This is a genomic window from Actinosynnema sp. NPDC053489 (assembly GCF_044544865.1).
Classification (GTDB): domain Bacteria; phylum Actinomycetota; class Actinomycetes; order Mycobacteriales; family Pseudonocardiaceae; genus Actinosynnema.
Genome location: NZ_JBITXT010000002.1, coordinates 1 through 55,625, shown reverse-complemented (window position 1 = coordinate 55,625; position 55,625 = coordinate 1). Strand labels below are relative to the sequence as shown.

Sequence of the window (55,625 nt, the reverse complement as noted above, 5' to 3'; positions counted from 1 at the left end):
ACTGGGTGGTCAGCAGCAGCGTGGTGCCGCCCGCCACCAGTTCCGCGATCACGTCCCACATGCCGAGCCGGCTGCGCGGGTCCAGGCCCGTGGTCGGCTCGTCGAGGAACAGCACCCGCGGCGAGGCGACCAGCGCGCCCGCCAGGTCGAGCCTGCGGCGCATGCCGCCCGAGTAGCCCTTCACCGGCCGGTCCGCCGCCTCCACCAGGTCGAACCGCTCCAGCAGCTCGCGCGCCCGCTCCCGGCTGCGCTTGCGGCCCAGGTGGTAGAGCCGGCCCACCATGTCGAGGTTCTCGAACCCGGTGAGGTCCTGGTCCACGGCCGCGTACTGGCCGGACAGCCCGATCCGGCGGCGCAGCTCCCCGGCGTCGGCGACGACGTCGAGCCCGGTGACGGTCGCCCTGCCCTCGTCGTGCTCCAGCAGGGTGGTGAGCACCCGCACCGTCGTCGTCTTGCCTGCGCCGTTGGGGCCGAGCAGGCCCATGACGGTCCCCTCCGGCACCACCAGGTCGAGGCCGTCGAGGGCGATGACCTTCCCGTAGCGCTTGACCAGTCCCTCGGCCACGATCGCGTCTGCCATGCGGGCCATGATGGACCGGGGGTCCGACAATCGCAGGCGATTTCCCCGATCCGCGGTGCGAGCCCGAAGCCCCGTCGGTCCGGTGTGGGCGGTCAGGCCAGCAGCTGGGCCCTCAGCTCGTCGTCCCGCAGCACGGGCAGCGCCCACGGCGACTCCTCGAACACCCGCTCCGCGCCCGGTGACCGGGCCAGCCGCAGCATCGCCTGGCACACGTCGGCGAACGGCTGCCCGCGCACCGTCAGCACGGCGTCGCGCACGTCGTCCGCCGCGCCCCGCTCGCGCCCGGCCGCCCACCGCGCCAGGCACATCAGCACGACCCGCCGCGCGTGCACCCGGCCCTGCGTCAGCACGGGGCGGTTGAGCCCGCACACGTCGATGGTCGCCTCGCCCTTCGCCGTGCGCGCCACGTACACGCCCAGCGACAGCGTGAGCAGCAGGTGGTCGAACGGGTCCTCGGTGGTCGGGTCGACCAGCAGCGGCGTGCCGTCCCCGGCCACGGGGAACCGGTCCCGCTTGAGGTTGCTGTTGCACGTCGAGCAGGCCAGCAGGTGGTTCAGCCAGTCGAACGTGCGCAGCGGGTTGCGCGACAGCGGCTCGAAGTGGTCGATGTCGGTGCCCTGGCTGTCGCCGCAGTACATGCACCGCTGGTAGCCCGGTGCCATGCCCTCCAGCAGCCGGCGCAACGGCGCGTGCACGCCCCGCCGCACCGCGGCCTGCTTCCACAGCGCGCGGGCGGCCCGCGCGGGGTTCGCGGCCCCGCCGATCTCGGCGGTCAGCCCGGGCAGCCGGCCCGCCAGGTCGGCGGGCAGCGCGGGCCGGACGAGTCGGATCACGCGTCGTCGCGTTCCAGGCGCGCGGCCACCTCGCGCGTGCGGGCCACGGGCGAGCTGGTCAGCAGCGCCCGCAGCTCGTCGTAGCGGCGCACCGCCCGCTCGTCGGCCGTGCCGCCGATCACCGCGACCTCCAGCTCCACCAGCTCGGCGCGCAGCTCCTGCGCGCGCTCGGAGTAGGGCGTGTCCAGGCCGAACAGCTCCGAGAGCACCGCGTCGTCGCCGCTGCCGTAGACGATCCTCTCGTAGAGGTCCCGGTCGACAACCCTCGGTGGTTCCTGCTGGTCGGGGCCGGGCAGTCGGATCAGCCCGCCCGGGTCGGCGGCCTGGCACAGGTACGGGCTGTGCGTGGTGACGATGAACTGGATGTTCGGGAAGTGCTCCTTGAGCCAGCCGCCGATGCGCTTCTGCCAGGACACGTGCAGGTGGGCGTCCACCTCGTCGATGATCACCACGCCGGGCGCGGTCAGGGCGAGCCCGTGCGCGGTCGGCGCGGTCTTCAGGTCGCCGTAGGAGCCGTGGATCTGCTTTATCAGGTCGACCACCAGCGCGGCGACGGTCCGGTAGCCGTCGCTCATCTCGCGCAGCGGGAACCGGTGGCCGCCGCTGACCACCCACAGGCCGTCGGAGTCGACGCCCTCGATGCGGTAGTCGTCGGGCAGCAGGCCGTCCGACAGCACGCCCAGCGCGACCGTCTTCAGCTCCTCCGCGCCGGGCCTGCGCTCCAGCGACCGCAGGTGCTGCTCGATCAGCCAGCCCACGCCCTCGGCCAGCGACGCGTCCTCGTGGAAGAGGCTGGCCAGCCGCGACACCGGGCCGTGGCTGAGCATCAGCCGCTGCGCGTCGCCCGCGCCGCCCACGAGCCGGCGGAACGGCCCGTAGGCCGCGCAGAACCACCCCGTCGGGTTGTCCTGCCACGGACCGCGCGGCGCGGCGGTCTTGCTGCCCTCCAGCTTCTCCCGCAGCGACGGCTGGAGGCCGCGCCGGGTCGGCCGGCTGTCCTCGTCGGGCATCGTCCAGCCCAGGCCGGCCCACAGCCTGCCCTCGGGCGGGCGGCCCTTGCCGAACCGCTCCACCCGCCGGTCGTGCGTGAACTGGACCTGCACCACGCCCTCGCGCTGGCCCGCGGTGACCCAGTTGTCGAAGTCGGGCACCAGGTTGCGGGCCACGGCGGGACCGCTGACGGCCAGCGCGATCGCCCTGAGCAGCGAGGTCTTGCCCGACCCGTTGCGGCCCGCGATGACCGTCCAGCCGGGCGCGGTGAGCTTGAGGTCGACTTCGCGGGCGCCGTGGAACCCCTTGACGTTCCGCAGCCGGACCTGCGAGATGTACATGTGGGCAGACTGTAGTCCGGGCTGATCGCCGGTCGGGGTCGTCGGGCTCGTCCCGCGGGTGCCGCCGCCGCCCCGGGGCGCAACCGACGACGTGGCGGGCGTGAGGGCGTATATGCACCTTCGAGGACGCTCGATCTAGTGAAGGGCGACGGGCCGCGAAACCGCACTAGGGTGTTCGCAGTTCTTGTCCAGCGAGGAGAGATCCGCATGGCAGCCGTCCAAACCCGACGCAAGCGCAAGCTGGGGCAGTTCCTCAACGCCCTGCGCAAGCGAGCGGGCAAGACCGAGCTCGACTACCACGCGCTGACGCGGAAGACCCAGTCGACGCTGTCGCGGATGGAGAACGGGTACATCAGTCCGAGTTGGACCGAGCTGAGCGCCCTGCTGGCGCTCTACGGCGCCACCGACGCCGAGCGGCGCGAGGCGGAGGCGCTGTGGGAGGACGCCAAGCAGGACGGCACGCGCCTGGTGTACGCCGCCGCGTTCACGCCCGAGGCCCGGACCTACGCCCGGCAGGAGGCGGACGCGACCGAGGTCCGCACCATCGAGATGATCGTCATCCCGGGCCTGCTCCAGACGCCCGCCTACGCGGCGGCGATCCGGCTCGCCGGCCGGCGGTTCATGGACCCGTCGGTCCCGGTGGAGCAGGTGACCGCCGCGCTGGCGAACCGGCAGCGCCGGTTGCCCGGGCTGCGGTTGCACGCGGTGATCGACGAGGCGGCGCTGCACCGGACCGTCGGCGGACCGGCGGTCATGCGCGAGCAGTTGTCGCATCTGCTGGAGAAGGGGAAGCAGGACAACATCACGATCCAGGTGGTCCCGTTCGGCGCCGGCGCCCACGGGACCATGTCGGGCGGCGGCGTGACCGCGCTCCGCTTCGACGAAAGTGATCCTTCGGCCGTGTACCTGGAGTACGCGGGTGGCGGCAAGTGGGTGGACAATCGCGCCGATGTGCAGAAGTACCTCTTGCACTTCGACGAAATGGTGAGCGAGGTCGCCCTGTCGCCCAAGGAGTCGGCCTCGTTGATCAGAAAACTGGCAACCGCACTGAAGGACACATGAACAACGACAAGGCGTGGCGCAAGAGCACCTACTCCGGCGCGGGGAACAACTGCGTCGAGCTGGCCGTGGGACGGGGCACGACCAGCGTCAGGGACAGCAAACGACCCGGCCCGAGGCTGATCTTCGCGGAACGTCCCTTCCGCGCCTTCCTCACCGCCCTGCGGCAATCCTGAGCGCGATACCGAACCCGCCGTCGCCCACGGTGCCGCGGTCGCCGTCGCGCCGTGGGCGGCGGCCTTCCCGCACCGCGACAACGTGAGCGCCCCTCGGTTCATTACGCCGAAAATGCGCATTTCCGTTGATGTTCCTCACCCGCTCGGGTGACATTTGATCGATCCATAATGGACCATTGTTCAGGCGGTTCGCGAAATCGCCACCCCGTCCGCGACGCTCCGGCGCGGTCCCGTGTCGCCACATTCGGTGGTCGGAGGGGCGTGGCGGGCCGAACCGCTACAGTGGGTAATGTCCGGACCGGTGGGTCCGCTCCCACTGGCGTCCACAGAGGACAGTCCCCTGTGGACGGTTGTCGGTGACCCCGCCCGGACCGGTCGACGCGGCGCCGACCGGTCGGGCCGATCCGCCGGGCGGGGGTCAGTGGACCCCGAGCACCCCGTCCACCCGCCGCGGGATGCCCAGCGGGTTGCCCTCGCGCAGCTCGGCGGGCAGCAGGTCGTCCGGCCAGGACTGGTAGGTCACCGGGACCAGCCACCGCCGGATCGAGGTCGCGCCCACGGACGTGTGGAGCGGGACGGTGGTGGCCGGCCACGGGCCGCCGTGGTGCATGCCCCAGGCCACCGCGACACCCGTCGGCCAGCCGTTGAAGATCAACCGGCCCACGACCGGCCGCAGGGCCTCGGCGACGCGCCCCGCCTGCTCGTGCTCGGTCCCGGCGGCGTGCACGGTGCCGGTGAGGCTGCCCGGCAGGCGGGGGAGGACCGGCTCCAGCTCGGCCGGGTCGGTGTAGGTGACCACGACCGCGGCCGGGCCGAAGTGCTCCTCGGTGAGCTTGTCCAGGTGGTCGGCGAACGTCGCGAGCGGCACCTGGAACAGGCGCGGTTCGACGCTCCAGCCCTTTTCGGGCGCGGTGCCGGCGGCCACCAGGTCGGCCAGGCCCGAGGCGGCCAGCTCGTCGGTTCCCGAGCGGTAGGAGTCGGACATCCGCTCGTTCAGCATCGGGCCGCCCGCGGCGGTCGAGACGGCGTCCGCCAGGGCGGGCACCAGCGAGGCCGGTGCGAACAGCAGGCCCGGGTTGGTGCAGAACTGGCCCACGCCCAGCGTCAGCGAGCCGACGAACTCCGCCGCGAACCCCTCCGGCCGCGCGGCGGCGGCGTCCGGCAGCACCACGGTCGGGTTCACGCTGCCCAGCTCGCCGTAGAACGGGATCGGGTCGGGGCGCGCGTTGGCCCGGTCGAACAGCGCCCGCCCGCCCGCCGTGGACCCGGTGAAGCCGACCGCCCGGATCGCCGGGTGCTCGACCAGCGCCACGCCGGCCTCCTGCCCGTGCACGATCCCGAACACGCCCGGCGGCACGACGGACGCGACGACCCGTGCCGTCTCGTGCGACGTGCCGGGGTGCGACGGGTGCGCCTTCACGATCACCGGGCAGCCGGCGGCCAGCGCGGACGCCGTGTCACCGCCCGCCACGGAGAACGCGAACGGGAAGTTCGACGCCGCGAACACCCCGACCGTCCCGAGTGGACGGAGCAGGCGCCGCAGCACGGGCCGCGGCGGGACGATGCCCGGGTCCGCCGAGTCCAGCGTCGCCTCGACGTAGCTGCCCTCGCGCAGCACCTCGCCGAACAGCCGCAGCTGGTTCGTGGTGCGCTTCAGCTCCGTGGTCAACCGCGGCACGCCCAGCGCCGTCTCCGCGTCGGCCAGCGCCACCAGCGAGTCCGCCGAGGCGTCCAGCGCGTCCGCCACGGCGTCCAGCACCGAGGCCCGCTCGGTAGCCGGCAGCGCCGACCAGGCCGGGAACGCCGCCGCACCGGCCCGCGCCAGCTCGTCGACCTCGACCTGCGAGGTCTCCGGCACGGCGTCGCCCACCGGCTCGCCGGTCCTGGGGTCGAACCCCTGCACGCCGCCGCTCATCGACCGGCCTCCTTCACGGCGGTGTCGAACTCGGGCGTGCACCACGCGCCACCCAGGTACGCCAGGGCGGGGGAGTCGGGCGCGGGCTCGCCGGCGGCCAGGACCTCCTCGGCGAACACCTCGGAGTCGTCCTCCGACTCGTACCCCAGGGCCTCGGCCTCGGTCAGCGAGAACCACCGCCGCGTGTTGTCCGACACGCCCCACACCACCCGGAACCCGGGCGACGGGGCCGACAGGCACGCCTCGAACAGCCGCGCGCCGTCGTCCGGCGACAGCCACGTCGACAGCATCCGCGCGTCGCGCGGCTTCTCGAAGCACGACCCGATCCGGACCGCGATCACGTCCAGCCCGTACCGCGACGCGTACAGGCTGCCCAGCGCCTCCAACGCCACCTTGCTCACGCCGTAGTACGTGTCCGGCTTGGGGAACAGGTAGTCGCCCGCCTCGCCGGCGGACCGCTCGTGGTAGCCGACGGCGTGGTTGGAGCTGGCCAGCACGACCCGCGGCACCCCCGCCCGCCGCGCCGCCTCCAGCACCACGTGCGTGCCGTTGATGTTGACGTCCAGGATCTCCGCCCACGGCCGCTCCAGGCTGTGCCCGCCGAGGTGGATCACCGCGTCGACGCCCGCGCACGCCTCCTCCATGGCGTCCTGGTCGGTGACCGAGGCCGTGACCAGCTCGACGCGCTCGCCGTCGGTGGCGGGGGGCAGGGGCGCGATGTCGAGCAGGCGCAGGGTCCGGTCCGGCGCGGCGAGCCGGCCGCGCATCAGCGTGCCGACCACGCCGGCGGCGCCGGTGATCAGGATTCGTGCGGTCACGTCGAGACCTTTCGCGGTAGCGGGATCAGCGGCCGAACTGGCGCAGCAGTTCGGTGATGGTGCGGGCGGCGTGCAGGAGCGCCTCGACGACCTGGCGCTCGTGGTCGGGGTCGAGCCTGCCCAGCGGCACCGAGCAGCTCATCGCGTCGAGCACCGGGTTGCGGTAGGGCAGGGCGACGGCGAAGCAGCCCAGGCCGGGCGTGTTCTCCTCGCGCTCGTGGGCGTACCCGACCGCGCGGAACCCGGCGAGCTGGGCGTGCAGCGCCGGCCGCTCGACGACCGTGTTCGGCGTCAGCGGCGCGAGCCGGGCGGGCAGGATCGCGTCGACCTCGGCGGGCGTGCGGGCGGCCAGCAGCGCCTTGCCCAGCGACGTCGAGTGCGCGGGCAGCCGCCTGCCGACGCGGGACACCACGCGCAGGTGGTGCTCGGACTCACGGCTGGCCAGGTAGACCACGTCCGCGCCGTCGAGGCGGGCCAGGTGGACCGTCTCGTTGATCTCCCGGCGCACCTGCTCCATCACCCGGATGGCGACCTGCACCACCGGGTCGTGGTCGAGGTACGACGTGCCGACGAGCAGGGCGCGCACGCCGATGCCGTACGTGCCGCGGGTGGGGTCCAGCTCCACCCAGCCCCGGGCGACGAGCGTCTGCAACAGCATGTAGAGGCTCGACTTCGGGTAGCTCAGCTCGCGGTGCAGTTCGGTCAGGGTCAGCGGGCGGTCCGACGCCGACAGCACTTCGAGCAGTTCCACAGTCCGATCGGCCGACTTGACCGCGTTCGGCCGAGCGGGTGACGCGGGTCCAGTCACCAAGTCCTCCACGGGAAACGTTCCGGCAACACGCACTTGACACGTCGCTGCGCCGATTCTTACAGTCCGCCCAACACGTTCACAAGTACGACCCCGCTTCACATATATGAACAGTACGGCCGTGAACAGGAGTCGCCGTCCATGACACTCTCCCGCCGGTGCGCCACGGCCCTCGCTGTAGTGACCGTCGCGGGTTCCGCCACGCACCCCACCAGCGGGTACGCGTCGACGCGCCGCCGCGCGCCGGCCCGGACCCGGACGTGGCGCACGGTCCGCCCGACCGCGGTCGGTGGTGATCCTCCCGGCGCGCGGCTCCGCGCCGAGGGCCGCCCCGTCCCGACCGCGGCCTCCGCCGAACCGGTGAACCCGCCCGCGCGGGAGGGGTCGCGCACCACCCGGACCCGGCTCGCCCGCTCGCCCGGGGCGGTCCGGTGACACCGGTCGACACCGCCCGAGACGTGGGGGCGACGGCTCGTGGCGGCGGTGCCGTCGCAGCCCACTCCGCGGGGCGACCCCGACGCAGGGGTCGCCCCGCGGAACCGCACCCGAACCACTGCCACGTCGGCGGGGACCCGCTCATCAACGCCGATGGTGCCCCTGCTGCTCCACCTCGCCGCCGGTGCGCCCGCCGCCTGCGCGCCGCCGCGCGGGGAACCGCGAAAGTCCTTCCTGCGTGGGATCACCACCGGAGCGATCAAGGGATGAAGGTCTGGGTATGCAACTGGATGGGGTGCTGTTCTTCCCGGTGACGCCGTTCGACGCCGACGGCGCGCTCGCGGAGGACGTGCTGGCCGAGCACGTGAAACGAGGGGTGGCGGCGGGTGCGGGCGGCGTGTTCGTCGCCTGCGGCACCGGCGAGTTCCACGCGCTGGAGCCGTCGGAGGTCGAACGGGCGGTGGCCGTCGCGGTCGAGGCGACCGCAGGCCGGGTGCCGGTGTTCGCGGGCGCGGGCGGCCCGCTGCCGACGGCCAGGCTGATCGCCCGGTCCGCCGAGCGGGTCGGCGCGGACGGGTTGCTGCTGCTGCCGCCCTACCTGGTCTCGAACCCGGCCAGGGGGCTGGTGCGGTACGTGACGGAGGTGGCGGGCGCGTCGGGCCTGCCGCTGATCGTCTACCAGCGCAACAACGCGGTCTTCACGCCGGAGACGGCGGTCGAGGTCGCGTCGCTGCCCACCGTCGTCGGGTTCAAGGACGGGCTGGGCGACATCGACCTGGTGCACCGGATCGTGCTGGCGGTGCGCTCGTCGGTGGAGAAGCCGTTCCAGTTCTTCAACGGCCTGCCGACTGCGGAGCTGACCGTGCCCGCGTACCGGGGCATCGGCGTGGAGCTGTACTCGTCGGCGGTGTTCTGCTTCGCGCCGGAGATCTCGCTCGGCTTCTACAACGCCGTGCGCGGCGGTGACGACGCGCTGGTCAACCGGTACCTGCTGGAGTTCTACAAGCCGCTGGTCGAGCTGCGCGACAAGGTGCCCGGCTACGCCGTGTCCCTGGTGAAGGCGGCGGTCCGCGCCACGGGCCTCGACGTCGGCGGCGTCCGCGCGCCGCTGCTCGACCCGACGCCCGAGCACGTGGCGGAGCTGGAGAAGGTCGTCGCGGCGGGCCGGAGCCTGTCGGCATGAGGATCACCGGCATCACCGTCACCCCCGTCGCCTTCCCCGACCCGCCGCTGCTCAACTCGGTCGGCGTGCACGAGCCGTGGGCGCTGCGCACGATCGTGGAGGTGCGCACCGACGAGGGGATCTCGGGCCTCGGCGAGAGCTACGGCGACCTCGGCCACCTCAACCGGATGCGCACGGCCGCGCCCGCGCTCGTCGGCCTGGACGTGCACGCGCTGAACGAGATGCACGCGCGGATCGCGGCCGCGCTGGGCGGCGAGGCGGGGTCGGACCGGCACGGGCTCACCGGCCCGCTCACCGTCGAGTCCACTGTGGACCGCGTGTTCTCGCCGTTCGAGGTGGCGACCTGGGACATCCGCGGCAAGGCGCTCGGCCGCCCGGTCAGCGACCTGCTCGGCGGCGCGGTGCGGACCGCCGTGCCCTACAGCGCCTACCTGTTCTACAAGTGGGCCGGGCACCCCGGCGCGGAACCCGACGAGTTCGGCGAGGCGCTCGACCCCGACGGCATCGTGGCGCAGGCGCGGTCGCTGGTCGAGCGGCACGGGTTCGGGTCGATCAAGCTCAAGGGCGGCGTGTACCCGCCGGAGCGGGAGGTCGAGGCGATCCGGGCGCTGCGCGAGGCGTTCCCGGACCACCCGCTGCGGCTCGACCCCAACGCCGCGTGGACGCCCGAGACGTCGCTGGGGGTCGCGGAGGAACTCGACGGCGTGGTCGAGTACCTGGAGGACCCGGCACCCGGGATCGACGGGATGGCGCGGGTCGCGGCACGCGCGCCGATGCCGTTGGCGACGAACATGTGCGTGATCGCGTTCGAGCACATCGCGCCCTCGGTGGAGGCGGGCGCGGTGCAGGTCATCCTGTCCGACCACCACTACTGGGGCGGCCTGTCGCGGTCCAAGGAGCTGGCCGGGATCTGCCGGGCGTTCGGCATCGGGCTGTCCATGCACTCCAACTCGCACCTGGGCATCAGCCTCGCCGCGATGACGCACCTGGCGGCGGCCACGCCCAACCTGAACTACGCGTGCGACACGCACTACCCGTGGAACCGCGCGCACGACGTGATCACCACGCCGTTCACCTTCGTGGACGGCGCGGTGCCCGTGCCGACCGCGCCCGGCCTCGGCGTCGAGCTGGACCGCGACGCGCTGGCGCGGCTCGCGGAGAACTACCGCACGTGCGGGCTCGTGCAGCGCGACGACACCGGCTACATGCAGCAGCACGACCTGTCCTACGAGAGGAAGCGCCCCCGGTGGTGACCACCGTTGCCCACTTGTACCCCTGGGACGTCGTCGGCGACCCGTCCGCCGTCGACCGGATCGCCTCGCTCGGCGTGGACGCGGTGGCGCTGGCCGCCTCGTACCACACCGTGCGGGCCGCGACGCCGTTCCACCCCGAGCACCGGGTGGTCGACGCGCGGCACGCGGCGTTCTACCTGCCCGTGCGGGAGGAGGCGTGGCGGGGCAAGCGGTTGCGGCCCGTCGAACCGTCCTGGGTGGACGGTGACTCCTACACGGCCGCGTCGGACGCCCTGCGCGCGGCGGGGTTGCCGGTGTACGCGTGGACTGTGCTGACGCACAGCAGCCGGTTGGGCGACGCTCACCCGGACGTGGCGGTGCGCAACGCGTTCGGGGACGTGTACCCGTACGCGCTGTGCCCGTCGAACGAGGACGTGGTGGAGTACGCGCGGACGCTGGTGTCCGAGGTGCTGGAGCTGGGGCGGCCGGACGGGGTCGTGCTGGAGGCGTGCGGGCCGCTCGGGTTCTTCCACGGCGGGCACCACGAGAAGACCGACGGCGCGGACTGGACGGCCGTGCAGCAGAAGCTGCTGTCGTTGTGCTTCTGCGGGGCGTGCTCCGGGCGGTACGAGGACGTGGACGGGCTGCGCGCGCTCGTGCGCGCGGGGGTGGACGGCGGTGCGGCCGCGGTCGAGGAGGCCCTGGGTGAGCGGGCCGAGTCGGTGCGCGCGGTCCGCACGGGCATCCCGCGTTCGCTGCGGCGGGAGCTGGTGGGGTCGATCCGGTCCGCGTCCCCGTCCGCGCGGGTCGTCGTGCACGCCACGGCCGACCCGTGGGGCACCGGGCCGTTCGCCACGGTGGCGGGGGGCGTCGACGCGGACGTGGACGTGCTGACGGTGACGTGCTGGCCGGGGGTGGAGGCGTCGCTGCCGGCGATCCGCGCCCTGCGCGCGGAGTCGGACGCGCGGACCGCCGCCTACGTGCTGGCCCTGCCACCGCGGCCCGCCGACGGCGACGAGCTGCTCGGGGAGTGGCTCGCCTACGTCGAGGCCGGCGTCGACGAACTCCACCTCTACCACGCGGGCCTGGCCTCCCCGACCCGCCTGACCACCCTCCGTCAAACCCTCACCAACCTCCCCTGACCCGGCGAGAGTCCAACGCTCGAGCGCCGAGAGTCCAACGCTCGAACCGCGAGAGTCCAACGTTCGCGTCGCGAGAGTCCAACGCCCACGACACCCGAGTTCAACACTCGGCATACCGAGCGGTCGGTCGAACGTTGAACTCACGGTGCCTGAACGTTGGACTCTCGCGCGTTGAGCGTTGGACTCTCGCGCGGGTGGGTGAATGTGAAGAAGGGTGGGCAACCCGGGGTGGGTGGTGGTCCGTCCTCGGTGCATGAGAAGCCTGGGAACCGCTGTCGGCGCCGGCGTGCTGCTGGTCGTGCTGGCGGCCTGCGCCACGTCCACGCCCGTCGGTGCGGGGAACGGGGGACCGACGCTCACCACGTCGGCCGCGCCCGCCTCGTCCTCCGCCGAACAGCCGGAGTTCGAGAGCCCCGTCCCACCCGGCGGAAAGGAAGTGCCGGCGGAGCGGCTGGACGCGAGCGCCGTCCCCGAAGGCACCCCCACCACCACCTGGACCGAAGGTGACGGCAGCGTGCTCGGCGTCATCGCCCAGGAGGCCGGCTGCGGCAAGGCCAGCGTCGAGGTCGCCGAGCAGAACGCCCAGGCCGTGACGGTGGTGCTGGTCGAGACCACGCCGCTCGACCAGCAGGTCTGCACGATGGACATCCGCTACCCGCCGCTCACGGCGAAGCTGGACGCGCCGCTCGGCGACCGCAAGGTCGTCCTCACCACCCGCCAGGACCAGAAGTGACCCCCGGTGCCCGGCCGACCCCCCGTCGGCCGGGCACCGCCCTTGCAACCCCCGCCGTCCCGACTACCGTCCTGGGACCATGAGACACGTCAAGGTCGTCGTCGCCTCGTTCGCCCTGCTGGCCCTCGCCGGGTGCACCACCGAGGCCAACGCGCCGTTCGGCCAGTCGTCCACCCGCGCGGCGACGACCGGTTCCTCGGCTGCGCCGACAACGTTGTCATCCACGACCGGGACCACGACCGGTTCCACGAGCGGGTCCCAGCCGATGCCCCCACCGCCGCAGACCAGCGCGGCACCGCTGGAAGGGGGACCCACGGAGGTCCCGCCGACGCAGGTCGACAGCGGCGCGCTCGGCTACCAGGGCCAGGCGTGGACGTCGGCGGATGCCCGCACGATCCGCCTCAACGGCTCCGAAGGCGGCTGCGACCGGGTGCGGGCCGAGGTCACCGCCCAGTCCGGCGACCAGGTGCTGATCACCCTCGTCACGACCAAGTACACCGACGTCGCCGCCGCCTGCACGGCCGACCTGCGCGACGTGCCGCTGAACGTCACCCTCGACGCGCCGCTGGGCTCGCGCCGAATCACGCTGGAGACCCGCGAAGAGACCCCGTGACGGGAAGGCCCGCCGCACGTCACCCGGCCGTCGCGAAGGACGCCACCCCGTCCCACGCCAGCCACAGGTCGCCGTCGACCCGGTCCTCGTCCGCCACGATCGTGCCCGTCTCGCCGACGTAGAGCCCCAGGTCGCAGCGGTGCGCGGCCAGGGCGCGCACCATCCACGCGCGCAGGTCCTCCGCGCCGTCGGCGGGCTCCCGCGTGATCTGCCGGAAGAACCCGCCGCTCGCGGACGTCTCGATCACGCTCAGCTGGTGGAAGCGCAACCCCATCGCAGTCACTCCCCGATCATGCTTGTATACTCTCCGAATCCGGGACGACTATCTCGTATGTACAGCATGTGGACAAGTCCCGATCGGGTGATGATCGAGGAGAGCGATGACCAGCCCACACCGCAGTGCCGCCCGCATCCAGATCGGCACCACGCTGCGTCGCATGCGCGAAGAGGCGGGCGTGCCCCGCGAGCGGGTCGGCGAGGTGCTGCACTGCACGATGACCAAGGTCAGCAACATCGAGAACGCGATCAGCGGCGTCAAGCAGGCCGAGCTGGAGAAGCTGCTCGACCTCTACGGTGCCGACGACGCGACCCGCGAGGACCTGCTGACGCTCAACTCCGAGGCCCACCGGCGCCGGCCCAAGAGCAAGATCGGCGGCCCGATCCCGCCCTGGCTCCGCCGCATCCTCGACGTCGAGGCCATCGCCACCGAAGCCCTCTACACCTCCTTCGAGCTCATCCCCGCGGTCCTCCAGACGGAGCACTACGCCCGTGCGCTCATGACGGGTGTCGGCCTCGACGGCGAGGTGCTGGAGAAGCACCTCCAACTGCGCCTGGAACGACGGGCGCTGCTGACCGACCGCGAGCCGCCGCTGCGGTTGTGGGCGGTGGTCGCGGAACCCGCGTTCCGGGCCAACATCGGCGGTCCCGAGGTCATGCGGGACCAGCTCAAGCACCTGCTCGCCATGACCGAGCTGGAGAACGTCGTGGTGCAGGTGATGCCGCAAGGGGCCGGGGCGCACGCGTTGTCCGGTACTACGCTGACCTTGTTCCGGCTGCCCGCGAAACTCCCGTCGCTGGTCAGCGTCGACACCCCGTTCGGGGACCACTTCGAGGACGGGCCCAACCACGTGGAGAAGACGAGCCGCTGGTTCGACTACACGCGTGCGAAGGCGTTGGGGGTGGAGGAGAGCCGCGAACTCCTGACCCGGATCACGGAGGAAACCTGATGACCCTGAAGCCCGGCGAGTGGACCAAGTTCAGCGGCGGTGGTTCGAACTGCGTCGAGGTCATGCGCACGGCCGACGAGGTGCTCGTCCGCAACAGCAACCGGCCGGAAGAAGCCCCACAGCGCTTCACCCTGAGCGAGTGGGACTTCTTCACGCGCGGTGCCAAGCTCGGCGTGTTCGACCTGTAGGAGCTACTTCCGGAACGAGATCTGGAGGGTCGGGGCGGAGGTCTCGGCGAAGAAGTCGTTGCCCTTGTCGTCCACCACGACGAACGCCGGGAAGTCCTCCACCTCGATCTTCCAGACCGCCTCCATGCCCAGCTCGGGGTACTCCAGCACCTCGACCTTGCGGATGCAGTCCTGGGCCAGCCGCGCGGCCGGGCCGCCGATCGAGCCCAGGTAGAACCCGCCGTGCGCCTGGCAGGCGTTCGTCACCTGCTTGGACCGGTTGCCCTTGGCCAGCATCACCAGCGACCCGCCGGCGGCCTGGAACTGCTCGACGTAGGAGTCCATCCGCCCCGCCGTCGTCGGCCCGAACGACCCGGAGGCGTACCCCTCGGGCGTCTTGGCCGGTCCGGCGTAGTACACCGGGTGGTCCTTGAGGTACTGCGGCATGGGCTCGCCCGCGTCCAGCCGCTCCTTGATCTTGGCGTGCGCGATGTCGCGCGCCACGACCAGCGGGCCGGTCAGCGAGACGCGGGTCTTCACCGGCAGCTTCGACAGGGTCTCGCGGATCTCCGTCATCGGCCGGGTCAGGTCGATCTTCACGACCTCGTCGGACAGGTCCTCGCCGGTCACGTCCGGCAGGAAGTGCGCCGGGTCGCGCTCCAGCTGCTCCAGGAAGATGCCCTCGGGGGTGATCTTCGCCTTGGCCTGGCGGTCCGCCGAGCACGACACCGCGATGCCGACCGGGCAGGACGCGCCGTGCCGGGGCAGCCGGATCACCCGCACGTCGTGGCAGAAGTACTTGCCGCCGAACTGCGCGCCGATGCCGAAGTTGCGGGTCAGCTCCAGCACCTGCTGCTCCAGGTCGACGTCCCGGAACGCGTGCCCGGCGGCGGAGCCCTCGGTGGGCAGGCCGTCGAGGTAGCGGGCGGAGGCGAGCTTGGCGACCTTCAGGTTCTGCTCGGCCGACAGGCCGCCGACGACCACGGCGAGGTGGTAGGGCGGGCACGCGGCCGTGCCGAGGGAGCGCAGCTTCTCGTCCAGGAACTTCGCCAGCCGCGAGGGGTTCAGCAGCGCCTTCGTCTCCTGGTACAGGAACGTCTTGTTGGCCGAGCCGCCGCCCTTGGCCATGAACAGGAACTCGTACTTGGGCTCCACGCCCGGCGCGGTGAACAGGTCGATCTGGGCGGGCAGGTTGGTGCCGGTGTTGCGCTCGTCCCAGAACGTCACCGGCGCCATCTGCGAGTAGCGCAGGTTCAGCTCCTGGTACGCCTCGAAGATGCCCCGCGACAGGGCCTCCTCGTCGGTGCCGCCGGTCAGCACGGACTCCGTGCGCTTGCCCATCACGATCGCCGTGCCGGTGTCCTGGCACATGGGCAGCACGCCGCCCGCGGAGATGCACGCGTTGCGCAGCAGGTCCATCGCGACGAACCGGTCGTTGCCGCTGGCCTCGGGGTCGTCCACGATCGCGCGCAGCTGCGCCAGGTGCGACGGGCGCAGCAGGTGCTGGATGTCCCGGATCGCCTCCTTGGCCAGCAGCGTCAGCGCCGCCGGCTCGACCTGGAGGAACGTCCGACCGGCGGCCTCCACGACCGACACGCCGTCCGGCGTCACGAGCCGGTAGTCGGTGTGGTTGTCCTTGGCCAGGGGCAGGACGTCGGTGTACTGGAACGTCGGTGCCAGAAGGTTCGACGAGGTCACGTCGCGGGCTCCCTTGCGCGCTTCGGGTGCCGCCGAACTTATACCGATCACGCCGCCGCGTCCCGGCGGCGTGATGTGATTCGCGTCGTGGTCGACAGCCTCACCAAGCGCCGGCTCACCGCCGCCGAACTGGACGCCCTGGTCCGCCGCGCCCTGGGCGTGCCGCTCGCCGCGCACGTCGAGCTGACCGAGGGCATGTTCAACACCGCCTACCGGCTCACCGCCGCGGACGGCCGGGAGGCGGTGCTGAAGGTCGCGCCGCCGCCGGACGTGCCGCTGCTCACCTACGAGCGGGACCTGATGCGCACCGAGGCGCTGGCGTTCGAGCTGATGGCGGCCCGCGGCCTGCCCGTGCCGGGGGTGCTGCTGCACGAGGACGGGCTGCTGCTGATGACGGCGCTGCGCGGCGAGCCCTGGTCGTCGGCGCGGGCCCGGCTCACCGACGCCGAGCACGGCGCGCTGCGGCGGGAGCTGGGTGCCATCGTGCGGGAGCTGCACACCATCCGGGGTGACGTGTTCGGCTACGTGCAGGGGCCGAACGGCACGACGTGGCGCGGGGCGTTCACCGCGATGGTGGACGCGGTGCTGGCCGACGCGGAGCGGTTCGGGGTGGAGCTGCCGGACGTGCGGCCGGCGGTGGCGGCCCGCGCGCACCTGCTGGACGAGGTCACCGAGCCCGTGCTCGTGCACTTCGACCTGTGGGAGGCGAACATCTTCCTCGCCGACGGCCACGTGGAGGGGATCATCGACCCGGAGCGGGCGTTGTTCGGCGACCCGCTGGCCGAGATCGTGACCGTGGCGCTGTTCACCGACCTGGACGAGGACTACCTGGCCGGTTACGGCGTGCCGGGGTTCACCGGGGCGGAGCGGGCCCGGATCGCGCTCTACCGCGCGTACCTGTGCCTGGTGATGATCGTGGAGGGGGTGCCCCGCGGGTACGCGGGCGAGGAGCGCGAGGGGCACGTGCGGTTCTTCCGCGAGAAGCTCGCGGAGTACCTGGAGTTGTAGCCACCCCCGAACGGCCACCCGGAAACGCGGAAGGCCGGGCCGGCCCCCGACCGCCCCGACCTTCCTCAGCGCGCGACGACCTCCGCGGAATGGGGCGGAGGCGTCGCGAGGCTCGTGTAACGCACGACCGTGCCGTGACAGGCGTCACATGTCAATCCCGCACAGCGGTGACGGGCCGCTGTATCGCGTCAGAAGCTCAGCTCGCGTAGGCGCGCAGCTTGGCCGCCCGCTCGCCCTGCCGCAGCTTCGACATGACCTCGCGCTCGATCTGGCGCACCCGTTCCCGCGACAGGCCGAACTGCTTGCCGATCTGGTCCAGCGTGCGCGGCTGGCCGTCCTCCAGGCCGTAGCGCAGCCGGATGACCGCCTGCTCGCGCGGGTCCAGCGTGGCCAGCACCCGGCGCAGGTCGTCCTGCAGCAGGCCGGAGATGACCGCGCTCTCCGCGTCCGTGGCGTCGGAGTCCTCGATGAAGTCGCCCAGCGGGGCGTCCTCCTCGGTGCCGACCGGCATGTCCAGGCTCACCGGGTCGCGGGCGTGGTCGAGCAGGTCGACGACCTTCTCCGGCGACAGCCCCGACTCCTTGGCCAGCTCCTCGTTGGTCGCCTCGCGGCCGAGCTGCTGGTGCAGGTCGCGCTTGATCCGGGCGAGCTTGTTGACCTGCTCCACGAGGTGGACGGGGAGCCGGATCGTGCGGCCCTGGTCCGCCATTCCGCGCGTGATCGCCTGCCGGATCCACCAGGTCGCGTAGGTCGAGAACTTGAAGCCCTTGGTGTAGTCGAACTTCTCCACCGCGCGGATCAAGCCCAGGTTGCCTTCCTGGATGAGATCCAGCAGCGGCATTCCGCGGCCGGTGTATCGCTTCGCCAGCGAAACCACCAAGCGCAGATTGGCTTCGAGGAGGTGGTTCTTTGCCACGTGGCCGTCGCGGATCAACGCGCGCAGTTCGCGGCGGCGCTCCTCCGGCAGCTCCGGGTGGGTCTCGAGCTTGTGCTGCGCGAAGACGCCCGCCTCGATCCGCTTGGCGAGCTCCACCTCGTCGGCAGCGGTCAGCAGCGCTGTCTTGCCGATCCCGTTCAGGTACACCCGAACCAGGTCTGCGGCCGGTCCCTGGGCGTCGAGGTCCAACTCGGCGCCGGTGGTGGTCGTCTCGTTCCCGACCTGACGGTCGAGGAGCTTCGGGACGGTCATAGCGCTCCCTCCCCCTTGTGTCGCGGGCTGGCAGTGCGGTCGTGTCGCACGCTCCGCGCTGCGTTGCGCGGCTCACCTTTCGGTGTCTGTCACTGGGGGAAACGCGAACCGGGTCGAAATGGTTCCCGCTTCCCACGACCTGAAGACGTCACTGCCGTCACAGCGGTTGCGCCGCGAATCCTGAGGATTGCCTGAGAACGATCTAGAGTTCGACCAACACGGTGAACGGACCGTCGTTCGCACTGCGCACCGACATCATCGCGCCGAACCGTCCCGTTTGTACCCGGGCACCCTTCCGGCGCAGTTCCGAGACCACTTCCGCCACCAACGGCTCGGCGTGGTCGGGCCGCGCGGCGGCGGTCCACGACGGCCGCCGCCCCTTGCGCGTCTCGCCGTAGAGCGTGAACTGGCTCACCACCAGCAGGGGCGCGCCCGTCGTCGCGCACGACTGCTCGTCCCGCAGGACGCGCAGCTCGTGCAGCTTCCGGGCCATCGTGCGCGCCTTCCCGGCGTCGTCGTCGACGTGGACGCCGAGCAGGACCAGCAGGCCCGGCTCGGCGATCGCGCCCACGACCTCGTCGTCCACGGTGACCGACGCCTCCGTCACCCGCGCCACGACCGCTCTCACGCGGGCACCACCATGCCGTGCCGCACGAGGTCGCGGACGACCGGCAGGGCGACCTCGGTGAGCGAGTCGGCGTCGAGGTCGTGGGCGTAGGCCAACAGGGTGAGCAGGTCCCGCAGCGGCAGCGCGCCCCGGAAGCCCGCCAGCAGCTTCGCCGCGGTCTCGTCCAGCTCCTGCTGCCAGCCGGGGCCGTCGACGCGGTGCAGGCGGCGCACGACCGCGCCCCACCCCTCGTCGGTCGGTTCGGAGACCTCTTCCAACAACACCGTCCCGGGGACGGTGAAGCGGGTGGCCAGCAGCGCCTCGTTGTCCGTGGCGCGCAGCCAGGCGACGCGGTCCAGCCAGGCGGCGGCCTCGGGGCCCAGCGGGTCGTCGAACGCGTGGCGCAGGTCCTCGCAGACGACCTCGGCGTGCTCGGTGTCGGTGCGGCGGAGCGTCACGAAGCCGAACCCGATGCCCTCGACGTCGTTCTCGGCGAACCAGTCGAGCCACGCGGCGGCCTTCTCGCGGCCCTCGTCGCCGCGCGGGTCGACGCCCGCGTCGCGCAACCACGTGCCGACGTAGAGGGCGGGGTCGGCGACGTCGCGCTGCACGAACCAGGCGTCCACCCCGCCGCGCGGCAGCCAGGACGACACCCGGTCGGCCCAGTCCTCGCCCTTGCGGTGCAGCCAGGAGGCGAGCAGCTGGCCCACGCCGCCCTCGTTGAGGAACGCGGGCACCTGGCGCACGACCAGGGCGCTGGCGTCGTCGCCGCCCAGGCCGGAGTCGCGGTAGACGTAGTCCACCCTCGGCGGGCCCACCACGAACGGCGGGTTGCACACGACCTGGTCGAACCGCCGGCCGCGCAGGGGGCCGAACCACTCGCCCCGGCGGAGCTCGACGTCGAGCTCGTTGATCCGGAACGTGCCGGCGGCCAGGGCGAGGGCGCGTTCGGACAGGTCGGTGGCGGTGATCCGCCGCGCGTGCCGGCTCGCGTGCAGCGCCTGCACGCCGCAGCCGGTGCCCAGGTCCAGCAGGGTGTCGACCCGGCGGCGGGACGTGGCGCGGGCGAGGCTGATCGACGCGTGGCCGACGCCGAGCACGTGGTCGGCCGGCACGGGTCCGCCGCGCTGGTCGGCGTCCTGGTCGGCGATGACCCACCAGGAGCCCTGGTCGTCACCGTAGGGACGGATGTCGAGGCCCGCGCGCAACCCGTCGCCGTCGCCGCGCAGGACCTCGGCCTTGACGGCGGTGTCGAGGTCGACGTCCGGCAGCGCCGTTCGCACGGCGGCCTCGGACTCGGTGTCGCCGAGCAGGAACAGGCGGACCAGGGTGCCGAGCGCGCCGGCGTCGCGGGTGGCGCGGCGGGCGGCCTCGGGTTCGCCGCGGCCGAGGGCGGCGTGCGCCTGCGGTCCGAGCAGGTCGACCACGCCGTCGGCGTCGTAGTCGGCGGCCCGGAACGCCTCGCGCAGGCGTGCGGTCAGGTCGGCGGAAAGATCGGGGAGCACGCCGTCATCGTCTCGTGCCCGACCGCCGACCGCCCGACCAGCCCCCTCGCGCGAGCTGCCCGGCGGGGAAGGCGGGGGACCGGTGCACGACCCACGACGCGACCAGGCCGCACCCGGCGGCGACCGCCACCGCGGCGGGCAGCGCGCCGCGGTCCAGCCCGAGACCGCCCAGCCACGCCCCAGCGCGATCCCGACCTGGAACGCGACGACGTACACCGCCGAGGCCAGGTCCGGCCGGTCGGGGGAGGAGCGCAGGACGGCGGCCTGCAGCACCACCCCGATGCCGGCCGCGGGCAACGCCCACAGCACGACGGCCGCGCCCGCGGCGGCGCCCGACGAGACCAGCAGCACGACCATGCACGCGGCCAGACCACCCGTCACCAGCAGGGCCGTGGCCCGGGGTCGGCGGTCGACCCGCCTGCCCACCAGCACCAACCCGAGCAGCCCCGCCGCGCCGTGCGCGAACAGCAACGCCGACGTGCCGGGGCCGGCCAGTCCGACGCGGTCGGCGATGATCGCGGTGATGTAGGTGAACGCGGCGAAGTGGCCGGTCACCACGACCACCGTGGTCAGGTTGACCGCTGCGAGCCCGCGGTCGGCCAGGACCGGCCGGACGTCCCGCGCCCCCGCCGGCCCGGCCGCGGGTTGCGGGGCGACGGTGAGGCGGATCAGCACCGCCGACAGCGCCGCCACTCCCGCCACGAGCAGGGCGGTCGGTCGCCAGCCGATCGCCGTGCCGAGCCACGAGCCCAGCGGCAGGCCCACCAGGAACGCCAGGGAGTTGCCCGCGAACACCACGGCGGTGGCGCGGCCGGCGCGGTCCGGGCCGAGCAGCCGGGTCGCCATCGCCGCGACGACCGACCAGAACACCCCGTGGCCCGCGGCGGCCACCAGCCGGGCCACGACCGCGACGCCGTACCCGGGCGCGAGGGCCGGCAGCGCGTTCGACACCGCGATCGCGGCCACCGTGACCAGGGCGGTCGTGCGGCGGTCGACCTGGGACGTCGCGGCGACCAGCGGCACGACCGTGACCGCCACGACGAGCGCGTACCCCGTCATCAGCAGGCCGACCGACGACCCCGGCACGTCGAGGCCCGCCGCCAGTTGGGGCAGCAGGGCCACCGGCAGGTTCTCCGAGGTCACCGAGACGAAGCAGGCGAGGCCGAGCGCCCCGAGAGCCGCAGCACGCATTGTGTAACGATACACAGATACAGTGGCGCCATGTCCAGCGCCGGATCACCGCGCGTCACCATGGCGGAGGTGGCGCGGCGCAGCGGCGTCTCGCCCATGACGGTGTCGTACTGCTACAACCAGCCCGACCGGGTCGCGCCGGACACGCTGCGCCGGGTCCGCGAGGTGGCCGCCGCGCTGGGCTACCGCGGCCCGGACCCGACCGCGCGCTCCCTGCGCCGCCGCCGCACGGGCGCGATCGGCGTCGTCCTCGGCGAGCACCTGGCCTACGCGTTCGAGGACCCGCAGGCCCGCCGCTTCCTGACCGGCGTCGCGGAGGTGTGCCGGGAGCGGGGGATCGGCTTGAACCTCATCCCCACCACCGGCGAGGACGACGACGTGGAACGCGTGCGGTCGGCGTCCGTCGACGGGTACGTCGTCTGGACGACCGTCGACACCGACCCGGTGCTCGACGTGGTGACCGGCCTGGGCAAACCGGTCGCCGTCCACGGCGGCCCGGCGGTCGCCGGGGCGCACGTGGTCGGCATCGACAACCGCGCCTCCGCCCGCGAGCTGGCCGCCCGCACGTTCCCCGGCGCGCGCCGCCCGGCCGTGCTGAGCTTCCCGTTCGACCGCGACCGCCGCCCGCGCCTGGAGACCGGCCCGGACGCCGGGCGCGTGCCGTTCCCGGTCACCCGCGACCGGCTCCTCGGCATCTACGACCACTGCCGCGACGCGGGCCTCGACCCGGGCCGCCTGCCCGTCGCCGTCGTGGCCCGCAACGACCGGGCCGAGGCCGCGGACCTCGCCGACGCGCTGCTGGGTACCTGCGCCGCGGACGCGGTCGTCGCCATGAGCGACCAGCTCGCGTTCGCCGTCCTGGACGCCGCGCGCCGCCGCGGCCTGCGCGTGCCCGACGACCTCGCGGTCTCCGGCTGGGACGACGACCCGGACGCGGAACGGGAGGGGCTCACCACGATCGCCCAGTCCCTGCGCGACCAGGGCCGGGCCTGCGCCCTGGTCGCGCTCGGCGACCGGACCCCGGTCCGCGGGGCCGCCTGGACCGCGACCGTGCGCTCCAGCACCAGGTAGTCAGGCCGGGCGCCCGGGCACCGGCGTGCGGCGGGTGTTCTGGAACGACGCGACCCGCCACGCGTCCGGTTCGCGCACCAGCACGTACGTCACCGTGGACGCGCGCTCGGGATCGGGCTCGCCGTCGAGCGAGGAACCACCTCCGGCCACCGCGATCGCCACGTCGTCGCGCACGAAGCGGATCTTCGGCGGCTCGCCGGTCCCGGTCAGCTTCGAGCCCTTCAGCGGGCCCTCGAACAACGCCCGGTGGCCCGCCTCGATCGCCGCGCGCCCCGGCGTGTTGAGGCCGAAGAACGTCACGTAGTCGGCGTCCTCGGTGAAGCAGTCCGCGTAAGCGGTCGCGTCACCGTCGTTCCACGCCTCGACGAGCCGGTCCAAGACGGCCCGCACGGCAGCGCTCTGGGTCATCGCATCCTCCTGAACGAACAGTGTTCGAGTCACGAACGATGTTCGTCACGAACGGCGTTCGTGTCAAGTACGGTGTTCGCATGAGCCCGGAGGACCCGCCCTGGCGCACCCCGCCCGCGCGGCCCGCCCGGAAGCCCCGCCTGTCCCAGGAGGCGATCGTCCGCACCGGGCTGGAGGTGCTGCTCGCGGAGGGCCTGGACGCGGTGAGCATGCGCCGGGTCGCCCAGGCCCTGGAGACGGGACCGGCCTCGCTCTACGCCCACGTCGCCACGAAGGACGAGCTGGTCGAGCTGATGCTGGACCGGGTCCTGGAGGACGTCCCGCTGCCCGTGCCCGACCCCGACCGCTGGCAGCAGCAGGTCAAGGAGCTGCTCGGCGGCCAGGTCGAGGCCATGCGGGCCCACCCCGGCATCGCCCGGGTCGCCTGGCAGATCATGATCCCGGTCGGCCCGAACGCCCTGCGGCACGGCGAAGCGCTGCTCAGCCTGCTGCGTGCCGGCGGGCTGTCGCCGAAGCAGGCGGCCTACGCCGCCGACGCGCTCACCCTCTACACCAAGGCGTTCGCCTACGAGGCGAGCGCGTGGAGCGGGGTGGACCCGGCCGAGATCGCGGCCCGCGGCAGGCGGATGGGGGAGTACCTGGGCTCGCTGTCGCCCGACGCGTTCGCCAACACCCTGGCCGTCGGCCACCTGTTCAGCGCCGAGACCGCGGGCGAGCGGTTCGAGTTCGGCCTCACCGTGCTGCTCGGCGGGTTGGCGGGCCTCACGGGGGCGTGATCGCCAGCGCGATGGCCAGCGCCAACCGCTGCTCCGGGTCGTCCAGCGGCAACGACGTCACCGCCGCCATCCGCTGCATCCGGTACCGCAGCGTGTTCGGGTGCACCGACAGCGCCCGCGCCGCCTCCCGCGCGTCGCCCTGGGCCGCCAACCACGCCCGCAACGTCATCGCGTACTGCGTGCCGTGCTCGCCGTCGTGCCGCACCAGGTCCGCCACCGGACCGCGCGACGGCAACCGCCCGGCCTCCGCCACCGCCGCCAACCGGCGCAGCAGCACCCGCGCCCACGCCCGGTCGTACACCACGGGCTCGCCCGCCGACAGCGCCAGGCACTCGTCGGCCTCACCGCGTGACGCGCTCAGCGACGCCGCGTCCGCCCGCCCGCCGATCCCGGCCGGCACGACCGCCTCCGCGGGCAGCTCGCGACCCAGCGCCCGCACCCAGTCCACCGCCGCCGACGGGTCGTCGCCGCACGGCAGCACGGTGTAGAGCACGTTGCCGAACAACGCCGACCGCCCCGGGCGCGACCAGCCGAAACCGGCCGTGGCCCGGGAGAACGCCAGCAGCGCCGCCCCGTGCTCGCCCTCGCCCGCGTGCGCCTGCACCGCGATCACCCGCAGGTCGGTCGACGGCAGCCCGAGCCGGGCCAGGTTCGCGGGCGCGCCGGACTCCAGCGCTTCGATCACCAGGTCCGCCTCGGCCTGGCGCTCCAGGTCCGCCGACGCCCGCGCCCGCAGCAGGTGCAGCGCCGCCGTCCGCGCCCCGTCCACCAGCGCCGCCGCGCGCACCGCGTCTACCGGCTCGTCCACCTCGACCCACACCGAGCCCAGCAGCTCCCGGCCGGCCCGCACCGCCGCCACCAGCCGCCCGCCGAGCTGGTCGGTGAGCTTCGGCACGAACAGCGGCTCGTCCGAGCGCGCCAGGTGCGTGAACACGCCGTAGGAGTCCAGCGCCTGCCACGCCTCTTCCGGCACCCGCCGGCCCAGGATCGTCTGCACCCGCACCGGGTCGACGCCCTGCTGCCGGTAGGAGTACGCCAGCACCCGCGACTGCTGGTCCTCGATCGTCACGGGACCGCCGACGACCGCCGCGATCGCGTCCGCCACCGCGAACAGGTCGCCGGAGCCCTGCCCGCCCAGCACGAGGGTCTGCGCGACGTTCGCGAGCTGGCCCCACGGCACCGACGGGTCCACCAGCAGCACCGCAGCGCCGGACCGCTTCGCCGCCGCGAGCACCCGTTCGTCCACCGGCGGCGAGCCGTGCAGCACCACGGCCGCCGCGGCGGTGGAGCCGACCAGCCGCGCGGCCGCCGCGGGGGAGGGCACGCCCAGCCCGAGCAGCACGTCGTCCGGGGCGGCGGCCGGCTGCTCGGCCGGGTCGTGCAGCGCCACGCCGCGCAGCTCCACCGCCCGGCCGCGGGGCGCGCAGCTCAGGTGCGTGCCGAGGCTGCCCAGCACGTCGACCAGGCGATCAAGGGCGACCACAACGGGATCCTAAGGTCAGCCGGCCCGCCGCGCGGCCGCGTCCACCCGCAGCGGAGCAAGCAAAAACACATCGGGCCGGTGTCGGTTCCGCTCACGTGGTGGGACGATGGAGGCATGGGAAGTCCCGAGCGCGACGGCACACCGGTGCTCATCACCGAAGCGGCGCCCTCCTACGAGGAGCAGCACGCCGCGCGCAAGCGCAAGTACGCGATCATGATGGGCGCGCGCATCCCGTGCCTCATCCTGGCGATGGTCTTCTACCAGACCTGGTGGCTGGCCCTGGCGTTCCTCGTGTTGTCGGTGCCGCTGCCGTGGATGGCGGTGCTGATCGCCAACGACCGGCCTCCCCGCAAGGCGGAGAAGGCCAGCCGCTTCGTCAAGGAGCACCGGGCGATCGAGTCGCGCCCGCATCACGTCATCGAGGGCTGACCGCCCGGCTGCGCGCCGACCGCGGACACCGCCCGCGCCGCCGCGCGCACCCCGCCGAGCAGCGCGTCGCGCCGACCCGCGCCGGACAGCCGGGCCGCCAGCAGCCCGGCGTCGAACGCGTCCCCGGCCCCGGTCGAGTCCACGCACTCGACCTCCTCCGCGGGCACCGACACCACGCCGTCCGCGTCGACCCAGCTCGCCCCGTCCGCGCCGGACGTCACCGCGACCGCGCCCACCGCGTCCAGCAGCGCGGCGGCCGACGCCGGCTCCGCCGACCCGGTGAGCGCGACCAGCTCCTCGGCGTTGGGCAGCAGCAGGTCCACGCCCCTGATGTCGTCCAGGAACCCGTCGTAAATCAACCCCGCCGACTGCGGGTCCACCGACGTGGTCAGCCCGGCCTCCCGCGCGGCCCGCAGCACCGCCAGCCCGGCGGGCCGCGACGAGGCGTCCAGCAGCACGTAGCCGGACAGGTGCAGGTGCGAGGCGTCCCGCAGCAGCCCCGGGTCCAGGTCGCCGGGGGAGAAGCGGGCGTTCGCGCCCCGGTCGGGCAGCATGCTGCGCTGGCCGGTCTCGTCCACCAGCACCACCACGCAGCACGTGGCGGCCTCGGTGTCGACGGCGAACGCGCACCGCACCCCGGCCGACGTCAGCTCGGCGTGCACCTGGCGGCCCGCCGGGTCCGCGCCGACCCGCGCCACCAGCACCGGCGACGCGCCGCACGCGGCCAGCCACACCGCCGTGTTCGCGCCCGCGCCGCCCGGCTCGATCGTGACCGACGCCCGCGAGTCGCCGCCGTGCACGATCGGGCCCGCGTGCCGGGCCACCACGTCCAACCCGGCGTCGCCGACGACCACGACCCCCGTCACGCCGCCAGCTCCACGGCCACCGCCGCGGCCAGGGAGGCGTTCGACACGACCAGGGCCTCGTTGGCGTCCAGGCTCACCCCGCCGCTGGCGCTGTGGAAGTGCTCCAGCAGCACCGGCGTGACCTCCTTGCCGTGCACGCCCCGCTCGCGCAGCAGGTCGAGGCCCTCCGCCAGCAGCCGGTCGTGCAGGTCGGCGGCCATCTCGAACTCGGCCGGGATCGGGTTGGCCAGCAGCACGCCCGCCTCGCCGGGCACGGTCCGGTGCGCCGCCACCACCGCGGCGGCCCGCGCGGCCGAGTCGACCCGCCACGGCACGCCGAACTCCGACTCGCGCCGGTAGAACGCGGGGAAGCGGTCCGTCCCGAACCCGATCACCGGCACCGACCGGGTCTCCAGCAGCTCCAGCGTCGCGCCCACGTCGAGGATCGACTTCACGCCCGAGCACACGACCAGCACCGGCGTCGTGGCCAGCACGTCCAGGTCGGCCGACACGTCCCAGGTCTCGCGGGCGCCCCGGTGCACCCCGCCCAGGCCACCGGTGGCGAACACCCCGATGCCCGCCGCGTGCGCCAGCGCGGCCGTGCTCGCGACGGTCGTCGCCCCGTCCCGCCCCAGCGCGCAGGCGGCACCGAGGTCGCGCCGGGACAGCTTCACCAGGTCGTTGGCCGGGTCGCAGACGCGGTCCAGCTCGGCGGGGGTCAACCCGATCCGGGGGACGCCGCCGAGCACGGCGATCGTGGCGGGCACCGCGCCGGCGGCGCGCACCACGCCCTCGAGCCGTTCGGCGACCTCGCGGTTGCGGCCGGGCGGTAGCCCGTGGGACAGGATCGTGCTCTCCAACGCGACCACGGGCCGGTTCTCGGCCAGGGCGGATCGGACCTCGTCGGTGATGCTCGGCGTACTCACGAGGGGCCATCATCCCAGGTACGCTGGGCGGGTGAGCACGCAGACTCTGCCCGACGTGGAGACCCGGCCGGAAGGCACGGACCACACCGGTGACGACACCCCGAAGATGTTCCACTACGTGCGCAAGGCCAAGATCGCGGAGAGCGCGGTGATGGGCACGCACGTGGTGGCCCTGTGCGGCGAGGTGTTCCCGGTGACGAAGTCGCCGAAGCCCGGGTCGCCCGTCTGCCCGGAGTGCAAGAAGATCTACGACAGCCTGCCCAAGGGCGGCGACTGAGCCGGTCGGCGGGAGGCGACCCCGGCACCCGCGCGACGCGGGCCGGGGTCTTCGCCGTCCTCCGCGCCACCGCCCTCCGCTGAAGCCGGGTCCTACCCGCGGGGCCCGGCGTCCTGGCCACCGACCCGCGTGTCGCGCGGAGCGGGGTGGTCCTCCAGCGAACCGGCGAAACCGGGGTCCCGCTCCGGCCGCGCGCCCGAGCCCCTGTCGTCCCCGCCGGTCGTCCGGCGCTCCACGGGCAGCGGCACGGTGCCGTTCAGGTCCGCCGGCGACGGCGCGGTGTGCCGGTCGTCCACCGGCCGGGCCTCGTCGGAGGAGCGGATGCGCTCGGCGGCCCGCTCGATCTCCAGCCGCTGCCACCGCCGCCGCTGCCGCTTCGTCATCCGCGCCGGCCACATGTCCTGCATCGCGCTGTTGAAGTACGCCCCCAGCGTGATCGCGAGCCCGATCAGGTACGCGAACAGCAGGAACGCGATCGGCGTCGCCAGCGCGCCGTAGGTGTACCCGGTGGTCGTGATCCACTGGATGTACAGCCGCAGCCCGATCGACGACAGCAGGAACACCGCCATCGCCAGCACCGCGCCCGGCACGAGCCGGTGCCACGGCAGCTTGTTCGGCAGCGACAGCTTGTACAGCGTCGCCAGCGCCAGCACCAGCAGCACCCCGATCACCGGGTAGTAGAACCCGCTCAGCCACGCCTCGATCGTCGGCCGCCACGACACCGGGAACACGCCGGGCAGCAGGTCGGGGCCCAGCGCGAGCACCGGCAGGCCGATGATCAGCAGCAGCAGGCTGGCCATGTAGAGCAGCAGCGCGAAGATCCGCTGCCACACCTCGTTGCGCACGCCGTACTGGTCGTGCGCCGCGGTGATCGCGTCCACGAACGACGACATAGCCGACGACCCCGCCCACAGCGAGATCAGGAACCCGACCGAGACGATCTCGCCCTTGCCGGTGGTCAGGATCTGGTCGACGGTCGGCACGATGACCCCGTTGACGACGTCCTGGCTGAAGATCGTCCGGCACGTCCCGATGATCCGGTCCTTGACCGCGCTGACGACCTCCGGCCCGAACCAGTCGCCGAGGTAGCCCAGGCTGCCCAGCAGGCCCAGCAGCAGCGGCGGGAAGGACAGCACCTGCCAGAACGCCGCCTCGGCCGCCTCGGAGAAGATGCTGCCGTCCCACGCCTTGTTCAGCGTGCGCGCCAACAGCCGCAGGAGGCCCTTGCGACCCGCGCTGCGTGCTGTGTCGTCCCTCGGCGAAGCCATCGCGACATCAAGCATGGTGCATGGCGGGTGATTTCGCGGCATCGGCGACCGTGCGCCGCGCCCGCAGCGGGTAGGCTGTCGCTGCCCTCGACGGTCACCCGCACCGAGGGCATTTGCGTGTCCACCACCGCACGGCCCGCGCGGCACCGCCGCTGATCAGCGCAGGAGGGGTTCGAGGTTGTCGCAACCGCAAGTCGCCACGACCCGCCCCCTCCGCGCCTGGCAGCGCCGAGCGCTCACGAAGTACCTGGCCGCCAAGCCGAAGGACTTCCTCGCCGTCGCCACGCCCGGCGCGGGCAAGACCACGTTCGGCCTGCGCGTCGCGGCCGAGCTGCTGGCCGACCGCACCATCGAGGCCGTCACGATCGTCACCCCCACCGAGCACCTGAAGCACCAGTGGGCGAAGGCGGCGGCCGAGGCGGGCATCGCGATCGACTCCAACTTCCGCAACACCATGGCGGTCACCTCGCGGGACTACCACGGCGTCGCGCTCACGTACGCGCAGGTCGCGGCCCACCCGATGCTGCACCGGGTGCGCACGGAGAACCGCAAGACGCTCGTGCTGCTCGACGAGGTCCACCACGGCGGCGACGCCAAGTCGTGGGGCGACGCGATCCGCGAGGCGTTCACGCCCGCCGTGCGGCGGCTGTGCCTGACCGGCACGCCGTTCCGCTCGGACGACTCGCCGATCCCGTTCGTGAGCTACGAGCCGGGCCCGGACGGCGTGCAGCGCAGCCGGGCCGACCACTCCTACGGCTACTCCGACGCGCTGCGCGACGGTGTCGTCCGGCCGGTGATCTTCCTGGCCTACTCGGGCGAGGCGCAGTGGCGCACGAGCGCGGGCGAGGAGTTCTCCGCCCGGCTCGGCGAGCCGCTGACGCAGGAGCAGACGGCGCGGGCGTGGCGGGTGGCGCTCGACCCGACCGGCGAGTGGATGCCGTCGGTGCTCAAGGCCGCCGACATGCGCCTGACGCAGCTGCGCGAGGGCGGCATGCCCGACGCGGGCGGCCTGGTGATCGCCACGGACCAGACCGTGGCCAAGGCCTACGCCGAGATCCTGAAGCGGACCACGGGCCACGAGGCGACCCTGGTGCTGTCCGACGACCCGAAGGCGTCGGGCCGGATCGCCGAGTTCGCCGCGTCGACCGAGCGCTGGCTGATCGCGGTCCGGATGGTGTCCGAGGGCGTCGACGTGCCGCGGCTGGCCGTCGGCGTCTACGCCACCAGCGCCTCGACGCCGCTGTTCTTCGCCCAGGCCGTGGGCCGGTTCGTGCGCGCCCGCGCCAAGGGCGAGACGGCCAGCGTGTTCCTGCCCAGCGTGCCGGTGCTGCTGGGCCTGGCCAGCGAGCTGGAGCAGCAGCGCGACCACGTGCTGGACAAGCCGCACCGGGAGAAGGACGGCTGGGACGACGAGCTGCTGTCGCAGGCCAACCAGGTCAAGGACGAGCCGGGCGAGGAGGAGCGGGCGTTCACCGCGCTGGGCGCCTCCGCCGAGCTGGACCAGGTGATCTACGACGGGTCGTCGTTCGGCACGGCCGCGTTCGCCGGCAGCGACGAGGAGCAGGAGTACCTGGGGCTGCCCGGCCTGCTCGAACCCGACCAGGTGCGCGCGCTGCTGCGGCAGCGGCAGGAGAAGCAGCTGGTCGAGGCCAGCAAGCGCCAGGTCGCCGCGCCCCCGCCGCCCGCGCCCGCCCGGCCGGCGAGCGTGCAGGAGCGGCTGGCGCAGTTGCGCAAGGAGCTCAACACCCTGGTGGCCATGCACCACCACCGCACGAAGAAGCCGCACGGCAAGATCCACAACCAGTTGCGCGAGTACTGCGGCGGCCCGCCGACGGCGATGGCGAGCATCGAGCAGCTCGAGGAGCGGATCGCCACGTTGCGCTCGTGGTGACCTTTGTTGTGACCGCTCGTAACGAACTACTGCATTAGGCGTAGTCAGATGACCGTCCGGTTACCTCGTCGTTAGCGCATCGTGCCCACTGTACCGGTCAAGTGTGCTTCCAGTCACCGTGGGTCGGGGCATACGTTGTGCGCCACAACATTTACGCTCCTGCGTGAAAGGGATGGCGGATGCGCAGCAAGAGCCTCGCTCTCATCGCCCTTGGCACCGGCCTCGCCGTGGCCATGACGGCATGTGGCGCCAACACGTCCTCGGGTGGCAGCACCACCTCGGACACCAACACGAACAGCGGCTCGGGCGGCGCGAAGGTCGGCGTCATCCTCCCCGAGACCGCCAGCTCCGCGCGCTGGGAGGGCTTCGACAAGCCGCTCCTGAAGAAGGCGCTGGAGGCCGAGGGCCTCCAGGCGGACATCCAGAACGCCCAGGGCGACGTGCAGAAGTTCTCCACGCTCGCCGACGGCATGATCAACGCCGGCGTCAAGGTGCTGATCATCGCCACGCCGAACAGCGAGGTCGGCGCGACCGTCGCGAAGAAGGCCGAGGCGCAGGGCATCCCGGTCATCGACTACGACCGGCTCAACCTGGGCGGCAGCTCGAAGTACTATGTCTCGTTCGACAACGAGAAGGTCGGCGAGCTGCAGGGCCAGGGCCTGGTCCAGGGCCTGCAGGCGCTGGCGCCGGGCAAGAAGCCGGCCGAGGTCATCGAGATCGAGGGCGCCCCGACCGACAACAACGCCACGCTGTTCTACAACGGCCAGCAGAAGGTGCTGAAGCCGAAGTACGAGGCCGGCGACTACAAGCTCGTGCAGTCCAAGCCGATCGACAAGTGGGACAACCAGGTCGGCGGCACCACGTTCGAGCAGATCCTGACCGGCAACGGCCAGAAGGTCGACGGCGTCGTCGCTGCCAACGACGGCCTCGCCGGCGCGGTCATCACCGTGCTGAAGAAGTACGGCCTGAACGGCAAGGTCCCGGTCACCGGCCAGGACGCCACCCCGGACGGCCTGCAGGCCGTGCTGCGCGGCGACCAGTTCATGACCGTGTTCAAGCCGATCAACGAGGAGGCCGAGGCGACCGCCAAGCTGGCCGCCGCGCTGGCCAAGAACGACACCGCCGCCGCGGACAAGATCGCCACCGGTTCCGTGAACGACCCCACCGGCAAGCGCGACGTCAAGTCCGTGCTGCTCACCCCGCAGCTGATCACCAAGGACAAGGTCAAGGTCGTCGTGGACGCCGGCTTCGTCAAGGCGTCGGAGGTCTGCGTGGCCGACCTGGCCGCCGCCTGCACCGAGCTCGGCATCAAGTAGCAGTCCAGGTTCGCGCCGAGGCGGGGTGTGGGAGACGCACCCCGCCCCGGCGCGTCCACCCCGCGCGGGTGGCCTGGGAACGGGTTAGCCCCCTCAGACGGGTTAGACGGAGGAATTCCAGTGAGCGAGCCGATCCTCGAGCTGCGCGGCATCAACAAGAGCTTCGGGCCCGTGCACGTCCTGCACGACATCGACTTCGCCGTGTACCCCGGCCAGGTCACCGCCCTCGTCGGCGACAACGGCGCGGGCAAGTCGACGCTGGTCAAGTGCATCGCGGGCATCCACCCGACCGACTCCGGCCAGGTCGTGTTCGACGGCCGGGAGGTCCAGATCCACGGTCCCCGCGACGCCGCGCACCTGGGCATCGAGGTCGTCTACCAGGACCTCGCGCTGTGCGACAACCTCGACATCGTGCAGAACATGTTCCTGGGCCGGGAACGCGGCAAGCTGGGCATGCTGGACGAGGCGGACATGGAGCAGGCCGCCCGCAAGACGCTGACCTCGCTGTCGGTGCGCACGGTCAAGTCGGTGCGCACGCAGGTCGCGTCCCTGTCCGGCGGCCAGCGGCAGACCGTGGCCATCGCCAAGGCCGTCCTGTGGAACAGCAAGGTCGTGCTGCTGGACGAGCCGACCGCCGCCCTGGGCGTCGCGCAGACCCGCCAGGTCCTCGACCTGGTGCGCCGGCTCGCCGAGCAGGGCCTGGGCGTCGTGCTGATCAGCCACAACATGAACGACGTGTTCGAGGTCGCCGACCGCATCGCGTGCCTGTACCTGGGCCGCATGGCCGCCGAGGTCAACACCAAGGACGTCACCCACGGCCAGGTGGTCGAGCTGATCACCGCGGGCCGCTCCGGCGACCTGGGCATCGCCCGCCCCGAGACCGCCACCATCTGATGCCGCGCACAGCTCCCCACGACGAGGAACGCAGCATGACCAACACCACCAGCGAGACCGCCCCCGACGCACCCCAGGGCGCGATCTCCGACTTCGGCATCGACACCACGTCCCAGTCCACCGGCGAGGCGGTGCGCGACTACGTGGCACGCCTGCGCGGCGGCGAACTGGGCTCCCTGCCCGCGCTGCTCGGCCTGGTCGTGCTGCTGATCGTGTTCAGCTCGCTGGCCGACACGTTCCTGACGCTGGGCAACATCGCCAACCTGCTCGCGCAGGGCGCGAGCGTCGTCATCATCGCCATGGGCCTGGTGTTCGTCCTGCTCCTGGGCGAGATCGACCTGTCCGCCGGCACCGCGTCCGGCGTCACCGCCGCGGTGATGGCGCTGCACCTGATCAAGGGCGGCAACCTGCTCGGCGGCATGGGCGACACCGTCTTCTACCTGTTCTGCGCCCTGCTCGCGGTGGCCGCCGTGCTCGCCGCGCTGATGCGCATCTGGGCGGGCACCGCCCTGTCGCTCGTGGCGCTGGCGATCTCGCTGATCGGCGTGCCGGCCAACCCGTGGGTCGAGATGCTGCTCGCCGTCTGCGTCGGCACCGCGATCGGCTGCATCACCGGCTTCCTGGTCGCCCGCGTCGGCATCCCGTCGTTCGTGGTGACCCTGGCGCTGTTCCTGGCCTGGGGCGGCGTCATCCTGCAGTTCATCGGCGAGGGCGGCACCCTCGGCCTGCGCGACGACACCCTGTTCAACGTCGCCAACGGCAACCTGGACACCGCGGGCTCCTGGATCCTGTTCGTCCTCGCGGCCGGCGGCTACGCGGCGATCGTGCTCGTCCGCCACTTCAGCCGGCTGCGCAAGGGCCTGGTGGCACCGCCCACCCCGATGGTGCTGATCAAGGTCGGCGCGGTCCTCGTGCTGGCCGCGGCGGCCACCTACGCGTTGACGCAGAACCGGTCGCAGAGCAGCCTCGTCGTGATCGCCGGCGTGCCGTTCGTCGTGCCGATCGTGCTCGTGATGCTGGTCATCGGCACCTTCGTGCTGGAGCGCACCAGCTACGGCCGGCACGTCTACGCCGTCGGCGGCAACCAGGAAGCCGCCCGCCGCGCCGGCATCAACGTGGCGCAGATCCGGATGAGCGTGTTCGTCATCGCCTCCTCGCTGGCGGCCATCGGCGCGATCGTCTACTCGTCGAAGGTCGGCTCGGTCGACCCGAACGCGGGTGGCGGCAACACGCTGCTCATGGCGGTCGGCGCGGCCGTCATCGGCGGCACGTCGCTGTTCGGCGGCAAGGGCAAGCTGCGCGACGCGGTCGTCGGTGGCGCGGTGCTGGCGACCATCCAGAACGGCATGGGCCTGCTCAACCAGCCCGCCGCCGTGGTCTACATCGTCACCGGTCTGGTGCTGCTGCTCGCCGCGAGCGTCGACGCGCTGTCCCGCCGCCGGGCGGCCACCGCCGCCCGCTGACGTGAGCTCACCGACCGCGGGAGCCCGGCCCGACGAGGTACGACGGCACAACAGGACGGCGCTGCTGCGCCGGCTGCACGTGGACGGGCCCTCCACCAGGGCGTCGCTGGCGGCTGAGCTGGGCCTCAACCGCAGCACGATCAAGGCCCTGGTGGACGGCCTGGCCGAATCCGGCGTGGTGGCCGAACGGGTGCCGGCGCAGCGCTCCGGCGCCGGCCGCCCGTCGCTGCTGGTGCTGCCGCAGCCCCAGGCCGCCGCCGTCCTGGCCATCGACATCCGCGTCGAGCAGGTGGCGATGGCCGTGGTGGGCCTCGGCGGCGACATCCTCGGCCGGGACTCGTGGAACCTGCACCAGCGGACCCGCGACCCCGGCGAGGTGATCACGCACATCGCCGACTCGGCCAAGCTCCTGGCCGACGAGCTGGACGTGACCGCGGTCGGCGTCGGCGTCTCCGTGCCCGGCGTGGTCCGCCGCGCCGACGGGCACGTGCACGAGGCGCCGAACCTGCACTGGACCGACGTGGCGCTGGGCGAACGGCTGTCCTCGGTGCTCAAGGTGCCCGTCCAGGTCGGCAACGACGCCGAGCTGGGCGCGCTGGCCGAGCACGTGCGCGGTGCGGCGCGCGGCTCGTCGGACATCGTCTACATCTCCGCCGACGTCGGCATCGGCGGCGGAGTGATCTCCAGCGGCCAACCGCTGCGCGGCACCGGCGGCTACGTCGGCGAACTGGGGCACATGGTGGTGCGGCCCGGCGGCCGGCACTGCTACTGCGGCTGCCAGGGCTGCTGGGAGACCGAGGTGGGCGAGGCGGCGCTGTGCCGGGCCCTCTCGCTGCCCGAGAACGCGCCGCGCGGCACGGTGGTGGCCGAGCTGCGGTCGCTGGCGGGCTCGCCGGACAGCGTCGCCCACCGGCTCGGCGAGTTCACCGAGTGGCTGGCCATGGGGCTGATCACGGTGGTCAACATGCTCGGACCGGAGCTGGTGGTCCTGGGCGACCTGTTCACCGCGCTGCCGGAGTCGTTGGTGGAGCAGTTGCGGCGCACCGTGCAGACGCGGTCGCTGGTCTCCCGCGCCGTCGGCGGCACCAGGATCGTCTCGTCGCCGCTCGGCCGCGACGCCAAGCTCGTCGGCGCCGCCGAGCTGGCCTTCGAACCCGTCCTCGGCGACATCTGACCCGCCGCCCGGCCGCGCGTCCGAAAGCCGCACCTCCGCCCGTGACACCCGGTGTCACGGGCGGAACGCGTGGTGAGCACCCGAAAATGAGGGGGGCGGGGATCCTCGTCGGATCCCCGCCCCGGACGGCTAGGGTGCTACGGGCCCCTGCCGGGACCCGTGGTGTTCAGCCCTGCTGCAACTCGGCAGCGAGCTCGCGCAGCTTCGTGCTGTGCTCCCGGGCGTGGTGCCCGCAGAACAGCAGCTCGCCCCCGGAGGGGAGCACGGCGCGAACCTGGGCAGCAGCCCCGCAGCGGTCGCAGCGGTCGGCAGCGGTCAACGCGGGGCGGGTGAGCGTGGTAGTCATGGAAATCTCCCTCCGTCCCGGCACCGGGGATCGGTGCCCTCACACCTAGCTGCGACCACTTCGCATCTGGCGGGTGCGCCGTGCTCGCTGCTTCCACTCTTGCAGACGCACGGGCGTAAGTCAGTGTTCCCTGGGCCGTGGCGACCCGCGTCACTCGTCCTTTACCCGGCGCCAGGGTGGTCGGAACCTGGCATTTCCAGCCGATCGATCCGCCCGTGCTCACGTTCCGCAGTCACCGCAACGGTTTTTCTACCTGCGGATACGGCGTTCGACGCACCCCCGCTGCTCCGGAAGGTGGGCCCCGGAGGGCCGCCGATGTGATCGGTAACACTTTGGTCAGCCCAGAGCGAACACGCTCCCGGGTTCCACGATCCGGACATGATCCGTCCGGTTCACGGGCCGTTCGACCGCCCGCTCAGACGCTCACCCGCCGCCCGTCGAACCGCGTCAGGCCGAACGACGCGACCTCGTGGTGCACCCGCACGTGGTCGCGCAGCACCCCGATCCCGACCTCCTCGCCCAGCCGCACGGCCTCGGTGAAGTCCGACCGCCAGTGCACGCCCGCCATGTTCCGGGCGGTCGCGACGTTCGCGGCGACCTTGTCCAGCTCGCCACCGACGGTGAGCACGTCGTCACCGCGGTAGGGCTCCAGCGCGGTGCCCTCGGCGTTGGGCACCACCGGGTCCTGCAGCACCCACGACTCGTCGAACCACGCCTTCAGGACCGTGACGCAGGCCCCGGCGACGGTCGCGTGACCCGACGCGTACGCCGGGTGCGTCGGCGAGCCCTCCGGGAACGCCTGCGGCAGCAGGTGGGAGCCGTGCCGCTCGCGGGTGAGCCCGACGGCCTCCGAGTCGAGCACCTCGCGGTCGATCATCGGGTAGTCGCGCAGGCCGGACAGGTGCGCGTGCACCCGGCCGCCGAACGCCTCCGGCCGCAGCCTGCGGTGCACGAACCACTTCTGGAACCACGTCGCCTTCAACGCCCGCGTCGCCACCTCCGTCACCAGCGACAGCAGGTGCGGCCCGCCGTAGGAGCCGAAACCGACCTGGTTGGCCGAGTGCCGGTACGGGTTGCCGACGTCGAACGGCGCGCCCAGGTCCAGCAGGACCAGCGCCGCGTTCAAGTACGCCTCGTACAGCGCGTCGAAGTGCACGTAGTTGGCCAGGTCCCGGCCGTTGCGCAGGTAGCGGCGGTTGACGTGGTCGCGCCGGATCGGCGGGACCCGGCCGCCCTCCTGCACCGCCCGCCACTCCTCGAACCCGGTCAGGAAGTCCTGGCCGCGCCGCACGGTGTCGTGCCGCTGCGGGACCCGCAACGTGCCGTACTGGACGTCGCGCAGCAGGAACTGCGACACGAACGGTCCCCGCAGGTCGCCGCGCGTGCCGCCGCGGAAGACGGTGGCCGGCGTGACCCGGCCGTCGACCTTCGGCGCCCGGTAGTCGCTCAACCGGGACAGCTCCGCCGCGGCCCGCGCGATCGACGGGTCCTCGGCGTAGGAGGTGAACGGGACGTCCCGGGTCAGGGCCATCCAGTACAGCTCGACCGCCTCGGCGGAGTGGCGGGCGCTGTCCAGGCGCGGCGCGGGCGGCAGCGCGAGCGCCTGCGGGTCCGGCCCTCCAGGTCGAACCCGAGGCCCGCCTGCGGGTTCGTGAGCCTGACCCCGCGGCCGAGCGGGACCCGCTCGAAGTCCTCGGACCGGCCGGTGGCCAGGGCCCGCAACAGCGCGTGGTACGCCTCGGGGCGCACCTCGCCGACCTCGTCGTGCGGCAGGCCCTTGCCGTAGTTGGCGACGTACGGGTAGTCGCCCTCCTCGCCGTTGCCGACGTGCTCGGGCCACGGCGACCACCCCAGCGCCTCGGCCGAGGCCAGGCGCGACAGGCGTGCTCCGGTGCGACGTTCGCTCATGGTGTGCTTCCCCCTGTGCCGGCGCGTTCCCCGTGCCGCCCCCCGGCGGCCGCGCCCACTTCCAAGGACGCACGGAGGGTGAGGGAGGTTCGGCGGCTGTCCGGGTGAAGGGTCCGCACGGGCGAGGGCCCTCCCGACCGGGTGGTCGGGAGGGCCCTCGCTCCGTCGAGCGCCTGCCGGATCAGTCCAGGTAGTCGCGCAGCACCTGGGACCGGGACGGGTGCCGCAGCTTCGACATCGTCTTCGACTCGATCTGCCGGATCCGCTCGCGCGTCACGCCGTAGACCTGGCCGATCTCGTCCAGCGTGCGCGGCTGGCCGTCGGTGAGGCCGAACCGCAGCCGCACCACGCCCGCCTCGCGCTCGGACAACGTCGCCAGCACCGACTGGAGCTGGTCCTGCAGCAGGGTGAACGACACCGCGTCCACCGCCACCACGGCCTCGGAGTCCTCGATGAAGTCGCCGAGCTGGCTGTCGCCCTCGTCGCCGATCGTCTGGTCCAGCGAGATGGGCTCCCGGGCGTACTGCTGGATCTCCAGCACCTTCTCCGGGGTGATGTCCATTTCCTTGGCCAGCTCCTCCGGGGTGGGCTCGCGGCCCAGGTCCTGGAGCAGCTCGCGCTGGATGCGACCCAGCTTGTTGATGACCTCGACCATGTGCACCGGGATGCGGATGGTGCGGGCCTGGTCGGCCATCGCGCGGGTGATCGCCTGCCGGATCCACCACGTCGCGTACGTGGAGAACTTGTAGCCCTTGGTGTAGTCGAACTTCTCGACCGCGCGGATCAGGCCGAGGTTGCCCTCCTGGATCAGGTCCAGGAACGCCATGCCGCGACCGGTGTAGCGCTTGGCCAGCGACACGACCAGGCGGAGGTTCGCCTCCAACAGGTGGTTCTTGGCGCGCTCGCCGTCCCGCACGATCCACCGCAGGTCGCGGCGCAGCTGCGGGGTCAGCTTCTCCTGCTCGTCCTCGGCGCGGCGGACCCGCTCGGCGGCGTAGAGGCCGGCCTCGATGCGCTTGGCGAGCTCGACCTCCTCCTCCGCGTTGAGCAGGGCGACCTTGCCGATCTGCTTGAGGTAGGCGCGGACCGAGTCGGCCGACGCGGTGAGCTCGGCGTCCTTGCGGGCCTGCCGCAGGGCCTCCGACTCCTCCTCGTCCCAGACGAAGTCGCCCTCGCCGGGCTTGGCCTCCTCCTCGGCGGGCTCCTCCTCGACCGGCTCGTCGATCAGCTCGACCTCGTCGACCAGGTCCTCGGCGTCCGGGGCGCCTTCGAGGTCGTCCGGCTCCTCGCCGTCCTTCTTCACCTTGCCGGGCGCGGCCGCGGCGGCCTTGGCGGCCGTCTTGCGCGGCGCCCGCGTGGCCGTCTTCCCCGCCGCGGCGGTCTTCGCCGCCGGCTTCTTCGCCGGGGCCTTCCTCGCCGAGGTGGCCTTGGGCGTCTCCTCGGCGTCAGCCTTAGCTGCCTGAGTCGTCTTCGCGGCTGCCACGTACGCCCTTTCGCGACTGTCGATCAAGGACGACCGAAGGGCGCGAACCTCGGTCGCCTGAGTACGGGGGACCCCCGCCGGATCGTTCGTCAGCGGGGCACCGTTCCATTGTAACGACGAGAATCGCGTGCCGTTGCGCCCCGGCGTCATCCGAGGTGGTCCGGCACGCGTTCTCGCAGGTGGAACGCGGCGGAAATCAGTGCCGCAGGCCGTGCGCGGCGGCCACGGCCGCGCCCACGATGCCCGCGTCGTTCTTCAGCGCCGCGGCGACCACCTCCGTGCGGACCTCCAGCAGGGGGAGCCACTTCTCCGCCTTCTTGCTGACCCCGCCGCCCGCGATGACCAGGTCCGGCCAGATCAGGTTCTCCAGCACGTTGATGTACCGGGACACCCGGGGCGCCCACTCCGCCCAGGTCAGGCCCTTGTCCTCCTTCACCGAGGCCGCCGCGCGCTTCTCCGCGTCGTGGCCGTCGACCTCCAGGTGGCCGAACTCGGTGTTGGGCACGAGCCTGCCGTCCAGGAACAGGGCGCTGCCGATGCCGGTGCCGAACGTCAGCAGCACCACCAGGCCGTCCCGGTCGACACCGGAACCGAACCGCATCTCGGCGATGCCGGCGGCGTCGGCGTCGTTGAGGACCACGACCTGGTCGGCCGGGCGGCCGAGCCGGGCGGCGAACAGGGACGCCGCGTCCGTGCCGATCCACGCCTTGTCCACGTTGGCCGCGGAGTGCGCGACGCCGTGCTTGACGACGCACGGCAGCGTGACGCCGACCGGGCCCTCCCAGTTGAACTTCTCGACGATCTCGGCGACCACGTCGGCGACCGCGTCCGGCGTCGACGGCTGGGGCGTTGTGATGCGCAGGCGCTCACCCTCCAGTGCCCCCGCTTCGAGGTCCACGAGACCGCCCTTGATGCCCGAACCGCCGATGTCCACGCCGAACCCGCGGGTCATGCCCATCCCCGTGGCCCTTCCTACTCGATTCAGTAACCGTGGCCGCAGACATTAGCCTGCGGTTCTCCGATAGTCCCGTGAGAGTGACGCAGGAGGAACAGTTGCGTTTCGATCCTCGCTCATTGGTCGACGTCGCCGTTCGGGTGGCCCGTGAGGCCGGCGAGCTGACCGTGACCATGCGCGAAGCCGCCGTGGCCGACGTCGACACCAAGAGCAGTGCCACCGACGTGGTGACCGCGGCGGACCGCGCGTCCGAACAGCTGGTCCGGCGACGGCTCGCCGAGCTGCGGCCGGGGGAGCCGGTGATCGGGGAGGAGGAGGGCGGTGACGCCGCCGTCGAGGGCCTGACCTGGGTCGTCGACCCGATCGACGGCACCGTGAACTACCTGTACGGCATCCCGCACTACGCCGTGTCGATCGCCGCGCAGGTCGACGGCGCGTCCGTGGCGGGTGCCGTGGTGGAGCCCGTCAGCGGCCGGGTGTGGACGGCGGCGCGGGGCGGCGGCGCGTGGCTGGACGGGCGTCGGCTGGAGGTCTCCGACGCCACCCGGTTGGACCTGTCCCTGCTGGGTTACGGCTTCGCCTACCGGCCGGAGCGGCGGCAGCGGCAGGCGGACGCGTGGGCCCGGCTGGCGACCAGGGTGCGGGACGTGCGGCGGGCCGGTGCCGCGTCGTTGGACCTGTGCGCCGTCGCGGCGGGCCGGCTGGACGCCTACGCCGAGCACGCGCTGGGCCGCTGGGACTGGGCGGCGGGGGCCCTGCTGGCGAGCGAGGCGGGTGCCGTTGTCCACCTGCCGGGTGAATTCCCGGAACTGGGCGCGGACGCCACCTTCGCCGCCGCCCCGGGCATCGCCGACGCCCTCCTCGACGCCCTGCTCACCTCGGGCTTCCCCGCCGTCTGACCCCGCCACTCCCGTGTGTCGAACCCCCAGGTCCGGTGTGTCGAACCTCCAGACCTCGTGTGTCGAACGCTCAGGCACCGCGAGTTCAACGCTCAGGTCCCGCGGGTGGGGACGCGAACGTGGAACTCGGGGGTCTTGAGCGTTCGACACACGAGGCCCGAGCGTTCGACACACGAGGTCTGAGGGTTCGACACACGGGACCCGGGGGTTCGACACACGGGGAGGTGGGGGTTAGCAGGGGGTGCTGCGCGCGCCCTTGAGGTTGTCCGGGTTCAGGGACAGCGGGGTGGAGTCCTCGGCGGCCTGGCCGCCCTGCTGCTCCGGCTGCTGGGCGGCCCACTCGGCGAGCTGGTCCAGCACCTTGCGGGCGTCGTTGTTCGGCTTCACCTCGCTGAACTTCTGCCCGATCGCCACGTCCACGGTCGCGTCCTGCCGCTCGTCGCGCACCAGCTCCAGGCAGGGTTCGACCAGGCTCAACGTCCGCGCGGCCCCCGCACCGGGCGCGCCGAACCGGATCTGCCCGCGGCAGTCCATGTCCTGCGCCGGGTACACCGGGTCGTTGCCTGGGTCGGCCGCCTGCTTCATGCCCAGCTCGGCCAACGTCGACGCGACGAACCGCGCCTGGTTGCGCTGGGTGCTCGCGTTGAACACGCGGAACTGCACCTGGCCGACCGGCACCGGGTCCGTCCGGTCCAGCGCGTCGTGCGCCAGCACGGTGCCCAGCGGCACCGGCGGCTCGGCGGCCGGCGCGGCCGGGGCGTCCGCCGCGGCCGACGGCGCACCGCCGGGCGGGTTGCACTTGATGGCCGCGTCGACGTCACCGGCTTCCGACAGCACCCGGTTCCACACCACGACGGTGGCGACCACCAGCACCAAGAAGAGGACGAGCGCCGGCCACGGCCGCCGCTTCCGGTACCGCGTCGACCCGCTGTTCCCCGAACCGGGTCCCACGTCCGTCGACCTCCCCTGGCCTCGTGCTCGACAGTGATCAGGCTATGCCGCGCCCCGCCGTCCCGCGCCTCGGGCCGGGTGTAGCGGGGTGCAATCACCCGGTCGCGGACGGTCGACGCCCTGGTCGGGCAGCGGAGCGCGGGAGCACCGGGTGGGTGATGCCGTCCAAGCCTATCTGGCCAGCGTGCGAAGGTCGTGTCACCCGTCTGCTCAATTAGGGGGAACCCGCTGCACGACCCCCTGATGGATGAGCTACCCTCTCGGCGCTCCGCGCACCGCCGGACACCGGGAAGCGTCGACGAACAGGGGGTTGGCGCCCGGCCGCACGAGCGAGACCTCCGTCACTGGGGACGGAGGGCACAAACAGGGGCGCTGGTGCGTTAACCAGCGACACGAACAGTCTCCGTTGACCGCAGGGGTGAAAGAAGTATGGCGACCGACTACGACGCACCGCGTCGCAGCGAGGCGGACGAACTCGCTGAGGACTCCCTCGAGGAGCTGAAGGCGCGGCGCAACGAAACGCAGTCCGGGGTCGTCGACATCGACGAGGACGCGACCGCCGAGAACTTCGAGTTGCCGGGCGCCGACCTGTCCGGTGAGGAGCTGACGTTCAAGGTCCTGCCGAAGCAGGCGGACGAGTTCACGTGCTCGAAGTGCTTCCTGGTGCACCACCGCAGCAGGCTGGCCGAGGAAGTCAACGGCCAGTACATCTGCCGCGACTGCGCCTGAGGCACGTCCACCGGGCACGAACCCGCACGACCGAACGACCGGCTCCACCCGCACGACGCCCGCACCGCACGACCGACCACCAGCACCTACGACCAGACCTGGGCGCTCACCCCACCCGCCGGGGTGGCGCCCGGTCCCCGTGGCCGCCCGGACCCGCCGACGCGGGTCACCGGTCGCGCAGCAGCGCCGCCAGCTCCTCCGCCGAACGCACGCTGAACAGCCAGTACGGCGTCGGGTCCGCCGGGTCCCGCAGCTGGACGCGCACCACCGGCCCGACCCACCCGCGGTGGGTCACGAAGGCCGCCGGGTCCAGCTCGGGCCCCATGGCCCTCCGCTTGCCCCTGGCGTCGAACACCTCCACCTCGCCGAGCAGCCCCAGCGGCACGTGCGCCGACCCCACCCGCAGCTCGCCGCCGGACACCTCGACCTTCGCCGAGCCCATCCGCACGATCAGCAGCACGACGAGCGGCACCGTGACCAGGTAGGGCAGCCACGACCGCACGCCGGGGAACCCCATGTGGATCTCGGCGGCCAGCAGCACGGCCGCGGCCAGCGGCAGCGGCCACCCCCACCAGGGCACGTACAGCCGCTCGCGGAAGGCGATCGGGGCGGTCACAGCAGTCTCGCTCACGCCACCAGGGTAGTCTCGCGCGCCGTGCCCAGCGTCGAGGTCCTGCTGTCCCGGCTCGATCCCACCGTCCCGCTCCCGACCTACGCCCGACCGGGTGATGCGGGCGCCGACCTGGTGACGACCACCGACGTGGTGATCGAACCGGGGGAGCGCGTGGTGGTCGGCACCGGTGTCGCGATCGCGCTGCCGGAGGGGTACGCGGGGTTCGTGCACCCGCGCTCCGGCCTGGCCGCGCGCGTCGGCCTGAGCGTGGTCAACACCCCGGGCACGATCGACGCGGGCTACCGGGGCGAGATCAGGGTGTGCCTGGTGAACCACGACCTGCGTGAGCCCGTAGTGCTGGCGCGCGGTGACCGGATCGCCCAGCTGGTGGTGCAGAAGGTGGAGCACGCGGTGTTCCGCGAAGTCGAGGAACTGCCCGCTTCCGCGCGGGGCGCGGGTGGCTACGGCTCTACAGGCGGGCACGACGTGCTCGCCCGGACGGAGGGGTGAAGGCGATGTTCGGAAGGCGCCGCAAGCGCGGTAGGCACTCCGCGAACCGGGGGACGGCGCAACCCGACGTTGAGTTCGACGGCGTCGGCGAGGTCGACGAGGACGGGCCGTTCGACTCCACCCGGGCCCCGGACGACGGCCTGAACCGGCTGGACCTGGGCTCGATCCGGCTGCCCGTGCCCGACGGCGCGCAGTTGCAGGTCGAGATGGACCCGGCGGGCGCGGTGCGGGCCGTGCACCTGCTGACGACGGTCGGCCAGCTGACCGTGAGCGCGTTCGCCGCGCCGAAGTCGGACCGGCTGTGGCCGGAGGTCAGCGGCGAGATGATCGCCCAGTTCAAGAACGACGGCTTCCGCATCCTGCGGGAGAACGGCGAGTGGGGCGAGGAGATCGCCGCCCGCAACAACGAGGTGCACCTGCGCGTGGTCGGCGTGGACGGCCCGCGGTGGATGCTGCGCGGCATCGCGGCGGCGCCCACCGAGGAGCAGAGCGCCAGGGCGACCGACGCCCTCTACGAGTTGCTGCGGTACACGGTGGTGGTGCGGGGCGAGCAGGCGATGCCGGTGCGCACGCCGTTGCCGATCGAGCTGCCCGAGGCCATCGCCCGGCACATCCAGGCGCAGGCCCAGCAGCAACAGGGCTAGTCCCGGGCGGACAAGTACGCGGTGAGCGCGGCGCGGCCCAGGGACTCCCGGTCCGCGCCCAGCGCCGCCAGAGTCGTCGTGCGCAGAGCGGCGCGGGGGAGTGCCGCGACCCACTCCCGGGCTACCTCGAACGGGTGAACGGGGTCGTCGGTGCAGGCGGCGATCCCGACCGGCGCCGCGAGCCCGGCCAGCTCGGCCGGCGTCGGCGCGGGCGTCCCGGCCGCCTCCCGCAGCACGTCGGCCAGCCGCGCGCCGTAGCGCGGCCACGCCCGCCGCAGCTCCTCCCCGAGCCACCCGTCCACGCCGGTCAGCGCGCCGTCGACGCCCCCTTCCGCGACCGCCGACGCGCTGGCCAGCGCCGCCGCGGCCGCCGGCGCGCCCTCCGCCGGACCGAGCCAGGCCGGCAGCGCCACCAGCAGCCCCGCGCACCGCTCGGGGTGCCGAACCGCCCACGCCGCCGCCACGTGCGCGCCCAGCGACACACCGCCCACGACCAGCGGCGTTCCCGCCCACGCGGCGTCCAGCGCCGCCAGGTGCCCCCGCACGTCCCGCGAGGCGGGCGCGACCAGCGCGAACCCCGCCGCGGCCAGCGGCCGGGCGAACACCGAGGCGACGAACACCTCGTCGGACGCGGTCCCGGGAAGCAGAACGGCGGATGACGACTTCATGACGTGAGATCCTCCCCCAGCCGGATACCCGGTCGGGTGTACCCGGTTACGCTGGCTGTGGACGGGTCTCGTCGTCGAGGCCCCGCGCATTCCAGGAGTCGGGGATGACTGGTACTGGGGGCGGCTACTGGCGCCGCCTCGTGCGTCGGCTGACCACCGACGTGAGCGAGTTGGACGCCGACGACCTGTCCCGAAAAGTCGAGGCGGTCGGCGCGGTGCGGGCGTGCGACTGCAGGTCGGGTCAGGAGGTCACGGTCCTGGGCCGGCTGCGCAGCGTCGAGCTGTGCCCGCGCGACGCCGCCGCCACCCTGGAGGCCGAGCTGTACGACGGCACCGAGGGCGTCACGCTGGTCTGGCTGGGCCGCCGCCGCATCGCGGGCATCGAGCCGGGCCGCACCATCAAGGCCCGCGGCCGGATCGCCGTTCGGGACGGCCGCAAGGTGCTCTACAACCCCTACTACGAGTTGCAGAACGCTTCATGACGACCGAGAACGAGCCCGAGAAGCAGCCCACCCTCCTCGAACAGATGGGCGGCGTGAGCGGCCTGCTGTTCTCCTCGTTGCCGGTCGTGGTGTTCGTGCTGGTCAACGCCTTCGCCGGGCTGATGCCCGCGATCTGGAGCGCGTTGGCGGCGGCCGTGGTGATCGGCATCGTGCTGGCCCTGCGCAAGGGCTCGGTGCAGCCCGCCGTGTCGGCCGTCTTCGGCGTCGGCATCGCCGCGTTCATCGCCTACCGGACCGGTGACGCCAAGGGCTTCTTCCTCTTCGGCATCTGGCAGAGCCTCGTCTACGGCGGCGTGTTCCTCCTCTCCATCGTGGTCAGGTGGCCCCTGGCGGGCGTGATCTGGTCGTTCCTCAACGGCCAGGGCCAGGCGTGGCGCCAGGACAAGGCGAGCGTCCGCGACTACGACATCGCCACGCTGGTGTGGGCGCTGGTCTTCTGCGCCCGGTTCGTGGTGCAGCGCTGGCTGTACGACGAGGCGTCGGTGGGCTGGCTGGCCGCCGCGCGCCTGGCCATGGGCTACCCGCTGATGGCGGTGGCCCTGGTCGCCACGGTGTGGGCCGTGCGGCGCTCCGACAAGCGCCTGAAGGCCGCCCTCGCCCGGGAGGAAGAGGAGAACCGGGAGGCCGAGGAGCGCCTGCGCGCCGAGGCCGGGCGGTCGATCTACGACGAGGTGCTCGACGCCTCGACCGAGCAGCCGCCCGCGCCGGCGCGGGCCGACGAGCGCTAGGGCCGCGCAGGGATCCCACCGCCGGGGATCCCTGCCGTCGGCCGCGGGTCAGTACCCGAGCGCCGAGCGGATCTCCCGCTCCACGTCCGCGGCCGCCACGAACAGCAGCTCGTCGCCGCCCTCCAGCGTGTCGTCCGGCGACGGCACGATGACCCGGCCGCCCCGCAGGATCGTGACCAGGGCGGCGTCGCGCGGCAGCGCCAGCCCGTTCACCGGCGAACCCGCCAGCGGGGTGTCGCCCGGGAGGGTGATTTCCACGAGGTTGGCCTGACCCTGGCGCAGGGTCATCAGCCGCACCACGTCGCCGACCGTCACCGCCTCCTCGACCAGCGCGGACAGGATGCGCGGCGTCGACACGGCCACGTCCACGCCCCACGACGAGGTGAACAGCCACTCGTTGGCCGGGTCGTTCACCCGCGCCACCACGCGCCGCACCGCGAACTCGGTCTTGGCCAGCAGCGACACCACCAGGTTGACCTTGTCGTCACCGGTCGCGGCGATCACCACGTCGCACAGCTGCATGCCGGCGTCCTCCAGCGAGGACAGCTCGCACGCGTCGGCCTGCACCCACTCGGCCTGCTCCACGGTGTGCGGCTCGAAGTGCGCCCGGTCGCGCTCGATCAGCATCACCTGGTGCCCGTCCGACACCAGCTCGGCCGCGATGGAACGACCCACCGCGCCGGCACCCGCAATCGCGATACGCACGCTCAGCTCTCCTCGGGCGCGTGGGCCGCAGCCGCGGCCACGTCGGTCACGGTGCCGGACAGGGCGGCCACGTACACCTGGTCGTCGGCCTGGATCACGGTCTTGGAGTCGGGCAGCACGCCGGTGCCGAACCGCATCACGAACGCCACCCGGCAGCCGGTCGCCTCCTGCAGGTCGCGCACCGTGCGGCCGACCCAGTCCTCGTGCAGCTCCAGCGGCAGCACGGCCACGGTGCCGGACGGGTCGCGCCACGCCGTCGCCGTGCCCTCGGGCAGCAGCATCCGCAGGAACCGGTCGGTGGACCAGGGCACGGTGGCCACGGTCGGGATGCCCAGCCGCTCGTACACCGCGGCGCGCTTCTCGTCGTAGATCCGCGCGACCACGGCCTCCACGCCGAACGTCTCCCGGGCCACCCGCGCCGAGATGATGTTGGAGTTGTCGCCGCTGGACACGGCCGCGAACGCGCCCGCCCGCTCGATGCCCGCCTCGATGAGGACCCGCTGGTCGAAGCCGTTCCCGACGACCTGCTGGCCGTGGAAGTCCGACCCCAGCCTGCGGAACGCCTGCGCCTCCTTGTCGATCACCGAGACCTGGTGGTCCAGGCGTTCGAGCGCCTTGGCCAGGGACGAGCCCACCCGGCCGCAGCCCATGATCACGACGTGCACCAAAGCCTCCTGAACGACGCCTGCGGAGAACCTACCCACGATTACTCCGACCAGGGGACCTGACCCCTTACGCTTTCGACCCGTGTCCAAGCTCGCAACCGCGGCCAAGCGCCTCCTCGTCGGCAGGCCCTTCCGCAGCGATCGACTAGCCCACACGCTGCTGCCCAAACGCATCGCCCTGCCGGTCTTCGCCTCCGACGCGATGTCCAGCGTGGCGTACGCGCCCGAGGAGATCTTCCTCGTGCTGTCGGTGGCGGGCCTGTCCGCCTACGCCCTGGCACCGTGGGTCGGCGCGGCGGTCGTCGTCGTGATGCTCACGGTGGTGGCGAGCTACCGGCAGAACGTGCACGCCTACCCCTCCGGTGGCGGCGACTACGAGGTCACCACGGTCAACCTGGGCCGCAGGGCGGGCCTCACGGTCGCGAGCGCCCTGCTCGTGGACTACATCCTCACGGTCGCGGTCTCCATCTCCTCGGCCGCGGCGAACATCGGTTCGGCCATCCCGTTCGTCGCCACCCACAAGGCCGCGTTCGCGGTCGCGGCGATCGTCGTGCTCACCGCGATCAACCTGCGGGGCATCCGCGAGTCGGGCAGCGCGTTCGCCGTACCGACCTACGCGTTCATGGTCGGCGTCATCCTGATGATCGCCTACGGCCTGTTCCGGGGCTTCGTCCTGGGTGACGAGATGCGCGCCGAGAGCGCGGGCTTCGAGCTGCGGGCCGAGGACGACCACCTGGTCGGCCTGGCGTTCGTGTTCCTCGTGCTGCGCGCCTTCTCCTCCGGCAGCGCGGCGCTGACCGGCGTCGAGGCGATCAGCAACGGCGTGCCCGCGTTCCGCAAGCCGAAGTCGCGCAACGCGGCGACCACGCTGCTCATGATGGGCCTGATCGCGGTCACGATGCTGATGGGCCTGATCGTGCTGGCCCAGCTCACGGGCGTGAAGATGGCCGAGAACCCGGCGCACCAGCTCGTCAACGCGCCGCCCGGCTACGAGCAGAAGACGATGGTCGCCCAGATCGCCGGGGCGGTGTTCGACGGCTTCCCGGTCGGCTTCTTCTTCATCACCGTCGTCACCGCGCTGATCCTCGTGCTGGCCGCCAACACCGCCTTCAACGGCTTCCCGGTGCTCGGCTCGATCCTCGCCCAGGACCGCTACCTGCCGCGCCAGCTGCACACCCGCGGCGACCGGCTGGCGTTCAGCAACGGCATCCTGTTCCTCGCCGGCGCGGCGATCGTGCTGGTCATCGCGTTCGACGCCGAGGTCACCCGGCTGCTCCAGCTCTACATCGTGGGCGTGTTCGTGTCGTTCACCATGAGCCAGATCGGCATGGTCCGGCACTGGAACCGGCTGCTCGCCCAGGAGGACGACCCGGTCGCCCGCCGCCGCATGCGCCGGTCGCAGGCGATCAACGCGTTCGGCCTGGCGCTCACGGCGTCGGTGCTGGTCGTCGTGCTGATCACGAAGTTCACCAAGGGCGCGTGGATCGCCATCGCCGCGATGGCCGCCCTCTACGCCCTGATGACGGCGATCCGCCGGCACTACGACCGCGTCGCCGAGGAGCTGCGGCAGCAGGAGCGGCAGAAGCTGCTGCCCGCCCGCAACCACGCCATGGTGCTGGTCTCCAAGCTGCACATGCCGACGTTGCGGGCCCTGGCGTACGCCAAGGCGACCCGACCGGACATCCTGGAGGCGGTCACCGTCAACGTGGACGACGGGGACACCCGCCGGCTCGTGCGGGAGTGGGAGAAGGAGAACTTCAAGGTGCCGCTGAAGGTGATCGAGTCGCCCTACCGCGAGATCACCAAACCGGTGCTGGACTACGTCAGGCGCGTCCGCACGGACAACCCGCGCGACGTGGTGACCGTGTTCATCCCGGAGTACGTGGTCGGCCACTGGTGGGAGCAGTTCCTGCACAACCAGAGCGCGCTGCGGCTCAAGGGCAGGCTGCTGTTCCAGCCGGGCGTGATGGTGACGAGCGTGCCGTGGCAGCTCGCCTCGTCCTCGAAGGTGACCGACAACGACGACGTGGTGGCGCCCGGCGCGATCCGGCGCGGCCTGGACAAGCGCGTTGGGGACGGCAAGTGACGCAGACGTGGGAGCGGCGGCTCATCGAGGTCGAGGTCGGCGCGGTCGCGCACGGCGGCCACTGCGTCGCCCGGCACGAGGGCCGCGTCGTCTTCGTCCGGCACGCGCTGCCCGGCGAACGGGTCGTCGTCCGCATCACCGAGGACACCGGCGGCTCGTTCTGCCGGGGTGACGCCGTGGAGGTGCTGCACGCCTCACCGGACCGGGTGGAGCCGCCGTGCCCGTTCGCCCGACCCGGCCTGTGCGGCGGCTGCGACTGGCAGCACGCCTCCTGGCCCGCCCAGCGCGAGCTGAAGGCCGCCGTCGTCGCCGAGCAGCTGCACCGCCTCGCCGGCCTCGACCGGGAGGTCGTCGTCGAAGCCCTGCCCGGCGGCCCGGAGGACTGGCGCACCCGGGTGCGCCTGGCCGTCGGCCGCGACGGGCGCCCCGGCTTCCGCGCCCACCGCAGCCACGAGGTCATCCCCGTGGACCACTGCGTGATCACCGTCCCCGGCGCGCTGGACGGCGTGCTCGACCGCACCTGGCCCGCCAGGTCCGAGCTGGTCGTGACCCGCGACGCGGGCGGTGAGGTCCACCTGACCGAGGTCGGCCCGCCGGTCGCGCGCCGCGGCGGCCGTCCCGCGCCCGGGCCGTCGCGCCTGCGCCGGGGCAGCGGCCGGGCCGTCGAACAGGCCGCCGGCCGCACCTGGGACGTGCGCTCCGACGGCTTCTGGCAGGTCCACCCGGCCGCGGCGGACACCTTCGCCCGGGTCGTCGGCGAGTGGGCGGCCTGCCGCCCCGGCGACCGCGCCTGGGACCTCTACGGCGGCGTCGGCCTGTTCGCCTCCGTGCTCGCCGACCAGGTCGGACCGGGCGGCTCCGTCGCCGTGGTCGAGTCCTCGCGCGGCGCGGTCGCCGACGGCGAGGCCAACCTCGCCGACAAGCCGCAGATCAGCTGGCACGCGGGCCGCACCGAAGCCGTGCTCGACAGCCCCGGCTTCACCGACCTGCCGCCGGACGTCGTCGTCCTCGACCCGCCCCGCAAGGGCGCGGGCGGCCAGGTGGTCACCGCGATCGCCCGCAGCGGGCCCTCGCGTGTGGTGTACGTCGCGTGCGATCCCGCAGCCCTCGCGCGCGACATCGCCTCCTTCGCCCAGCACGGTTACGGGTTGACCCAGCTCAGGGCGTTCGACGCGTTCCCGATGACGCACCACGTGGAATGCGTCGCCCTCCTGGAGCCCGTTCGCTGACAGGCGTCTCAGCCCGTGGTCCGTAGACTGACCGGACGAATCGGGGAGCCGAACCACAGGGCGAGGTGGAGCGCGTGACGCTGCTGGAATCCGTGCACGGACCGGCGGATCTGAAACGGCTGGGGCCGGACGAGCTGGTCCAGCTCGCCGACGAGATCCGCCGGTTCCTGGTGGAGAAGGTCTCCCGGACCGGCGGGCACCTCGGGCCCAACCTCGGCGTCGTCGAGCTGACCGTGGCCGTGCACCGGGTCTTCGACTCGCCGCACGACTCGGTCGTCTTCGACACCGGGCACCAGAGCTACGTGCACAAGATCCTCACCGGCCGCCGCGACGGCTTCGACACGCTGCGCCAGAAGGGCGGCCTGTCCGGCTACCCGTCCCGCGCCGAGAGCGAGCACGACGTCGAGGAGAACAGCCACGCCTCGACCGCCCTGTCCTACGCCGACGGCCTGGCCAAGGCATACCAGCTCACCGGCCAGCGCCGGCACGTCGTCGCCGTCGTCGGCGACGGCGCGCTCACCGGCGGCATGTGCTGGGAGGCGCTCAACAACATCGCCTCCGGCACCGACCGCCCCGTCGTCATCGTGGTCAACGACAACGGCCGCTCCTACTCGCCCACCATCGGCGGCCTGGCCGACCACCTCTCCTCGCTGCGGCTGCAACCGGGCTACGAACGCGCCCTGGAGCGCGGCCGGAACGCCCTCCAGGGCACCCCGTTCGTCGGCAAGCCCGTCTACGCGGCCCTGCACGCGGCCAAGCGCGGCATCAAGGACGCCCTCAGCCCGCAGGCCATGTTCGAGGACCTCGGCCTGAAGTACATCGGCCCGGTCGACGGCCACGACACCACCGCCCTGGAATCGGCCCTGCGCCGCGCGAAGTCCTTCGGCGGGCCGGTGATCGTGCACACGGTCACCCGCAAGGGCAACGGCTTCGCGCCCGCCGAGAACCACGAGGCCGACCAGATGCACGCCACCGGCGTCATCGACCCGATCACCGGCGAGAACATCGGCCCGTCCAAGCGGACCTGGACCCACGTGTTCGCCGACGAGCTGGCGGCCCTCGGCGGCGAGCGCCCCGACCTGGTGGCCATCACCGCCGCCATGCGCGGCCCGACGGGCCTGGACAAGTTCGCGGGCCTGTACCCGGAGCGCTGCTTCGACGTGGGCATCGCCGAGCAGCACGCCATGACCTCCGCCGCCGGCCTGGCCATGGGCGGCCTGCACCCCGTCGTGGCGATCTACGCCACCTTCCTCAACCGCGCCTTCGACCAGCTCCTGATGGACGTCGCCATGCACAAGCAGGGCGTCACCGTGGTGCTGGACCGGGCGGGCATCACCGGCCCGGACGGCGCGTCCCACCACGGCATGTGGGACCTGTCCATCTGCGGCCTGGTCCCGGGCATCCGCGTGGCCGCCCCCCGCGACGCCGCCACGCTGCGCGAAGAGCTGCGCGAAGCCGTCCGCGTCGACGACGCGCCCACCGTCGTCCGCTACCCCAAGGCGTCCGTGGGCCCGGACCTGCCGGCCCTGGACCGCGTGGGCGACGTCGACGTCCTGCACCGCTCCGGCTCCGACGTCCTCCTGGTCACCGTGGGCGCGTTCGGCGAGCTGGGCCTGGCCGCCGCCCAACGCCTCGCCGACCAGGGCATCGGCGTCACCGTGGTCGACCCGCGCTGGGTCTTCCCCGTCCCCGTCGACCTGCCCGCGATGGCCGCCGCGCACCGCCTCGTCGTCACCGTCGAGGACAACGGCCGGCACGGCGGCTTCGGCTGGGCCCTGGCCGCCGCCCTCCGCGACGCGGGCGTCGACACCCCGCTGCGCGACCTGGCCATCCCGCAGTCCTTCCACGACCACGGCGAACGCGGCGAGGTCCTGACCGACCTCGGCCTGACGGCCCAGGACGTCGCCCGCCGCGTCACCGAGTGGGTGGCCGCCTCCGACCCGGCCGAAGCGGTCGCGTCCGCCGACAAGTAACCCACCGCCCCCTGCCGGGCCACCACCCGGCAGGGGGCGCTACTCCCGCAGCTCGATCCCGCGCAGGCCGAGACCGCAGGCGGCCGGCGGCCGGGCCACGGCGACCGGGGTGGACACCGCCCGCAGCGGCGCGCCGATCCGGGAGCACCGCTCCGGCCGCGCCACCGCCGGGTCCACCGGCCTGCCGGCAACCGCGCGCTAAGCAGCCTCTCAGGGATGTGTGGCACCTTTGTGTGGTGCGGATCCTGGTAGTCGAGGACGAGGTGCCGCTGGCCGACGCGATCGCGCGTGGCCTGCGGCGCGAAGGCATGGCGGTCGACGTCGCCTACGACGGCGAGACCGGCCACGAGAAGTCGACCGTGACCCGGTACGACGTGGTCGTCCTCGACCGCGACCTGCCCGGCATGTCCGGGGACGAGCTGTGCAAGGAGATCCTCAGCTCCGGGGCGCTGACCAGGGTCATGATGCTCACCGCGAGCGCCGGCGTGGACGACCGGGTCGCGGGGCTCTCCCTGGGCGCCGACGACTACCTCGCCAAGCCGTTCGCGTTCCCCGAGCTGGTCGCCCGCGTCCGCGCCCTGGCCCGCCGCGCCACCCCGGCCACCCCGCCGCTGCTCACCGCCCGCGACGTGGAGCTGGACCCGGCCCGGCGCACCGTGCGCCGGGGAGGCAGGCCCGTGGAGCTGACCCGCAAGGAGTTCGGCGTCCTGGAGGTGCTGCTCGCCGCCAAGGGCTCCGTCGTCTCCAGCGAGGAGCTGCTGGAACGCGTCTGGGACGAGAACGCCGACCCGTTCACCACGACCGTCCGCGTCACCGTGATGACGCTGCGCAAGAAGCTCGGCGAGCCGGGCATCATCGACACGGTGGTCGGCTCGGGCTACCGCGTGCCCACGGCAGGTTCCGCTGAACTCTGAGCTGGTCCGCAGGCGCGGACCCGGGCTGCGGACGCGGCTCACGCTCCTCGCGACCGGCCTGGTCGCGTTCGTGAGCGGCCTGCTGCTCCTGCTCGGGTGGTTGCTCGTCGGCCGCGTCATCGCCTCCTCGCCCCGCTTCGCCGAGGGCAGCACGGTCGTCGTGGACGGGCGGGAGGTGGACGCCGGCGCGTTGATGGACCTGCTCGGTGAGCAGGCCAGGGACGACGTGCTGCGGTCCGGCTCCATCGCGTTCCTGTGCGTCGTCGCCGCGGCGGCCCTGCTCGCGTGGACCATCACCGGTCGGGTGCTCCAACCCGTGCACGACGTGACCGACGCGGCCCGCCGGTTGTCGGCCGAGTCGCTGGGGGAGCGGCTGCGGCTGGCCGGGCCGCGGGACGAGGTGGCCGAGCTGGCCGACACGTTCGACGAGATGCTCGACCGGCTCCAGGCGGCGTTCGAGTCGCAGCGGCGGTTCGTCGCGAACGCGTCCCACGAGCTGCGCACGCCCCTCGCCGTCATCCGGACCGAGCTGGACGTGACGCTCGCCGACCCGGACGCCGACACGGCCGAGCTGCGCCGCATGGCGGGCGTGGTGCGCGCGGCGACCGAGCGGGCCGAGCAGCTGGTCAGCGCCCTGCTGCTGCTCGCCCGCACCGACGGGCTCGGGTTGGCGGTGCGCGAGCCGGTGGACCTCAACGCCGTGGTCGAGTCCGCGTGGCGGGCGGCCCGCGGTGAGGCCGAGGAGCGGCAGCTCCGGATCTCGTTCGTGACCGCGCCCGCCCCCGCGGTGGGCGACCCGGCGTTGTTGGAGCGCATCGCCGGGAACCTGCTGGAGAACGCCGTGCGGCACAACGTGCCCGGTGGGTGGATCGAGGTCCGGACCGAGGGCGGCCCGGAGTGGACGCTGCTGCGCGTGTCGTCCTCCGGTCCCGTCATCGCGCCGGACCGGGTGGACGAGCTGTTCGAGCCGTTCCGCCGGGGTGGCACGGACCGGACCGCGCGCACCGGCACCGGGCTCGGGCTGTCCATCGTGCGGGCCGCCGTCGCAGCTCACGAGGGTCAGGTGCACGCCACGGCGGTGCCCGGCGGGGGCCTGTCGGTGGCCGTGCACCTGCCGTCCACGCCGCAGGGAAAACTCGTCTGAGTGGTCCCGATCACACATGATCCGGTTTGAGGGCCTCCACAGGGGGTACTACCTGCGAAGACGTGCCTCCGGACCCCCGATTTGTCTCCGCGTTGGGCGAGGTGTAACTTTCTCTCTGCCAGCGCGGAACGGGCCGGAGAGAGACCGGAACGGAGCGCGGCGGACATCAAGCCCCTGATCGAATCACCTGGTGATGAGTGACGGTGAGCGCGTGTTCTTTGAGAACTCAACAGCGTGCCGAATAGCCAGTAAATTTATGAACCTCGTCAAGAGGTTTCCTTTGAGATTGTTACTGGACAACT

At 72.7% G+C, this 55,625-nt stretch carries 57 protein-coding genes and 1 pseudogene (1 of these 58 running past the window's edge); 30 read left to right on the top strand and 28 right to left on the bottom strand.

All coding sequences use genetic code 11. The features are described 5' to 3' along the window. The 3 genes from ACIGNX_RS03195 to ACIGNX_RS03185 form a co-directional block, all read right to left on the bottom strand. Window positions 1-580: the 5' portion of an ATP-binding cassette domain-containing protein gene (locus tag ACIGNX_RS03195; protein ID WP_396535768.1), read on the bottom strand. The gene continues 386 nt to the left of window position 1, outside the view; the window shows 580 of its 966 coding nt (coding positions 1-580); the start codon lies at window positions 578-580; the stop codon falls past the left edge of the window. 92 nt (window positions 581-672) lie between these two features. Next, the gene (locus tag ACIGNX_RS03190; protein ID WP_396535766.1) at window positions 673-1,413 is read right to left on the bottom strand and encodes an HNH endonuclease; all 741 of its coding nucleotides are present in this window, start codon (window positions 1,411-1,413) and stop codon (window positions 673-675) included. Continuing rightward, on the bottom strand, window positions 1,410-2,744 hold the full coding sequence (locus tag ACIGNX_RS03185) for an AAA family ATPase (protein WP_396535764.1): 1,335 nt from the start codon (window positions 2,742-2,744) through the stop codon (window positions 1,410-1,412). The genes ACIGNX_RS03190 and ACIGNX_RS03185 overlap by 4 nt, the downstream gene beginning before the upstream one ends. A 207-nt stretch (window positions 2,745-2,951) precedes the next feature. Between ACIGNX_RS03185 and ACIGNX_RS03180 the strand changes: the two genes are divergently transcribed. Next, window positions 2,952-3,806 carry a helix-turn-helix domain-containing protein gene (locus tag ACIGNX_RS03180; protein WP_396535762.1) on the top strand — a complete coding sequence of 285 codons (855 nt, stop codon included), beginning with the start codon at window positions 2,952-2,954 and terminating at the stop codon, window positions 3,804-3,806. After that, a complete protein-coding gene (locus tag ACIGNX_RS03175; protein ID WP_396535761.1) occupies window positions 3,803-3,979 on the top strand; it encodes a DUF397 domain-containing protein in 177 nt (58 codons plus the stop codon). Before ACIGNX_RS03180 ends, ACIGNX_RS03175 begins: the two co-directional genes overlap by 4 nt. Before the next feature lie 418 nt (window positions 3,980-4,397). Here ACIGNX_RS03175 and ACIGNX_RS03170 read toward each other — a convergent pair whose 3' ends face one another. From ACIGNX_RS03170 to ACIGNX_RS03160, 3 genes are read right to left on the bottom strand one after another with little or no spacing between them, the layout of a single operon-like run. After that, the gene (locus tag ACIGNX_RS03170; RefSeq protein ID WP_396535759.1) at window positions 4,398-5,894 is read right to left on the bottom strand and encodes an aldehyde dehydrogenase (NADP(+)); all 1,497 of its coding nucleotides are present in this window, start codon (window positions 5,892-5,894) and stop codon (window positions 4,398-4,400) included. Beyond that, window positions 5,891-6,712, bottom strand: a complete 822-nt coding sequence (locus ACIGNX_RS03165) for an NAD-dependent epimerase/dehydratase family protein (protein WP_396535757.1) — start codon at window positions 6,710-6,712, stop codon at window positions 5,891-5,893. The genes ACIGNX_RS03170 and ACIGNX_RS03165 overlap by 4 nt, the downstream gene beginning before the upstream one ends. A gap of 25 nt (window positions 6,713-6,737) precedes the next feature. Next, on the bottom strand, window positions 6,738-7,520 hold the full coding sequence (locus ACIGNX_RS03160; protein WP_396535755.1) for an IclR family transcriptional regulator: 783 nt from the start codon (window positions 7,518-7,520) through the stop codon (window positions 6,738-6,740). A gap of 715 nt (window positions 7,521-8,235) precedes the next feature. On the opposite strand from ACIGNX_RS03160, the gene ACIGNX_RS03155 reads away from it, so the two are divergent. From ACIGNX_RS03155 to ACIGNX_RS03135, 5 genes are all read left to right on the top strand, one after another. Continuing rightward, on the top strand, window positions 8,236-9,138 hold the full coding sequence (locus ACIGNX_RS03155) for a 5-dehydro-4-deoxyglucarate dehydratase (protein ID WP_396535753.1): 903 nt from the start codon (window positions 8,236-8,238) through the stop codon (window positions 9,136-9,138). Next, window positions 9,135-10,391 carry a glucarate dehydratase family protein gene (locus ACIGNX_RS03150; protein ID WP_396535751.1) on the top strand — a complete coding sequence of 419 codons (1,257 nt, stop codon included), beginning with the start codon at window positions 9,135-9,137 and terminating at the stop codon, window positions 10,389-10,391. Before ACIGNX_RS03155 ends, ACIGNX_RS03150 begins: the two co-directional genes overlap by 4 nt. 14 nt (window positions 10,392-10,405) lie before the next feature. Next, window positions 10,406-11,512: a hypothetical protein gene (locus ACIGNX_RS03145; protein WP_396535749.1), complete on the top strand. Its 1,107-nt coding sequence runs from the start codon at window positions 10,406-10,408 to the stop codon at window positions 11,510-11,512. 253 nt (window positions 11,513-11,765) lie between these two features. Next, on the top strand, window positions 11,766-12,245 hold the full coding sequence (locus ACIGNX_RS03140; RefSeq protein WP_396535747.1) for a hypothetical protein: 480 nt from the start codon (window positions 11,766-11,768) through the stop codon (window positions 12,243-12,245). 79 nt (window positions 12,246-12,324) lie between these two features. Beyond that, entirely contained in the window at window positions 12,325-12,858 is a 534-nt protein-coding gene (locus ACIGNX_RS03135; RefSeq protein WP_396535745.1) for a hypothetical protein, read from the top strand. Window positions 12,859-12,877: 19 nt separating this feature from the next. Here the strand turns inward: ACIGNX_RS03135 and ACIGNX_RS03130 are convergent, their stop codons facing one another. Further along, window positions 12,878-13,132, bottom strand: coding sequence for a hypothetical protein (locus ACIGNX_RS03130; RefSeq protein ID WP_396535743.1), 255 nt, complete (start codon window positions 13,130-13,132; stop codon window positions 12,878-12,880). Between the two features lie 106 nt (window positions 13,133-13,238). On the opposite strand from ACIGNX_RS03130, the gene ACIGNX_RS03125 reads away from it, so the two are divergent. Both ACIGNX_RS03125 and ACIGNX_RS03120 read left to right on the top strand, forming a co-directional pair. Further along, on the top strand, window positions 13,239-14,084 hold the full coding sequence (locus ACIGNX_RS03125; RefSeq protein WP_396535741.1) for a helix-turn-helix domain-containing protein: 846 nt from the start codon (window positions 13,239-13,241) through the stop codon (window positions 14,082-14,084). Then, entirely contained in the window at window positions 14,084-14,272 is a 189-nt protein-coding gene (locus tag ACIGNX_RS03120) for a DUF397 domain-containing protein (protein ID WP_396535739.1), read from the top strand. The genes ACIGNX_RS03125 and ACIGNX_RS03120 overlap by 1 nt, the downstream gene beginning before the upstream one ends. A gap of 3 nt (window positions 14,273-14,275) precedes the next feature. Here ACIGNX_RS03120 and ACIGNX_RS03115 read toward each other — a convergent pair whose 3' ends face one another. Next, window positions 14,276-15,949: a fumarate hydratase gene (locus tag ACIGNX_RS03115; RefSeq protein WP_396535737.1), complete on the bottom strand. Its 1,674-nt coding sequence runs from the start codon at window positions 15,947-15,949 to the stop codon at window positions 14,276-14,278. Window positions 15,950-16,036: 87 nt separating this feature from the next. On the opposite strand from ACIGNX_RS03115, the gene ACIGNX_RS03110 reads away from it, so the two are divergent. Beyond that, window positions 16,037-16,957, top strand: a complete 921-nt coding sequence (locus ACIGNX_RS03110) for a phosphotransferase family protein (protein WP_396535735.1) — start codon at window positions 16,037-16,039, stop codon at window positions 16,955-16,957. 196 nt (window positions 16,958-17,153) lie between these two features. On the opposite strand, the gene ACIGNX_RS03105 is transcribed toward ACIGNX_RS03110, so the two are convergent. The 4 genes and pseudogenes from ACIGNX_RS03105 to ACIGNX_RS03090 form a co-directional block, all read right to left on the bottom strand. Then, window positions 17,154-18,146 (bottom strand): sigma-70 family RNA polymerase sigma factor, encoded by a 993-nt coding sequence (locus ACIGNX_RS03105; RefSeq protein WP_396535733.1) that lies wholly within the window; start codon window positions 18,144-18,146, stop codon window positions 17,154-17,156. A 202-nt stretch (window positions 18,147-18,348) separates the two neighbouring features. Continuing rightward, window positions 18,349-18,774 carry a D-aminoacyl-tRNA deacylase gene (gene dtd / locus ACIGNX_RS03100; protein WP_396535731.1) on the bottom strand — a complete coding sequence of 142 codons (426 nt, stop codon included), beginning with the start codon at window positions 18,772-18,774 and terminating at the stop codon, window positions 18,349-18,351. Then, window positions 18,771-20,258 (bottom strand): methyltransferase, encoded by a 1,488-nt coding sequence (locus ACIGNX_RS03095; protein WP_396536968.1) that lies wholly within the window; start codon window positions 20,256-20,258, stop codon window positions 18,771-18,773. The genes dtd and ACIGNX_RS03095 overlap by 4 nt, the downstream gene beginning before the upstream one ends. Window positions 20,259-20,495: 237 nt before the next feature. Then, window positions 20,496-21,449: pseudogene (locus tag ACIGNX_RS03090) on the bottom strand (MFS transporter); the annotation flags it as partial. 30 nt (window positions 21,450-21,479) lie between these two features. Here ACIGNX_RS03090 and ACIGNX_RS03085 point away from each other — a divergent pair. Continuing rightward, window positions 21,480-22,520, top strand: a complete 1,041-nt coding sequence (locus ACIGNX_RS03085; RefSeq protein WP_396535729.1) for a LacI family DNA-binding transcriptional regulator — start codon at window positions 21,480-21,482, stop codon at window positions 22,518-22,520. Here the strand turns inward: ACIGNX_RS03085 and ACIGNX_RS03080 are convergent, their stop codons facing one another. Next, window positions 22,521-22,928, bottom strand: a complete 408-nt coding sequence (locus ACIGNX_RS03080; RefSeq protein ID WP_396535727.1) for an SgcJ/EcaC family oxidoreductase — start codon at window positions 22,926-22,928, stop codon at window positions 22,521-22,523. A gap of 80 nt (window positions 22,929-23,008) precedes the next feature. Here ACIGNX_RS03080 and ACIGNX_RS03075 point away from each other — a divergent pair, with 80 nt between their 5' ends. After that, a complete protein-coding gene (locus tag ACIGNX_RS03075; RefSeq protein ID WP_396535725.1) occupies window positions 23,009-23,704 on the top strand; it encodes a TetR/AcrR family transcriptional regulator C-terminal domain-containing protein in 696 nt (231 codons plus the stop codon). Here the strand turns inward: ACIGNX_RS03075 and ACIGNX_RS03070 are convergent. Then, a complete protein-coding gene (locus ACIGNX_RS03070) occupies window positions 23,691-25,187 on the bottom strand; it encodes a PucR family transcriptional regulator (RefSeq protein ID WP_396535723.1) in 1,497 nt (498 codons plus the stop codon). The two genes, ACIGNX_RS03075 and ACIGNX_RS03070, sit on opposite strands and share 14 nt — an antisense overlap. Window positions 25,188-25,301: 114 nt before the next feature. Here ACIGNX_RS03070 and ACIGNX_RS03065 point away from each other — a divergent pair, with 114 nt between their 5' ends. Next, window positions 25,302-25,616, top strand: a complete 315-nt coding sequence (locus tag ACIGNX_RS03065) for a DUF3099 domain-containing protein (RefSeq protein WP_396535721.1) — start codon at window positions 25,302-25,304, stop codon at window positions 25,614-25,616. Here ACIGNX_RS03065 and ACIGNX_RS03060 read toward each other — a convergent pair. Then, window positions 25,598-26,482: a carbohydrate kinase family protein gene (locus tag ACIGNX_RS03060; RefSeq protein WP_396535719.1), complete on the bottom strand. Its 885-nt coding sequence runs from the start codon at window positions 26,480-26,482 to the stop codon at window positions 25,598-25,600. The two genes, ACIGNX_RS03065 and ACIGNX_RS03060, sit on opposite strands and share 19 nt — an antisense overlap. Continuing rightward, entirely contained in the window at window positions 26,479-27,387 is a 909-nt protein-coding gene (locus ACIGNX_RS03055) for a pseudouridine-5'-phosphate glycosidase (RefSeq protein WP_396535717.1), read from the bottom strand. Before ACIGNX_RS03055 ends, ACIGNX_RS03060 begins: the two co-directional genes overlap by 4 nt. Before the next feature lie 31 nt (window positions 27,388-27,418). Here ACIGNX_RS03055 and ACIGNX_RS03050 point away from each other — a divergent pair, with 31 nt between their 5' ends. Next, window positions 27,419-27,664, top strand: a complete 246-nt coding sequence (locus tag ACIGNX_RS03050) for a DUF3039 domain-containing protein (RefSeq protein WP_378093284.1) — start codon at window positions 27,419-27,421, stop codon at window positions 27,662-27,664. A gap of 92 nt (window positions 27,665-27,756) precedes the next feature. Here the strand turns inward: ACIGNX_RS03050 and ACIGNX_RS03045 are convergent, their stop codons facing one another. Then, window positions 27,757-28,932 (bottom strand): YihY/virulence factor BrkB family protein, encoded by a 1,176-nt coding sequence (locus ACIGNX_RS03045; protein WP_396535715.1) that lies wholly within the window; start codon window positions 28,930-28,932, stop codon window positions 27,757-27,759. Window positions 28,933-29,110: 178 nt separating this feature from the next. Between ACIGNX_RS03045 and ACIGNX_RS03040 the strand changes: the two genes are divergently transcribed. From ACIGNX_RS03040 to ACIGNX_RS03020, 5 genes are all read left to right on the top strand, one after another. After that, entirely contained in the window at window positions 29,111-30,823 is a 1,713-nt protein-coding gene (locus tag ACIGNX_RS03040) for a DEAD/DEAH box helicase (protein ID WP_396535713.1), read from the top strand. 179 nt (window positions 30,824-31,002) lie between these two features. Further along, on the top strand, window positions 31,003-32,139 hold the full coding sequence (locus ACIGNX_RS03035) for a sugar ABC transporter substrate-binding protein (protein WP_396535711.1): 1,137 nt from the start codon (window positions 31,003-31,005) through the stop codon (window positions 32,137-32,139). A gap of 120 nt (window positions 32,140-32,259) precedes the next feature. Beyond that, a complete protein-coding gene (locus ACIGNX_RS03030; RefSeq protein WP_396535709.1) occupies window positions 32,260-33,033 on the top strand; it encodes an ATP-binding cassette domain-containing protein in 774 nt (257 codons plus the stop codon). Window positions 33,034-33,068: 35 nt separating this feature from the next. After that, a complete protein-coding gene (locus ACIGNX_RS03025; protein WP_396535708.1) occupies window positions 33,069-34,496 on the top strand; it encodes a sugar ABC transporter permease in 1,428 nt (475 codons plus the stop codon). A 1-nt stretch (window position 34,497) separates the two neighbouring features. Continuing rightward, on the top strand, window positions 34,498-35,670 hold the full coding sequence (locus ACIGNX_RS03020; RefSeq protein WP_396535706.1) for an ROK family protein: 1,173 nt from the start codon (window positions 34,498-34,500) through the stop codon (window positions 35,668-35,670). A 166-nt stretch (window positions 35,671-35,836) separates the two neighbouring features. Here ACIGNX_RS03020 and ACIGNX_RS03015 read toward each other — a convergent pair whose 3' ends face one another. The 5 genes from ACIGNX_RS03015 to ppgK form a co-directional block, all read right to left on the bottom strand. After that, window positions 35,837-36,016, bottom strand: a complete 180-nt coding sequence (locus tag ACIGNX_RS03015) for a hypothetical protein (protein ID WP_015800348.1) — start codon at window positions 36,014-36,016, stop codon at window positions 35,837-35,839. 415 nt (window positions 36,017-36,431) lie between these two features. Further along, window positions 36,432-37,547, bottom strand: coding sequence for a vanadium-dependent haloperoxidase (locus ACIGNX_RS03010; RefSeq protein WP_396535704.1), 1,116 nt, complete (start codon window positions 37,545-37,547; stop codon window positions 36,432-36,434). Then, complete coding sequence (locus ACIGNX_RS03005; RefSeq protein ID WP_396535702.1) at window positions 37,538-37,924, bottom strand: hypothetical protein; 387 nt, start codon at window positions 37,922-37,924, stop codon at window positions 37,538-37,540. Before ACIGNX_RS03005 ends, ACIGNX_RS03010 begins: the two co-directional genes overlap by 10 nt. Before the next feature lie 181 nt (window positions 37,925-38,105). Further along, on the bottom strand, window positions 38,106-39,407 hold the full coding sequence (locus ACIGNX_RS03000) for an RNA polymerase sigma factor (RefSeq protein ID WP_396535700.1): 1,302 nt from the start codon (window positions 39,405-39,407) through the stop codon (window positions 38,106-38,108). Between the two features lie 196 nt (window positions 39,408-39,603). Next, entirely contained in the window at window positions 39,604-40,365 is a 762-nt protein-coding gene (gene ppgK, locus ACIGNX_RS02995; protein ID WP_396535698.1) for a polyphosphate--glucose phosphotransferase, read from the bottom strand. Between the two features lie 95 nt (window positions 40,366-40,460). Between ppgK and ACIGNX_RS02990 the strand changes: the two genes are divergently transcribed. Beyond that, window positions 40,461-41,261, top strand: a complete 801-nt coding sequence (locus ACIGNX_RS02990; protein ID WP_396535696.1) for an inositol monophosphatase family protein — start codon at window positions 40,461-40,463, stop codon at window positions 41,259-41,261. A gap of 231 nt (window positions 41,262-41,492) precedes the next feature. Here ACIGNX_RS02990 and cei read toward each other — a convergent pair whose 3' ends face one another. Beyond that, a complete protein-coding gene (gene cei, locus ACIGNX_RS02985) occupies window positions 41,493-42,212 on the bottom strand; it encodes an envelope integrity protein Cei (protein WP_396535694.1) in 720 nt (239 codons plus the stop codon). A 429-nt stretch (window positions 42,213-42,641) separates the two neighbouring features. On the opposite strand from cei, the gene ACIGNX_RS02980 reads away from it, so the two are divergent. After that, window positions 42,642-42,941: a DUF4193 domain-containing protein gene (locus ACIGNX_RS02980; protein ID WP_053717171.1), complete on the top strand. Its 300-nt coding sequence runs from the start codon at window positions 42,642-42,644 to the stop codon at window positions 42,939-42,941. Between the two features lie 166 nt (window positions 42,942-43,107). Here ACIGNX_RS02980 and ACIGNX_RS02975 read toward each other — a convergent pair whose 3' ends face one another. After that, a complete protein-coding gene (locus ACIGNX_RS02975; RefSeq protein WP_396535691.1) occupies window positions 43,108-43,572 on the bottom strand; it encodes a DUF3093 domain-containing protein in 465 nt (154 codons plus the stop codon). Window positions 43,573-43,596: 24 nt separating this feature from the next. Here ACIGNX_RS02975 and dut point away from each other — a divergent pair, with 24 nt between their 5' ends. After that, window positions 43,597-44,064: a dUTP diphosphatase gene (gene dut, locus ACIGNX_RS02970; RefSeq protein WP_396535689.1), complete on the top strand. Its 468-nt coding sequence runs from the start codon at window positions 43,597-43,599 to the stop codon at window positions 44,062-44,064. Between the two features lie 5 nt (window positions 44,065-44,069). Beyond that, a complete protein-coding gene (locus ACIGNX_RS02965; protein WP_396535687.1) occupies window positions 44,070-44,708 on the top strand; it encodes a DUF3710 domain-containing protein in 639 nt (212 codons plus the stop codon). Here ACIGNX_RS02965 and ACIGNX_RS02960 read toward each other — a convergent pair. Continuing rightward, complete coding sequence (locus ACIGNX_RS02960) at window positions 44,705-45,376, bottom strand: alpha/beta fold hydrolase (protein WP_396535685.1); 672 nt, start codon at window positions 45,374-45,376, stop codon at window positions 44,705-44,707. The genes ACIGNX_RS02965 and ACIGNX_RS02960 overlap by 4 nt on opposite strands. Before the next feature lie 104 nt (window positions 45,377-45,480). Here ACIGNX_RS02960 and ACIGNX_RS02955 point away from each other — a divergent pair, with 104 nt between their 5' ends. Both ACIGNX_RS02955 and ACIGNX_RS02950 read left to right on the top strand, forming a co-directional pair. After that, on the top strand, window positions 45,481-45,858 hold the full coding sequence (locus ACIGNX_RS02955; RefSeq protein ID WP_396535683.1) for an OB-fold nucleic acid binding domain-containing protein: 378 nt from the start codon (window positions 45,481-45,483) through the stop codon (window positions 45,856-45,858). Next, the gene (locus ACIGNX_RS02950; protein ID WP_396535681.1) at window positions 45,855-46,607 is read left to right on the top strand and encodes a DUF3159 domain-containing protein; all 753 of its coding nucleotides are present in this window, start codon (window positions 45,855-45,857) and stop codon (window positions 46,605-46,607) included. Before ACIGNX_RS02955 ends, ACIGNX_RS02950 begins: the two co-directional genes overlap by 4 nt. Before the next feature lie 48 nt (window positions 46,608-46,655). On the opposite strand, the gene ACIGNX_RS02945 is transcribed toward ACIGNX_RS02950, so the two are convergent. Next, entirely contained in the window at window positions 46,656-47,312 is a 657-nt protein-coding gene (locus ACIGNX_RS02945) for a potassium channel family protein (protein WP_396535679.1), read from the bottom strand. Between the two features lie 2 nt (window positions 47,313-47,314). After that, the gene (locus ACIGNX_RS02940; protein WP_396535677.1) at window positions 47,315-48,151 is read right to left on the bottom strand and encodes a potassium channel family protein; all 837 of its coding nucleotides are present in this window, start codon (window positions 48,149-48,151) and stop codon (window positions 47,315-47,317) included. On the opposite strand from ACIGNX_RS02940, the gene ACIGNX_RS02935 reads away from it, so the two are divergent. The 3 genes from ACIGNX_RS02935 to dxs all read left to right on the top strand — a co-directional run bounded on the left by ACIGNX_RS02935 (window position 48,060) and on the right by dxs (window position 53,265). Next, window positions 48,060-50,063, top strand: a complete 2,004-nt coding sequence (locus tag ACIGNX_RS02935) for an APC family permease (protein ID WP_396535675.1) — start codon at window positions 48,060-48,062, stop codon at window positions 50,061-50,063. The genes ACIGNX_RS02940 and ACIGNX_RS02935 overlap by 92 nt on opposite strands. Then, the gene (locus ACIGNX_RS02930) at window positions 50,060-51,292 is read left to right on the top strand and encodes a class I SAM-dependent RNA methyltransferase (protein WP_396535673.1); all 1,233 of its coding nucleotides are present in this window, start codon (window positions 50,060-50,062) and stop codon (window positions 51,290-51,292) included. Before ACIGNX_RS02935 ends, ACIGNX_RS02930 begins: the two co-directional genes overlap by 4 nt. Window positions 51,293-51,366: 74 nt before the next feature. Next, window positions 51,367-53,265, top strand: a complete 1,899-nt coding sequence (gene dxs, locus ACIGNX_RS02925; RefSeq protein ID WP_396535671.1) for a 1-deoxy-D-xylulose-5-phosphate synthase — start codon at window positions 51,367-51,369, stop codon at window positions 53,263-53,265. Window positions 53,266-53,304: 39 nt separating this feature from the next. Here dxs and ACIGNX_RS02920 read toward each other — a convergent pair whose 3' ends face one another. Next, window positions 53,305-53,430 carry a hypothetical protein gene (locus ACIGNX_RS02920; protein ID WP_396535669.1) on the bottom strand — a complete coding sequence of 42 codons (126 nt, stop codon included), beginning with the start codon at window positions 53,428-53,430 and terminating at the stop codon, window positions 53,305-53,307. A gap of 71 nt (window positions 53,431-53,501) precedes the next feature. Between ACIGNX_RS02920 and ACIGNX_RS02915 the strand changes: the two genes are divergently transcribed. Both ACIGNX_RS02915 and ACIGNX_RS02910 read left to right on the top strand, forming a co-directional pair. Then, window positions 53,502-54,179, top strand: coding sequence for a response regulator transcription factor (locus ACIGNX_RS02915; protein ID WP_396535667.1), 678 nt, complete (start codon window positions 53,502-53,504; stop codon window positions 54,177-54,179). Continuing rightward, window positions 54,169-55,323 (top strand): sensor histidine kinase, encoded by a 1,155-nt coding sequence (locus ACIGNX_RS02910; RefSeq protein WP_396536966.1) that lies wholly within the window; start codon window positions 54,169-54,171, stop codon window positions 55,321-55,323. The genes ACIGNX_RS02915 and ACIGNX_RS02910 overlap by 11 nt, the downstream gene beginning before the upstream one ends. The last annotated feature ends 302 nt before the right edge of the window (window positions 55,324-55,625 follow it).

Coding starts and splice junctions, on each gene's coding strand:
- ACIGNX_RS03185 (WP_396535764.1), bottom strand. CDS start 2,744: ATGTACATCTCGCAGGTCCGGCTGCGGAACGTCAAGGGGTTCCACGGC.
- ACIGNX_RS03180 (WP_396535762.1), top strand. CDS start 2,952: ATGGCAGCCGTCCAAACCCGACGCAAGCGCAAGCTGGGGCAGTTCCTC.
- ACIGNX_RS03175 (WP_396535761.1), top strand. CDS start 3,803: ATGAACAACGACAAGGCGTGGCGCAAGAGCACCTACTCCGGCGCGGGG.
- ACIGNX_RS03170 (WP_396535759.1), bottom strand. CDS start 5,894: ATGAGCGGCGGCGTGCAGGGGTTCGACCCCAGGACCGGCGAGCCGGTG.
- ACIGNX_RS03155 (WP_396535753.1), top strand. CDS start 8,236: ATGCAACTGGATGGGGTGCTGTTCTTCCCGGTGACGCCGTTCGACGCC.
- ACIGNX_RS03150 (WP_396535751.1), top strand. CDS start 9,135: ATGAGGATCACCGGCATCACCGTCACCCCCGTCGCCTTCCCCGACCCG.
- ACIGNX_RS03140 (WP_396535747.1), top strand. CDS start 11,766: ATGAGAAGCCTGGGAACCGCTGTCGGCGCCGGCGTGCTGCTGGTCGTG.
- ACIGNX_RS03135 (WP_396535745.1), top strand. CDS start 12,325: ATGAGACACGTCAAGGTCGTCGTCGCCTCGTTCGCCCTGCTGGCCCTC.
- ACIGNX_RS03130 (WP_396535743.1), bottom strand. CDS start 13,132: ATGGGGTTGCGCTTCCACCAGCTGAGCGTGATCGAGACGTCCGCGAGC.
- ACIGNX_RS03125 (WP_396535741.1), top strand. CDS start 13,239: ATGACCAGCCCACACCGCAGTGCCGCCCGCATCCAGATCGGCACCACG.
- ACIGNX_RS03120 (WP_396535739.1), top strand. CDS start 14,084: ATGACCCTGAAGCCCGGCGAGTGGACCAAGTTCAGCGGCGGTGGTTCG.
- ACIGNX_RS03105 (WP_396535733.1), bottom strand. CDS start 18,146: ATGACCGTCCCGAAGCTCCTCGACCGTCAGGTCGGGAACGAGACGACC.
- ACIGNX_RS03085 (WP_396535729.1), top strand. CDS start 21,480: ATGTCCAGCGCCGGATCACCGCGCGTCACCATGGCGGAGGTGGCGCGG.
- ACIGNX_RS03080 (WP_396535727.1), bottom strand. CDS start 22,928: ATGACCCAGAGCGCTGCCGTGCGGGCCGTCTTGGACCGGCTCGTCGAG.
- ACIGNX_RS03075 (WP_396535725.1), top strand. CDS start 23,009: ATGAGCCCGGAGGACCCGCCCTGGCGCACCCCGCCCGCGCGGCCCGCC.
- ACIGNX_RS03065 (WP_396535721.1), top strand. CDS start 25,302: ATGGGAAGTCCCGAGCGCGACGGCACACCGGTGCTCATCACCGAAGCG.
- ACIGNX_RS03045 (WP_396535715.1), bottom strand. CDS start 28,932: ATGGCTTCGCCGAGGGACGACACAGCACGCAGCGCGGGTCGCAAGGGC.
- ACIGNX_RS03035 (WP_396535711.1), top strand. CDS start 31,003: ATGCGCAGCAAGAGCCTCGCTCTCATCGCCCTTGGCACCGGCCTCGCC.
- ACIGNX_RS03025 (WP_396535708.1), top strand. CDS start 33,069: ATGACCAACACCACCAGCGAGACCGCCCCCGACGCACCCCAGGGCGCG.
- ACIGNX_RS03015 (WP_015800348.1), bottom strand. CDS start 36,016: ATGACTACCACGCTCACCCGCCCCGCGTTGACCGCTGCCGACCGCTGC.
- ACIGNX_RS03010 (WP_396535704.1), bottom strand. CDS start 37,547: ATGGCCCTGACCCGGGACGTCCCGTTCACCTCCTACGCCGAGGACCCG.
- ACIGNX_RS03005 (WP_396535702.1), bottom strand. CDS start 37,924: ATGAGCGAACGTCGCACCGGAGCACGCCTGTCGCGCCTGGCCTCGGCC.
- ppgK (WP_396535698.1), bottom strand. CDS start 40,365: ATGGGCATGACCCGCGGGTTCGGCGTGGACATCGGCGGTTCGGGCATC.
- ACIGNX_RS02980 (WP_053717171.1), top strand. CDS start 42,642: ATGGCGACCGACTACGACGCACCGCGTCGCAGCGAGGCGGACGAACTC.
- ACIGNX_RS02965 (WP_396535687.1), top strand. CDS start 44,070: ATGTTCGGAAGGCGCCGCAAGCGCGGTAGGCACTCCGCGAACCGGGGG.
- ACIGNX_RS02960 (WP_396535685.1), bottom strand. CDS start 45,376: ATGAAGTCGTCATCCGCCGTTCTGCTTCCCGGGACCGCGTCCGACGAG.
- ACIGNX_RS02955 (WP_396535683.1), top strand. CDS start 45,481: ATGACTGGTACTGGGGGCGGCTACTGGCGCCGCCTCGTGCGTCGGCTG.
- ACIGNX_RS02950 (WP_396535681.1), top strand. CDS start 45,855: ATGACGACCGAGAACGAGCCCGAGAAGCAGCCCACCCTCCTCGAACAG.
- ACIGNX_RS02940 (WP_396535677.1), bottom strand. CDS start 48,151: ATGCGTTTGGGCAGCAGCGTGTGGGCTAGTCGATCGCTGCGGAAGGGC.